Below are 57671 nucleotides of genomic sequence, written 5' to 3'. Positions count from 1 at the left end.
TCTTCAGAAAACGCCGGGGAGACGTGACGTAAAATGCGGTTACGCAAATCGTCCTGGCCGCCATAAGCGTCGATAATATGGCCCTGATTGTCCTGCGCCAGCGCGTTAATGGTGAGATCGCGGCGCAGGAGATCTTGCTCCAGCGTGACGTCCGGTGCGGCATAACAGGTGAAGCCGGTATAGCCTGAGCCGGATTTCCGTTCGGTACGCGCCAGGGCGTACTCTTCACGGCTTTGCGGGTGCAGAAACACGGGAAAATCGCGACCTACCTGCTGGTAACCCGCGTCGAGCATCTCTGCGGGCGTGGCTCCAACCACAACCCAGTCCTTATCTTTGACCGGCAGACCTAACAACGCATCACGTACCGCACCACCGACCAGATAACTCTTCACGCCCGACACTCCTGTTTTCTCTTTTCCAGGATAATACGTAAGTCTGGCAAAGAAGACGAATTAGTTCATCCAGCGGTCTTTACGCTTACGGCTTGGGATCAGGTGTGGCAGAACCAGGCCCAGCACCAGGCCGACGCCCAGCACGCCGCCGCCATACATAAACCACTGCATGATGATGGTGCGCTGTTTGTCATCGAGCTGCAGGTTGGCAGCATTCACTTTCTTCTGCGCGACGATCAGCTCGTTCTTCAGTTTCTGGTTTTCGTCTTTCAGGTTGCTAATCACGCTGTCGCTCTGTGACACTTTTTGCTGCATTTCTGCGGTGCGCTGGTTCCAGGTGCCGTCAATGTTATTGAGCTTGTCGGTCAGGGTTTTCACCTGATTTTCCAAATCCGGCACGCGGGTACGCAGGCTTGGCACATTGCTCAGCTCTTTCAGTGGGATCCAGGACGTACGACCACTGCTGTCGCGAACCTGCCCGTAATTGGTGTCCGCATTGGTCTGTAATAGCACCACTTCCTCGCCGGCATTAACCGTACCCACGAGGCGATAATTATCTCCAGGGCCGCTGCGTACCCAGGTGTTCAGTTCATCAGAAACGTAACGTTTCTCTTCAGCGTGTACCGCAGTTGCGGCGCTAAAAGCGAGTAAAGTAAGTCCAATCAGGCGTAATTTAAGCATCATTAGTCGTTATTTTCATGAATAGTGGAACGATAGTAGTGGCAACAGTGTCTCTACGCAAAGCATTCGTCAGCAATCAGAATCATCTGTGTCACGCTGTCAAACATTTACGCCCGTCAAATTGCTCATTGCGTGGCAATTTGGCGCAAAATACTATGTACTGACAAACAAATGGCGAGGAAGTTCGCCCTCATTGACGCGTCTGTGACGCCTGCATAAGTACAAGGCTATGGCTCAAGAAATCGAATTAAAGTTTATCGTCGAAAAAGACAGCGTTGACGCGCTTCGTCAACATTTGCACACGCTTTCCGGCGAGCACCATGAACCGGTACAACTGCTGAACATCTATTATGAAACACCAGACAACTGGCTGCGCCGTCATGATATGGGGCTGCGCATCCGTGGCGCGAACGGGCACTACGAGATGACGATGAAAATTGCTGGTCGCGTGGTGGGCGGTTTACATCAGCGCCCGGAATACAATATCGACATCAGTAAGCCAGAACTTGAACTGGACCGTTTCCCGGCAGAAGTCTGGCCTGAGGGCCATCTGCCGGAAGCGTTATCCGGGCAGGTGCAGCCGCTGTTCAGCACCGATTTCTGGCGCGAAAAATGGCTGGTCAATGAAGGCAAAAGTCGCATTGAGATTGCCCTGGATCTGGGTGACGTGAAGGCAGGTGAATACCAGGAACCCCTTTGCGAGCTGGAGCTTGAGCTGGTGGACGGTGATGTGAACGACGTGCTGAAGCTGGCACACAAGCTGGTGAACCAGTCCGGTTTGCGTCAGGGTAGCCTGAGCAAAGCCGCGCGTGGCTACCACCTGGCGGCCGGAGATGCGCCACGTTTACTGAAAGAGACGACCATTTTACACGTCGCCCCGAAAGCCAGTGTTGAACAGGGTATGGAAGCGGCGCTGGAGCTGGCGCTCACTCAGTGGCAATACCATGAAGAACTGTGGGCGCGAAATGTGAAAAATGCAAAGTCTCACGTGCTGGCGGCTATCGGGCTGGTGCGTCATACCCTGGCGCTTTTCGGCGGCATTGTCCCGCGTAAAGCGAGCGCTCACTTACGTGATCTGCTGACGCAAACCGAGACGTTGATGCTTTCTGACGTGTCGGCGCAAACGGCTATCTACAGCCCGCAAACCGCTGCGGCAAAACTGTCGCTGACTGAGTTTCTGGTGACGCGCGGCTGGCGCAGTTTCCTGGATGCAAAAGCGCAGACCAAAATTGCGGAAAACTTCAAACGTTTTGCGGATACCCATCTTTCACGCCATGCCGCCGAGTTGAAGACCACTTTTGCGTATCCACTGGGCGACCAGTATGGCGATCAGCTTCCCCGTCTGGCGCGTAATATCGACAGCATGTTGCTGCTTTCCGGGGCTTATGACAGCGCAAAAACGCAGGCCTGGCTGGAAAACTGGCAGGGGCTGAAACATGCCATCGAAACCCGTCAGCATATTGAGATTGAGCATTTCCGCAACGTGGCTATTTCGCAGGAGCCGTTCTGGCTGCACAGCGGAAAACGTTGACTCTGGCAAGGAACCCCTATAATGCCGCTTTCTTCGCAGTTACAGCAGCAGTGGCAGACCGTTTGCGAACGTCTGCCTGAGTCATTACCGGCGTCATCGTTAAGCGAGCAGGCCAGAAGCATGCTCACTTTTAGTGATTTTGTGCAGGAAAGTCTCACCGCCAACCCTGACTGGCTGGCGGAGCTTGAGAACTCACCGCCGCAGGCGGAAGAGTGGCGGCATTATGCCAGCTGGTTGCAAACCGCGCTTGCAGATGTGGCGGAGGAAGCTGCGCTGATGCGCGTTTTGCGCCAGTTCCGTCGTCGGGTGATGGTGCGTATTGCCTGGGCTCAGGCGCTGGAGCGGGTCAGCGAAGAAAGCACGCTTCTGCAGTTGAGCGAGCTGGCGCAGACGTTGATCGTCGCCGCGCGGGACTGGCTTTACGCGGCCTGTTGTAAAGAGTGGGGGACGCCGTGCAACGAAGAGGGGGTTCCTCAGCCGCTGTTGATCCTGGGGATGGGCAAGCTGGGCGGCTGCGAGCTGAATTTCTCCTCTGATATCGACCTGATTTTTGCCTGGCCGGAGAACGGCTCCACGCGTGGTGGTCGTCGTGAACTGGACAATGCCCAGTTCTTTACCCGTCTCGGCCAGCGTCTTATTAAGGCGCTGGATCAGCCGACACAGGACGGTTTTGTCTATCGTGTGGACATGCGTTTACGTCCGTTTGGCGATAGCGGCCCGCTGGTGCTGAGCTTTGCCGCGCTGGAAGATTATTACCAGGAGCAGGGACGCGACTGGGAGCGCTATGCGATGGTCAAAGCGCGGATCATGGGCGACGGTGACGATGCTTACGCCAATGAGCTGCGCGCCATGCTGCGTCCGTTCGTGTTCCGTCGCTACATCGATTTCAGTGTGATCCAGTCCCTGCGTAACATGAAGGGGATGATTGCCCGTGAGGTGCGCCGTCGTGGTCTGAAAGATAACATCAAGCTTGGTGCGGGCGGCATCCGTGAAATTGAATTTATCGTGCAGGTCTTCCAGCTGATCCGTGGAGGACGTGAACCGTCTTTGCAGTCCCGTTCCTTGCTCCCGACGCTCTCTGCCATTGAGCAACTGCACCTGCTACCGGCAGGCGACGCGCAAACCCTGCGCGAGGCTTATCTCTTCCTGCGTCGTCTGGAAAACCTGCTGCAAAGCATCAACGATGAACAAACCCAGACTCTGCCGGGCGATGACCTGAATCGGGCGCGTCTGGCCTGGGGGATGCGTGTGGGTGACTGGACGGCATTGACCGAACGGCTGGATGCCCACATGGCGGGCGTGCGCCGTATCTTTAACGAGCTGATTGGCGACGACGAAAGTGAATCGCAGGATGATACGCTGTCTGAACACTGGCGCGAGCTGTGGCAGGACGCACTTCAGGAAGATGACACCACGCCAGTGCTGGCGCACCTGAGCGATGACGACCGCCACCGGGTGTTGTCGCTGATCGCCGATTTCCGTCTCGAACTGAACAAGCGCGCCATTGGCCCGCGTGGCCGCCAGGTGCTGGATCACCTGATGCCGTATCTGCTGAGCGAGGTCTGCTCGCGGGCGGATGCGCCGGTACCGCTGTCGCGCATGATGCCGCTGTTGAGCGGCATCATCACGCGTACGACCTATCTTGAGCTACTGAGCGAGTTTCCCGGCGCACTGAAGCACCTGATTACGCTCTGCGCCGCCTCGCCGATGGTCGCCAACAAGCTGGCGCGTTATCCGCTGCTGCTGGACGAACTGCTTGATCCGAATACGCTTTATCAGCCGACGGCGACGGATGCCTACCGTGACGAATTGCGTCAGTATCTGCTGCGCGTGCCGGAAGAGGACGAAGAACAACAGCTGGAAGCGCTGCGTCAGTTTAAACAGGCGCAAATGCTGCGCGTGGCGGCGGCAGATATCGCTGGTACGTTGCCGGTGATGAAAGTGAGCGATCACTTAACATGGCTTGCCGAAGCGATCATCGACGCGGTGGTGCATCAGGCGTGGGTGCAGATGGTGGCGCGTTACGGCCAGCCGAAACACCTGGCCGATCGCGAAGGCCGTGGCTTTGCGGTTGTCGGTTACGGCAAGCTCGGCGGCTGGGAGCTGGGGTATAGCTCTGATCTTGACCTTATTTTCCTGCACGATTGCCCGGTGGACGTGATGACCGATGGCGAGCGTGAAATAGACGGGCGTCAGTTCTACCTGCGTCTGGCCCAGCGCATTATGCACCTGTTCAGCACCCGCACGTCGTCGGGCATTTTGTACGAAGTGGATGCGCGTTTGCGTCCGTCCGGCGCGGCAGGAATGTTGGTTACTTCAACGGACTCGTTTGCGGATTACCAGAAAAATGAGGCCTGGACGTGGGAGCATCAGGCGCTGGTGCGCGCCCGCGTGGTGTATGGCGACCCGCTGCTGAAAACGCAGTTTGATGCGATCCGCCGGGACGTGATGACCATCGTACGTGACGGCAGTACGCTGCAAACCGAAGTGCGTGAGATGCGTGAGAAGATGCGTGCGCATTTGGGGAATAAGCATCGCGATCGCTTTGATATTAAAGCCGATGAGGGTGGTATTACGGATATTGAGTTCATCACCCAGTATCTGGTGCTGCGTCATGCACACGAGAAGCCGAAGCTCATTCGCTGGTCTGATAACGTGCGCATTCTGGAGCTGCTCGCACAAAACGACATTATGGATGAGCAGGAAGCGCAGTCCTTAACGCGCGCCTACACCACGCTGCGTGATGAGTTGCATCATCTGGCCTTACAGGAACAGCCGGGCCATGTGGCGCTTGACTGCTTTGCCGATGAGCGCGCTCAGGTGACGACAAGCTGGCAGAAGTGGCTGGTGGAACCGTGCGTAACAAAACAAGTGTGATATTATCGCGCGCAAATTGTGAATCTTTCTGGAGTCAGGAATGAAAGTAACACTGCCAGAGTTTGAACGTGCTGGAGTTATGGTTGTCGGTGATGTGATGCTGGATCGCTACTGGTATGGGCCGACCAGCCGCATCTCCCCGGAAGCACCGGTACCGGTGGTTAAGGTCGACACCATTGAAGAGCGTCCTGGCGGCGCGGCAAACGTGGCGATGAACATTGCCTCTCTGGGCGCACATTCGCGTCTGGTGGGCCTGACTGGCATCGATGATGCGGCGCGTGCGCTGAGCAAGTCGCTGGCGGACGTGAACGTGAAGTGCGACTTCGTTTCTGTTCCGACACACCCGACGATCACCAAGCTGCGCGTGCTGTCGCGTAACCAGCAACTGATCCGCCTCGACTTTGAAGAAGGGTTTGAAGGCGTTGATCCTGAGCCGCTGCACGAGCGTATCAATCAGGCTCTGGGCGGTATCGGTGCGCTGGTGCTGTCCGACTATGCCAAAGGCGCGCTGGCGAGCGTGCAGACGATGATCCAGCTGGCGCGTAAAGCCAATGTACCGGTGCTGATCGACCCGAAAGGCACGGACTTTGAGCGCTATCGTGGTGCAACGCTGCTGACGCCAAACCTCTCTGAGTTTGAAGCGGTGGCGGGTAAGTGTAAAACCGAGCAAGAGCTGGTTGAACGCGGCATGAAAATCATCGCTGATTTCGAACTTTCTGCACTGCTGGTGACCCGTTCCGAGCAGGGGATGACGCTGTTGCAGCCGGGCAAAGCCCCACTGCATATGCCAACCCAGGCGCAGGAAGTCTACGACGTGACCGGTGCCGGTGATACGGTGATTGGCGTGCTGGCGGCAACGCTGGCGGCAGGCAACTCTCTTGAAGAAGCGTGTTACTTCGCCAACGCCGCTGCAGGTGTGGTGGTCGGTAAACTTGGTACTTCAACCGTTTCGCCTATCGAGCTGGAAAACGCGGTGCGCGGTCGTGCGGATACCGGGTTTGGCGTGATGAGCGAAGACGAGCTGAAAGCGGCCGTTGCTGCTGCGCGCAAGCGTGGTGAGAAAGTGGTGATGACCAACGGTGTGTTCGACATTTTGCACGCGGGCCACGTCTCTTATCTGGCGAATGCGCGCAAGCTGGGCGATCGCCTGATTGTGGCGGTGAACAGCGATGCGTCAACGAAACGCCTGAAAGGCGAAACGCGCCCGGTGAACCCGCTGGAGCAGCGTATGATTGTGCTCGGTGCGCTGGAAGCCGTGGACTGGGTCGTGTCGTTTGAAGAAGATACTCCACAGCGTTTGATTGCCGGTATCTTGCCAGACCTGCTGGTGAAAGGTGGCGATTACAAACCAGAGCAAATTGCCGGTAGCGAAGAGGTCTGGGCTAACGGCGGTGAAGTGATGGTGCTCAACTTTGAGGACGGGTGTTCTACCACCAACATCATTAAGAAGATCCAGAAAGACAGTCAGTAATCTGTGCGGGCTGATGCCCTCACCCCAACCCTCTCCCAGTGGGAGAGGGAGCAAACACTAAAAACGGCAACCTCGGTTACCGTTTTGCATTTACCTTACTCCTGGTCATCCACCGGCGGGATCGCTGGTGCCGGTTTCACGTCTTCCGGTGCATTGCGGTTTTCCAGCTCGGTCAGACGCTGTTCCAGCAGCGCCAGTTTTTCGCGGGTGCGCAGCAGAACCTGCGTTTGCACATCAAATTCTTCACGGCTGACTAAATCAAGGCGAACCAGCTGTGCCTGCAGCGTCTGGCGGATTTTCTTCTCAACGTCATCACCAAATTCACGAATGCCTTTCGGCATGGATTCATGAACCTGACGCGCAATTTGCTCAATTTTTTTTGGGTCAATCATTGTGGCTTCCCTTGATCAAAAGGTGTTAGTGCCCATTGTAGCGCGTCATGGCGTGGGTTAAACAAAATTGTTTGATGCTTATGCATTGCCCAGGGTAATCAATAGCGTTATAGTTATCTCGCTTATTCTCAGGGCGGGGCGAAATTCCCCACCGGCGGTAAATCAGCGTCTTGCTGAAAGCCCGCGAGCGCTTTGGGTGAAAACTCAAAGGTCAGCAGATCCGGTGTAATTCCGGGGCCGACGGTTAGAGTCCGGATGGGAGAGAGTAACGATCCAGTCGGGCATGGGCCCGCTCACGTTATTTTTTTGCCGCTTATACGGCGCTCCTAAGACTGCCCTGATTCTGGTAACCATAAATTTAATGAGGTTTTTTTTACCATGAATCAGACGCTACTTTCCTCTTTTGGCACGTCAACTCAACGTATTGAACATGCACTGGATGCACTGCGCGAAGGCCGCGGTGTAATGGTGCTTGACGATGAAAACCGTGAAAACGAAGGCGACATGATTTTCGCCGCCGAAAACATGACCGTTGAGCAGATGGCGCTGACCATTCGTCATGGCAGCGGCATCGTATGCCTGTGTATTAACGAAGACCGTCGCAAGCAGCTCGACCTGCCAATGATGGTTGAAAACAACACCAGCGCCTTTGGTACAGGTTTTACCGTGACCATCGAAGCTGCGCATGGCGTGACGACCGGTGTGTCTGCGGCTGACCGTCTGACCACCGTGCGTGCAGCGATTGCCGATGGTGCGCAACCATCCGATCTGCACCGCCCTGGCCATGTCTTCCCGCTGCGCGCGCAAGCGGGTGGTGTACTGACTCGCGGCGGCCACACCGAAGCGACCATCGACCTGGTCACGCTGGCAGGCTTCAAACCAGCAGGTGTGCTGTGTGAGCTGACCAACGATGACGGTACGATGGCACGTGCGCCAGAGTGCATCACTTTTGCCCGCCTGCACAATATGCCGGTGGTGACAATTGAAGATCTGGTGGAGTACCGCCAGGCGCACGAGCGCAAAGCCAGCTGACAGTAAAACGCCGGGATATCCCGGCGTTCTTTTATCCGATGCCCGCTGTCTGTAGCAATACCAGACTCAACCCCATCACCGACATCCCGCACAGAACGCCGTAGCTCGGGTTGTTATTCGGATCGATCTCTTTTGCCAGCGGCATTAACTCATCCACGGACAGTGCGACCATGATACCTGCCACCGCGGCCATAATAGCGGCCATCACGACAGGCGAAACCAGACTACCGAGGATCAGCCAGGCCAGGACACCACCAAGAATTTCGGCCAGTCCTGAGATCCCCGCCCAGAATACTGCAGTGCGTTTCGACCCTGTGGCTGCATATACCGGTCCGGCAACGGCCAGTCCTTCAGGAATATTGTGTAAGGCTACTGCCAGCGCGATACCAAAACCCAGCTCAAGGTTATTACTGGCGGTCACGTAGGTGGCAACGCCCTCCGGGAAATTATGCAGGCTGATGCCAAGCGTCAGCAGAATAGCGGTTCGCTTAATACTGCCCGGTAACGGCGTGATGTTTTTCTGCATCAAATCCTGTGGGTGTGCGTGGGGCAGCATTCGGTCGAGAGCAAAGTAGCCCAGCAGTCCAAACACAAACATGCCGTAACCCAGAACAGGCGACATCCCTTCTGTGCCCAGTGCGGCAGGCAGCATTTCCATCAAAGAGATAAGCAGCATGATCCCGGCGGCAAAGCCGAGCGAGAAAGCCAGCACACGGTTAGACGGCTTCTGGCCGAGTACACCGAGGAATGCACCAAGGAAGGTCGCGGCACCTGCAAATAGGGTCAGGATCAAGGGGACTGACATGCATTTTTCCTTATGATAATCATTCTCATTTATATTAATGATTCATTGCGGCCAAAGCGAGTGAGGTTGTTATGCTTTACACATTCCTTACATTCAAATTTCCTGATGATGATCATCACGGTTATCTGCGTTCATCCTCGCCAGATTACGCGTAATGTAGCACCATTAAATTGACACCTTCTGTAAGGATATCGCCATGACTTCTTCACGTATGCCTGCACTGTTTTTAGGCCACGGCAGCCCAATGAACGTTCTGGAAGATAACGTTTATACCCGCGCCTGGCGTCATCTGGGTGAGACGTTGCCGCGCCCGAAAGCGATTGTGGTGGTTTCTGCACACTGGTTCACGCGTGGTACTGGCGTCACCGCGATGGAAGCCCCGAAAACCATTCATGATTTCGGTGGTTTCCCGCAGGCACTGTACGACACGCATTACCCTGCTCCTGGCTCTCCGGAGCTGGCGCAACAGCTGGTGGATCTGCTGGCACCTGTTCCGGTCACACTGGATAAAGAAGCGTGGGGTTTTGACCACGGCTCGTGGGGGGTGCTGATTAAAATGTACCCGGATGCTGATATCCCGATGGTGCAGCTGAGCATCGACAGCACCAAACCGGCAGCCTGGCACATGGAGATGGGGCGTAAACTGGCCAGCCTTCGTGATGAAGGTATTATGCTGGTCGCAAGCGGTAACGTGGTGCATAACCTGCGCACGGCACGCTGGCACGGCGAAAACACACCGTACCCGTGGGCGACATCCTTTAACGACTATGTAAAAGCCAATCTGACCTGGCAAGGCCCGGTTGAACAGCACCCGCTGGTGAACTACATGGAAAGTGAAGGGGGGGCGCTCTCCAACCCAACGCCGGATCACTTCCTGCCTCTGCTGTATGTCTTAGGCGCGTGGGACGGCCAGGAACCGATTACCCTTCCGGTTGATGGCATTGAAATGGGCAGTTTGAGTATGCTGTCGGTGCAGATAGGGTAATCAAAGCAAAACGGCAACCAGAGGTTACCGTTTGTCGTGCTTGCTCCCTCTTCCTGTGGAAGAGGGGCGGGGTGAGAGCATCGGGCTGCACTCTACTCTACGAAAATATGTGGATAGAATCGTGACAGATCCTGGGTGATCAGCGCTCTGTCTTCACGAATACCAATCCCGGCGGGTTGATCGTTGATAAGCCAGCTACCAATCAGCGTGTAGCTGTCGCCAAACTTCGGCAGTTGATAAAATTCCTGGACGATCATCCCTTCTTCGCCGTAAGGCCCTTCGGCCGCTTCCAGCGTTTTGCCGTTTTCGATAATCGACACGTTCGCCCCTTCACGGGAGAAAATCGGCTTAATAACGTATTTCTCCATTTGCGGATGGTCGTCTTCCGCAAAGTATGCAGGCAGCAGATTCGGGTGGTTCGGGAACATCTCCCACAGCATCGGCAGCAGAGCTTTGTTGGAGATAATGCTCTTCCAGGCAGGTTCCAGCCAGCGCACGCCCGCATCTTCCAGCTTGGTGGAGAACATTTCGCGCAGCATGTATTCCCACGGGTAGAGTTTGAACAGGTTGCTGATCACCTGATCCTGCAGATCGGTGAACTGGCCTTTCTCACCCAGACCGATATCTTCGATATAAAGGAACTCGGTCGCCACTTCCGCTTCGGCTGCGCAGTCCTGCAAATACTGAACCGTTCCACGGTCTTCTTCCGTGTCGCGGCAGCAGGCAAGATGCAGCAGGTTAAAACCGTGCTGTTCACGCAGCTCAGCGAAACGCTCAATCAGCTTTTCCTGCAGGCTGTTGAACTGGTCGCTGCCTTCCGGCAGGTTCCCGGCATTGACCTGGTCTTCCAGCCAGATCCACTGGAAGAACGCCGCTTCGTACAACGAGGTTGGCGTATCGGCGTTGTTTTCTAAGAGCTTAGGTTCACCCACGCCGTCCCACGCCAGATCCAGACGCGAGTAAAGCGATGGCTGGCTGGTTTTCCACGACTGGCGCACAAAGCTCCAGGTGTGTTTTGGAATGCGGAACTTCGCCATCAGTGCGTCGCTGTCGATGACTTTTTCCACCACCTTCAGGCACATCTGGTGCAGTTCTGCCGTTACCTCTTCCAGTTTCTCAACCTGAGCAATCGTGAGCTTGTAGTAAGCATCTTCACACCAGTACGGTTCGCCGTACATGGTGTGGAAGTTAAAACCGTATTCGGTGGCTTTTTCACGCCAGTCCGGGCGCTCGGTGATACTGACTCGTTCCATGATCAACCACCCATTGAGCGGGTAGAGGAACCCGTCGCGCTACGCTGCATGGTGGTTTGTTTCGCGACAGATTCACCGAACCCGCCACGGGTTATGGTGCTGGTGGTCGCCGGTTTTGGTGCCATTGCCGTTTTAGGGACGGTCATGGTACGGCCTGGCGTTGCTGCGCCGTAACCTTTGCCGCTGGCATCGGTGTATTGACCGTAAGCCGGGCTGGCCGGGTTTTTCGAGCTAAACATCGGCTGCTGCTGGAAGCCTGCACCGCCACCCATCAGGCGACCCATCATGTAGCCTGCCATCAGCGGCATCCAGAAACTGCCGCTGGACTGTGCCTGCGCCTGGTTTTCCGGCGCGGTACCCGCTTTAGCCGGTGCTTGCTGGCACTGGCCTTCACCGAATTCCGCTACGCAGTCTTCGCGTGAGGCATATTTCGGTGCGGTACGTTCTGCTTCTTTCAGGGCATTGTTATAAGCCGTAGTACATTCTGCGGTTTTACCGGTAGCGGTAGAGCAGTCGTCCGCGTTTTGATACAGCGATACATTTTCGTCGCTTTTCTCACAGCCCGCCAGCATAAAGACGGCAGTGATCGCCAGTGCGACAGGTGTAAGGTGACGCGCATTCCAGCTTTTGCGGAACGAAGCGTGATTAATGGATTTTGTCCGTTTCATCTTTGTCTTCCTGGACCCAGTGGTAATAACGCTCAGGATAGAGGATGAGTGGTTGAAAATGAAGCGAAGAGGGGCTGAATCAGGGGGATCTTTACGTTGGCTTACGTTTGAGTGTGATTTTACATCAGGTGGCGCTGCGCTTACCCGGCCTGCGGTGAATCAGGCATGATAAGCGCAACGCCATCAGGCAATGCTTAGTGACGGAACGGATTATTACCGTTGCTGGCAGGCGTCGTGGAACGCGTTGCCGCTGGCTGTGCAGCAGGGGTGTTGCTGTTACCGTTGAAGTTATCAACGGCGGCAACCTGCTGCGGGTTCTCCGGTGCAACGTTTTCAGGCGAAGTCGAAATCGGCTTGCCCAGTGCGCTGTTCAGCGACTGCAGATCCTGCTCGTTCAGCGTACCCAGCGCTTGTTTGATATTCAGCTGGTTAATCAGGTACTGGTAACGTGCGCTGGAGAGTTGCTGCTTGGCGTTGTACAGCGTGGTGGTCGCATCCAGAACGTCAACGATGGTACGCGTACCGACCGAGTAGCCTGCTTCCATCGCATCCAGAGAGCTTTGGGCAGAGACAACGGCCTGTTTATAAGCGTTGATGCTACTGATAGAGGCGTTCACGTTGTTGAAGGACGAGCGTACGGTCTGCACCACGTTGCGGTGTGCGCTTTCCAGCTGCTCGCTCGCGCCAACAAAGTTGTACTGCGCCTGTTTCACCTGGGAGTTCACCATACCGCCCTGGTACAGCGGCAGGGAGAAGTTCAGACCCACTTTGTTCTGACCGATGTTGCTGTCGTCATACTGGGCCGTATTGGTTTTTGAACCGCTGTAGGTGGTATCAGAAACGCCGGTAGAGGCGCTCAGGCTCAGGGTTGGCAGGTGGCCATCCTGCGCCTGACGGATCTGCTCGCGAGCCAGATCCTGGCTCAGACGCGCCTGTAACAGCGTCAGGTTACGGTTTTCCGCTTCTTTCAGCAGGGCGTTTACCGCCTGCGGCTTATCGGTTTTGAAGCTGTCGACGTTCAGAGAAGCCAGCTCAGGGTAGTAGTTACCGGTGACCTGACGCAGTGATTCCAGGGCGTTGTCGAGGTTGTTACGCGCGGTCACTTCGTTGGCCAGTACGCTGTCGTACTGTGAACGGGCGTTCTGGACGTCAGTAATCGCCACCAGGCCGACGTTGAAACGCTGAGTGGTTTGATCTAACTGGCGGTAAATGGCCTGTTTCTGCGCTTCGGTATAGGAGAGCGAGTCAATCGCGCTCAGCACGTTGAAGTAGGCGGTCGCGGTGTTCAGGATCAGCGTTTGCTGGTTGGTCTGATAGGTCACATCCTGGATACCTGCGCTCTTTTCCTGCAGCGTCAGTGCGCGCCATTTAGACATATCAAACAGCGTCTGCGTCAGTTGCAGTGATGCACTGGTGGCATTGGAGTTAATGCCGTTGCTATCGCGGAAACCGTTGCTGTAGGTATAATCTGCACCTAAGCCTAACTGCGGCAGCAATGGGCTACGCGCTTCGTTAATCTTTTCAAACGCAGCATCACGATCGGCCGCCGATTTACGTAAATCAGGGTTGCCCAGACGTGCCTGCTGGTAGACCTGTAACAGGTTATCTGCCTGGCTCATTGCACTGAAGCCCGTCAGGCCCAGGCCGATAAGGATGGGGAGCAATTTCTTCATTTGCATTCCTTGTTGTGAAGCAGTATTAGCGCTGATCTAATTAAAAATAATTGCCGATTCTAACAGAATCTTCCACACCAAAAGGTTGGCGTTACGTGCCATCTGGCGGTAATTTGCACCAATCTACCATATAGCCTTACAAACGGCAGCCAAACAGCCTTGAAATTCATAATTTCATCACCATTGCTACCAGGACTCGACTCATGCAAAAAACAGACAAGTTGCCAGTGACATTCGCCAAAAACGATGTAGAAATTATTGCACGAGAAACGCTTTATCGCGGTTTTTTTTCGATGGATCTTTACCGTTTCAGGCATCGCCTGTTCAACGGTGGGATGAGCGGCGAAATTCGGCGCGAAATTTTTGAGCGCGGGCATGCGGCAGTCTTGCTACCCTTTGACCCAGTGCGCGATGAAGTTGTCCTTATTGAGCAAATTCGAATTGCCGCTTATGACGTAAGCGAAAGTCCGTGGCTGCTGGAGATGGTGGCCGGGATGATCGAAGAGGGGGAATCGGTCGAAGACGTTGCCCGCCGCGAGGCGCTGGAAGAGGCGGGGCTGGTTGTCGGTCGTACGAAACCGGTGCTGAGCTATCTGGCAAGCCCGGGCGGTACCAGTGAGCGCTTGTCCATTATGGTGGGCGAAGTGGACGCCACGACGGCGGATGGGATCCACGGTCTGGCTGAAGAACACGAAGATATTCGGGTTCATGTGGTGAGCCGGGAGCAGGCTTACCAGTGGGTTGAAGAGGGGAAAATCGACAACGCAGCCTCTGTCATCGCTCTGCAATGGCTGCAACTGCATTATCAGACATTACGAAACGAGTGGAAAAAATGAAGCGCTATACACCTGACTTCCCAGAAATGATGCGCCTGTGCGAAACCAATTTCGCACAATTGCGCCGCCTGTTGCCGAAAAACGACGCACCCGGCGAAACGGTGAGCTATCAGGTGAGCAACGCGCAGTATCGGTTAACGATAACAGAATCAACGCGCTACACTACGCTGGTGGAGATTGAGCAAACGGCTCCCAGCATTAGCTACTGGAGTCTGCCGTCGATGACGGTACGTCTCTATCACGACGCGATGGTCGCTGAAGTGTGTTCAAGCCAGCAGATCTTTCGCTTCAAAGCGCGATATGATTACCCGAATAAAAAGTTGCATCAACGCGACGAAAAGCATCAAATTAACCAGTTTTTAGCCGACTGGCTGAGATATTGTTTAGCACATGGAGCAATGGCGATTCCGGTTTGTTAGCGTCATAAACCTACCTAAGGACACCATTTGGAAAGCCTGTTGAACCTGACTGTTGCTGGTGGGGCACCAGTCAGGATATTACAAATCACCGATACTCACCTTTTTGCCGAAAAGCATGAGACTCTGCTGGGCGTGAACACCTGGGAGAGTTATCAGGCTGTACTTAGCGCGATTCATGCCGAAAACCGCGCATGCGATTTGATTGTCGCAACGGGCGATCTGGCGCAGGATCAATCCTCCGCGGCCTATCAGCATTTTGCTGAGGGGATCGCGAGCTTCAGCGTGCCTTGCGTCTGGCTGCCGGGCAACCATGATTTCCAGCCTGCTATGTACAATTCACTCCATGAGGCGGGAATTTCTCCGGCGAAGTGTGTGTTTGCGGGTGACCAGTGGCAGATATTACTGCTCGACAGCCAGGTATTTGGTGTCCCACATGGTGAGTTAAGCGAGTTTCAGCTCGACTGGCTGGAAAACAAACTGGCCGCTGAGCCGTCGCGTCATACGCTGCTGTTGCTTCATCATCACCCACTGCCAGCGGGCTGTAGCTGGCTTGATCAACACAGTCTGCGCAACTCTGCGGCACTGGACAGCGTTCTGGTGAAGTTCCCGCGGGTGAAAAACCTGCTGTGCGGACATATTCACCAGGAGCAGGATCTCGACTGGAACGGTCGCCGCCTGCTTGCAACCCCGTCGACCTGCGTTCAGTTTAAGCCACACTGCGCCAACTTTACCCTGGATACTATCGCACCGGGCTGGCGCTGGCTGGAACTGCACGCCGATGGTTCGCTGACCACGGAAGTGTGCCGTTTGTCAGGTGCAAAATTCCGCCCGGATACCGCTTCAGAAGGCTATTGATGTCTACGCTTCTCTATCTTCATGGGTTCAACAGCTCACCGCGTTCCGCAAAAGCGACACAGCTTCGCCAGTGGCTGAGCGAGCATCATCCGCACGTTGAGATGATCGTTCCGCAGCTGCCGCCCTACCCGGCAGATGTGGCGGAGATGCTTGAATCTATTGTTCTGGAACACGGCGGCGAATCCTTCGGCGTGGTTGGCTCATCGCTGGGCGGCTATTACGCCACCTGGCTGTCGCAATGCTTTATGCTGCCCGCTGTCGTGGTTAACCCGGCGGTACGGCCATTTGAGCTGCTGAGGGACTTTCTTGGACAGAACGAGAACCCCTACACCGGCCAACAATATGTGCTAGAGTCTCGCCATATTTACGATCTCAAAGTTATGCAGGTAGACCCGCTTGAAGCGCCCGATCTCATCTGGCTGCTGCAACAGACGGGTGATGAAGTGCTGGATTACCGCCAGGCAGTGGCGTATTACGCATCCTGCCGCCAGACTATAGAAGAGGGCGGAAACCATGCTTTCACGGGCTTTGAGGATCATTTCACCCAGATTGTCGATTTTCTTGGACTGCACAGCCTCTGACAATCAATGCGAATTGCTAGTTTAAATCATGACGCAAACCTATAACGCTGATGCCATTGAGGTACTCACCGGGCTTGAGCCGGTTCGCCGCCGCCCGGGGATGTACACCGATACGACGCGCCCAAACCACCTGGGCCAGGAAGTTATTGATAACAGTGTGGACGAAGCGCTGGCAGGCCATGCCAAACGCGTTGACGTTATCCTGCATGCCGATCAGTCGCTGGAAGTCATTGACGACGGTCGCGGTATGCCGGTGGATATCCACCCGGAAGAGGGGGTTCCGGCCGTTGAGCTGATCCTCTGTCGTCTGCATGCGGGCGGTAAGTTCTCCAATAAGAACTACCAGTTCTCCGGTGGTTTGCATGGCGTGGGGATTTCCGTCGTAAACGCCCTGTCTAAACGCGTGGAAGTGAACGTTCGCCGTGACGGCCAGGTTTACAACATCGCGTTTGAAAACGGCGACAAGGTGCAGGAGCTTCAGGTCGTCGGTACATGCGGAAAACGTAACACCGGTACCAGCGTTCACTTCTGGCCTGACGAAAGCTTCTTCGACAGCCCACGTTTTTCTGTTTCTCGCCTGACGCACCTGCTGAAAGCCAAAGCGGTACTTTGCCCGGGCGTGGAAATTACCTTTAAAGATAACGTCAACAACACCGAGCAGAGCTGGCGCTACGAAGATGGTCTTAACGACTATTTGTGCGAAGCGGTAAACGGCCTGCCGACGTTGCCGGAAAAACCGTTTGTCGGTAATTTTTCGGGTGATACCGAAGCGGTGGACTGGGCGCTACTGTGGCTGCCGGAAGGCGGTGAGTTGCTGACGGAAAGCTACGTCAACCTGATCCCGACCATGCTTGGCGGTACGCACGTCAACGGTCTGCGTCAGGGGCTGCTGGATGCGATGCGCGAATTCTGCGAATACCGCAACATTCTGCCGCGTGGTGTGAAGCTGTCGGCGGAAGACATCTGGGATCGTTGTGCCTACGTGCTGTCCGTGAAGATGCAGGATCCGCAGTTTGCCGGGCAGACCAAAGAACGCCTGTCATCACGTCAGTGTGCGGCGTTCGTTTCCGGCGTGGTGAAAGATGCCTTCACCCTGTGGCTGAACCAGAACGTTCAGGCTGCGGAAATGCTGGCCGAAATGGCGATTTCCAGCGCCCAGCGTCGTCTGCGTGCGGCGAAAAAGGTCGTACGTAAAAAGCTGACCAGCGGCCCTGCGCTGCCGGGCAAGCTGGCGGACTGTACCGCACAGGATCTTAATCGCACCGAGCTGTTCCTCGTGGAAGGGGACTCGGCAGGGGGATCGGCCAAGCAGGCGCGCGATCGTGAATATCAGGCGATCATGCCGCTCAAGGGTAAGATCCTGAATACCTGGGAAGTCTCTTCGGATGAAGTGCTGGCCTCGCAGGAAGTACACGACATCTCCGTGGCGATCGGCATTGATCCGGACAGCGACGATCTGAGCCAGCTGCGCTATGGCAAGATCTGTATCCTCGCGGATGCGGACTCCGATGGTCTGCACATCGCCACGCTGCTGTGCGCGCTGTTTGTGAAGCATTTCCGTACGCTGGTGAAAAACGGTCACGTCCACGTGGCGCTGCCACCGCTGTACCGTATCGACCTCGGCAAAGAGGTTTACTACGCGCTGACGGAAGAAGAGAAAGCCGGTGTGCTGGAGCAGCTCAAGCGTAAGAAGGGCAAACCGAACGTTCAGCGCTTTAAAGGGCTGGGTGAGATGAACCCGATGCAGCTGCGCGAAACCACGCTGGATCCGAATACCCGCCGTCTGGTGCAGTTGACTATCAGCGACGAAGACGAACAGCAAACCAATGCCATGATGGATATGCTGCTTGCCAAGAAACGTTCAGAAGACCGACGTAACTGGCTGCAGGAGAAAGGCGATATGGCGGATATTGAGGCCTGATATCCTCATCCTAACCCTCTTTCACAGGGAGAGGGGAGGGATCGTAGGCCCGGTAAGCGTGAGCGCCACCGGGCTTTTTTACATCAAAACTCCATCTTCACCGTAAACTGCACTTCGCGTGGGTCACCAATCTGGTTGCCCAGGTTATTGGTCGCGATAGATGAGGTGTAGTATGTCTTGTCAAACAGGTTCTTCACGTTGACCTGCAACGTCACCGGATACTGCAGTTTCATCTTATACGCCGCGAACGCATCCGCCACGACGTAACCTGGCAGGTAGTAATCCGCACCGTTGGTGGCTGAGCGACGGCTTACGCCGTGTCCACCGCCGCCGATCGTCAGGGTATTTCCGCCGATCACATTATGAATATCGTAAGTCAGGAACAGTGACCCGGTATGGCGTGGCACGTTTGGCAGTGGCTTGCCCGCATAGTCCGGATCTTCCAGCACTTTTGCGTCGGTATAACCATAGCTGGCGATAATATTGGTGTTCTCGGTCAGCGAACCCGCCAGATCCACTTCTACGCCTTGTGAACGTACGCGGCCTGCGGTTTTGGCGACGGTTTCATCCCCCACGCTTTCGGTGTAGAGCACGTTACGCTTGTGAATATCAAACAGCGCAATATTGGCGGTAATGCCACTGAACAGGTCAAACTTGGCACCCACTTCGTAGGCATTGGACGTTTCTGGTGGCAGGTCGCCAATGTAACTCGCAATGGACGACTGCGGCATAAACGTCTGGGAATAGTTGGCAAACAGCGAGACGAACGGTGTGAGCTTATAGACTACCCCCAGCTTCGGCGTCCATTGATCGTCGCGACTGTCGGTGTTGACGTTGAACGGACGGCCTTTCCCCGCATACTGGGTGTAATACTGATAGCGCATCCCGGCGACAGCGATCCATTTATCCGTCAGGTACAGCGCATCCTGGGCGTAGGCGGAGTAGCTCTCCTGCTTAATTGTCTGGTCACTGTCGGATGCCGAGACGGTGGTGCATTTGCTCAGGTTGCCGTAAGTCGGGTGATAGATATTGAAATCTTTAACGTTCTTACAGCGGATCATATCCGTGCGCAGTAGATCGTAATTCTCATACGACACGCCAGTGAGGATCTCGTTATAGAACCCTGCGATATCTACGTTCCCCTGCAGATCCGCACGGGTGGTGTGCATCCGCTGGGTTGAACCCTGCGTGGCGTCCACGCGGCGCGTCAGGTTGCCGGTTTTAGCATCGTAGGCCATTACGCGTGCCTGGTTGTCGCTGTACTTATCCTGGCTGAAGCTATAGTCGAACTTCGCGGTCCACTGGCTGTTGAGACGATATTCCGCATTGAGTTGCGCCAGATCGGACTGACCATCGGTGATGTTGAACGGCTCATCAAAGCGCGTTTTACGGTCAACCTTCACTGGCTGTTTGGTGTTGAGATCGAAGATCGTTCCGCGATCGAACGGTGTCTTATAGTCGCGATGCGAGTAGAGCACGGTCACGGTGGCGTCATCGCCGAACCAGGTCAGCGATGGGGCGATAAAGGTACTGCGATTGGTACCGTAATTACGCCAGTAATCTTCGTCCTGATACTCACCCGTCAGGCGATATGCCAGACGCGTGCCCTCAACCGGGCCTGTGACGTCAAATTGTCCTGTTCCGCCGCCAAAGCTGGTGGAGGTGGCAGAGATGGAGCCACCGAAGGTTTTTTCCGGGCGTTTGGTGACCACGTTAATCAGACCACCCGGGTCGAGAATGCCATACAGCGTGGAGGCCGGGCCTTTCAGCACTTCCACACGTTCGGTTGCGGCGTTAAAGCTGCGCGGCAACACGGTGCGCAGGCCGTTAGTCATGATCGAACCGTCACGGTTAGCGCCAAAACCACGACGCACGAACGCATCCTGCGTACCACCCAGCGTGTTGGTTTGCACCACATTACTGACGTTATACAGTGCCTCGTCGAGCGTGGTGGCATGTTGATCTTCCAGCACTTTATCACTGACGGTATTCACCACCTGCGGGATGTCCAGCATCGGCATAGTGGTCAGTGTAGCGGTGGAGGTATTCAGCGGCTGATAGCCGTTGGTGGCATCGGCTGTGGCATTGGGATCGGCAGTGACGGTGAGCGTTTCACCCTCCTGAGCCGTTGCGGTTTCTGTTGCGTGTACCAGAGGTACCATGAACAAAAGTGAAAAGAGCGCGCGCCCTTTTACCCCAGAGAGTGAAGGTGTGAACTTAGCCATTACATCTGTTTTCCCGAAATATCCTGCGATGAAAAGCTCGCGGAAGAATGTGTGAGTCATTGCCCTTACGGTCTGTTCGTTATCCATCGCTGGCGTCGAACATGTAATTGAGAATCATTCAATCATGCATGGATGTAGTAGTAAATGGAAAAAAGCAAAAATCGGCTACAGCTGAAAAACGTGCAGAGTGGGCAGGTTGGTAAATGGGTAACAATATGAAAATAAATAAATTAAAAACAATTTTGTTTTTGTAGTGCCGCGTAATTATCCCTGGTGTTGCAAGGGTGTTTCTTCTCTTGACTACTACATGGCGCAGCGGCAAACTCTCAAAAGAGAATGAGTTTTATTTTTATTTGTTGGTTTTCTTATTAAGTTGGCGTTCACGTGGCTCACAACACGAAAAAACCGGGACTGGTTCTGGAGAACCTCTCTGCGGGCTATCAGAAAAAAATCATCGTCGATGATATCTCCCTTGCGATCCCTCAGCAGAAAATAACCGTGCTGGTAGGGGCAAACGGCTGTGGAAAATCCACGCTGCTGAGCACTATCGCTCGTCTGCTGCAACCGCTTGGCGGTACCGCGCTGCTGGATGGTAAAGCGATTCATGGACAACCGACCAAAGACGTTGCCCGCCAGCTTGGCATCCTGCCTCAGTCTCCGCTGTTGCCGGAGGGCTTAACCGTTTTTGAGCTGGTATCACGCGGGCGCTTTCCCTGGCAGAATTTTATGCGCCAGTGGAGCGATGAAGATGAGCTGGCCGTTGAAGAGGCGCTGCGCCTGACCGGTACAGCGGCGTTTGCTCATTTGCCTGTTGAAAGCCTGTCGGGCGGCCAGCGTCAACGCTGCTGGATAGCGATGGCGCTGGCGCAGCAAACGCCGTACATCCTGCTGGATGAGCCAACGACGTTTCTCGATCTCCGCTATCAGGTAGAAATTCTCGAACTGCTGCATACCCTGACCCGCCAGCATGGGCGCACCGTCGTGGTGGTACTGCACGATCTCAACTTCGCCGTGAACTACGGTGATTCACTGGTCTTTTTACGCCAGGGAAAAGTGCAGGGCGTGCTTCACGAGGGGGATGTTTGCACACCGGAGCTAATCAAAACCGTATTCGACGTCGACGTACATATGTCGCTTAATCCGTTGACCGGCAAACCGTTCTTTATGCCGTTTCGCCAGGTTGCCAACAAACCATGATGCGCATCTCTCTGGCTTTTGTACTTTTCGCTCTGTTGCTGCTGATGGGGGCGATTGCGCATCTGGGTATTGGCGCGCGCTTTATTACTCCACAGACAGTGGTACAGGCATTTCTCGATTTCGACCCGCGTAATTTCGACCATAACGTCATCATCAGGCTGCGTCTGATACGGCTTTGGGCCGCCCTGACGACGGGGGCAGCGCTTGGCGTGGCGGGTGTATTACTGCAATCCGTGATCCGCAACCCGCTGGGTGAGCCGCATATTCTGGGGCTGAATGCGGGCGCGGCGCTGGCAGTGGTGCTGACCAGCGCGCTCGGGCTGGCGTTACCGTCTGGTCGCCCGTTGATTGCCGCTGCCGGGGCCGCCACGCTGTTTCTGTTGGTACTGGTGTTCTCCTCCGCCGGGCGTACCGGGCTCACGCCGATGAAAGTCACGCTGTGCGGCGTGGCGATGTCGGCATTTGCCTCGTCGATTACCGCCACGGTTCTGATTCTGGATGAACAGACGCTGCGTGCCATGCGTACCTGGCTGGCGGGCGATGTTGCCGGAATAAAGGCAGAGACGATCCTCAGTGCAACCTGGGCTGCCACCGCCGGTTTTGGGTTGGCTCTTTGGTTGTCACCATCACTCAACATGCTGGCGTTAGGCGACAGGATGGCGCAGGGGCTTGGCGTATCGTTGTTGAAGACCCGCCTTTTCGCTCTGCTGGCAATTGCACTGCTCTGCGGGGCTGCCGTCTCCATTGCCGGGCCGATTGGCTTTATCGGCCTTGTAGTACCGCAGTTGATCCGCCGTCTGGTGTCGGTGGATTTACGCGTAATGGTGCCCCTGTCGGCCCTGTGTGGAGCGCTGGTTTTGCTGCTGGCAGATATCGCTGCCCGCACTTTGTTCACGCCGTATGAGCTGGCAACCGGCGTCATGACCGCTCTGGTCGGTGCTCCCGTCTTTATCTTTATGGCTTCGAGGATGTTCAAATGAACCGGGCAGGATTACGCGCGTTCCGCATCGGCCCTTTCTCAACGCTGATTCGCCCGAAGGCGCTACGGTGTCTGGCGCTGTTCACGCTGGTAAGCGTGTTGTTGCTGAGTTTTGGCCTGACGCACGGTTCGCTTGCCATTCCCGCTTCTGCCATCGGGCGCGCGCTGTTTTCACCGCAAAGCCTGGAAGCGGATGCGCGCTACATCGTGATGGATATCCGACTGCCGCGTCTGCTGATGGCGGTGTTATGTGGGGCAATGCTGGGTATGGCGGGGGCGGCCATGCAGTCTATCACCCGCAATGGCCTGGCTGACCCAGGTCTTATCGGCGTGAAAGAGGGCTGTAGTGCGGCGGTACTGCTGCTGATTTTTCAGTTTCCGGCGTTGAGCCTGTTCTGGCGTCCGCTGGTTGGTATGACCGGTGGGCTGCTGACTGCGCTGCTGGTGGTGGCACTGGCGCGCGACATCTCGCGCCCGCGATTTATCCTGATCGGTATCGGCGTTTCATGGGCATTTGCTGCGGCAATGGGGGTCTTTATGACTACCGCCGACGTGCGCGACGTGCAGACGGCGATGCTATGGCTGGCAGGGAGTCTGCATGCAGCAAACTGGACGCTGGTCAGTATTACGGTGGTTTGGGCATTACCCGCGTGTGCTCTGCTGCTGTTTACCGCCCGCGCTGCTGATGTGGCGTTGCTTGGCAATCAGACCGCAACCGGGCTTGGCGTGCGTACTTCACGGTTAGCGCTGCTGCGCGTGTTTGCCCCGGTGATACTGACGGCGGCCTGCGTCTCCTGTGTGGGTAGCATTGGTTTTGTCGGGCTTATTGCGCCGCATATGGCGCGCCTGCTACTACGTGGCGGACAAACCGCGCTACTGGCGGGAAGTGCAGTGCTGGGTGCGCTGCTGGTGCTGCTGGCCGATAACATCGGGCGTCTGGCATTTTTACCGCTGCAACTGCCCGCGGGGATTGTGATTTCATTGACTGGCGGACCATTTTTCCTGCTGCTGCTCTGGCAGCGTCGGGACAGATTTTAGGGGAATATGATGCGTGTACTTTTTTCGATACTGTTGCTGGCGGGGTTTGCGGTAAATGCGGCGGAGCCGACGCAGACGTTTACCGACGATCTGGGGCGCAAGATCGTTGTGCCGGTTCATCCGAAACGGATCGTCTCGCTACATGACCTGGATATCACCATTCCCCTGATTGAGCTTGGGGTACCCCCCGTCGCCAGCCACGGACGTACCCGACCGGACGGCAGCCATTTTCTGCGCTCCAGCGGAATGCTGACGGGCGTTGATTTCGATAATTCCGACATTAAATTTATTGGTACTGCGGATATCGATATTGAAGCCATTGCGGCCGCGAAGCCGGATCTGATCATTACCGAGCCGACCCGTAATACCCCCGTCGGGCAACTGGAGAAAATCGCCCCGACGGTGAGTATTGATCACCTTGACGGTGGCGCGCCGGAGATCTACCGCAAGCTGGCACAGCTCACCGGTACACAGGCGCGGCTGGCGATCCTGGAGCGGCGCTATCAGGAACAAATCAAGGCGCTCAGGGCGACTATCGACACCCGAAAAATATCCGTGTCGGTGATTCAGGCGAATCAGGGCAAAATCACCGCCATGCACAGCTACCACTCGCTGGGACGCGTGCTGCGCGACGCGGGGTTCACCTTCCCACCGCTGATTGAAAACATCCCCGACGGCGGACGTATCGACGTCAGCGCCGAGCGTCTGCCGGAGCTGGATGCCGATGTTGTCTTTGCCACCTGGCGCGGGGATACCGGTGGCAAACCGCAGGACGAGCTGGCGGCGATGGATTCGGTGATGCCGGGCTGGTGTCAGTTCCTCAAAGCCTGCCGAACCGGGCATTACGTGCTGATCTCCCGTGAAGAGGCCATTTCGAACTCGTTCGCCTCCTTAGGACTGATGGCCGCGCAGGTGCAGTCGCACATTGCCGGGCGTCCGCTGCCGGAGGTGTCACAGTGATCCGTAAAGACAAAGCGCGGGTGGATGTCTACGGCGACCGCTTCCGCTCGCGAGGGTACCAGCTGACGCCGCGTCTGCTGCAGGTGGCGCGTTATATCAATGAGAACCGGGAAGCGGTGATGGAGCAGACGGCAATGGAGATTGCCGCCCTGCTGAAAACCTCCGATGCCACGGTTGTGCGTGCGATTCAGGCGCTGGGCTTTGCCGGGCTACGCGATCTGAAACAGACGCTGGAGCAGTGGTTCGGCCCGGTCGTTACCTCCAGCGAAAAGATGTCCACCACGGTGAATACGCTCGCCAGCGACGTCAATGCGAGCATTGATTTCGTGCTGGAGGGGCATCAGCACACCTGCGAGGTATTGTCCGAACCGCACAACCGCTATGCGATGGCCCAGGCGGTGTCGCTGCTGGCACAGGCGAAGCAGGTCGCCATTTTTGGTATTGGCGCATCCGGTATTCTGGCCGAGTATACTGCCCGGCTGTTCAGCCGCATTGGTTTGCCCGCGACGCCGCTCAACCGCACCGGGATTGGTCTTGCCGAACAGCTGATTGCCCTCCAGCGTGGTGATGTGCTGGTAATGATGGCGCAAAAATCTGCCCATCGGGAAGGGCAGACGACCCTGCGCGAAGCAAAGCGGCTGGGCATTCCCGCCATTTTACTGACCAACGCTCTCGATTCTCGTTTCAGCAAAGAGGCCAGCGTGGTGATCCACGTCCCGCGAGGGGGGGAGAAGGGTAAGATCCCGTTACACGGCACGGTGTTGCTGTGTCTGGAGATGATGATTTTGTCCGTCGCCTCTACGGAGCCGCAGCGCACCATTAAGTCGATGAAGCGCATCAACGAATTTCATCGTGGGTTAAATCCGGGGAAAAAGCGCGCTTGATGAGATGCCGGGCGGTGCTGGCGCTTACCCGGCAGTGACCACAAAACTAAACCCCTTGCTCCAGGATGCGGATATGGGTGTCCAGCACGTCACCTTTCACTGCTTCGCTCCACGCTTTCATGTGCGCGGTCTGCAGATGCGCCTCAAGATGCGCCACGGTTTCCCAGTGTTCAATCATCATGATCGAGTCCGGCGCGGTGGCCTGGAAGCTTGCATTGGTGGTGGCGTCGACCATCGGCGCATAGCCGTGGCAGCCTTCTTCTTTCAGTACGGTCGGGATGATCTTCACGAACTGATCCAGCACCGCCTGGCGGTGATGTTGACCTGGACGAGTACGAATTTCTGCGATAACAGTAAGCATGGTTAACTACTCCTTTAATTCCAGGCTACCAGTTAAGCAAAAATTTCCGCAAGATGCTTGCGATATTCTGCTATATAGCGCGGGACATCCGGCATTTTAATTACGTCGTTGACGATAAAGGTTGGCAGCGAGTCCATCCCCAGGAACTGGTTGGCCTTGTGGAATGGCAGATACGCGCCGTCTACGCCCACGCCTTCAAAGAACTGCTCTTTCTCCGTGAACGCTTCCATTGGGGCATTCCAGGTCAGAGACAGCATGTATTTTTTGCCCTGGATCAGGCCACCAGAACCGTATTTTTTGGTGACGTCAGATCGTGTGCGGCCGTCGCTGGCATACAGCGAGCCGTGGCCCTCGGTGAACACATCGTCCATGTATTTTTTCACCGTCCACGGTGCGCCCATCCACCAGCCTGGCATCTGCCAGATAACCACGTCAGCCCACAGGAAGTTCTGCACTTCCGCGTTAATGTCGTAATCGCTGTCGGCGCGCACAACCTTAACATCATGCCCGGCGTCGCGCAGGAAGCCGTCCGCGACCTCGGTCAGGGTGTCATTCAGTTGGCCTTTCGAGTGCGCGAATTCTTTCGCGCCATTGATAATCAGAATGTTGCTCATTTTTCGTCCTCAGTGTACAGCGTTTGACGATAAGTCTACGCGCGATGGTAACGCGGCAGAATGAGCAAAATGTGTAAAGTCTTTTGCTTTAAACGCAATAATGGATTACCAGCTAATTTTCACGTTGAATCCACCGCCATCGGCATTTTCCAGCGATACGCGCATACCGTGCAGGGCAGCAATACGCCTGACAATAGAGAGCCCCAGCCCGCTGCCGGTCGCCTCCTGTCCTGGTGGGCGATAAAAGCGCTCGCCGAGACGTGCCAGTACCGTGGGAGAAATCCCCGGGCCGTTGTCACACACGGTAAAGCTGTGGGTGTCCAGCGTCACATTGACCACGCTACCGCGCGGGCTGTAACGCACGGCGTTATCCAGCAGGTTACGGACCAGCAGGCTCAATAGCAGCTGTTGACCCGTATGTTTAACCTGCGGGGCGTTGATATTCAGGCGGATATCAATGCCTGCCTGCTGCGCCGGGTACCAGATATCCATCACCGCCGACTGCAGTAAATCGGCCATCACAATCGGTTCGACGTCGTCCAGATTATCCAGCGAGTCCAGGCGTGAGAGCGTCAGGAGCTGATCCACCAGCCGGGATGCCCGGTCGATACCGGCGTGCAGTTGGGTCAGCGCTTTTTCCTGCGCCTGCGGATCATCCCGCGACAGTTGCGCCACGTCGGTTTGCACCTTCAACGCAGCCAGCGGGCTGCGCAGTTCGTGGGCGGCATCCGAGGTGAATTGCCGTTCACGGGTCATCATCTCCTGGGTGCGCGTAAACAGATGGTTCAGCGAGTCAAGCAGGGGGCGTACTTCTGCGGGAACACCTTGCGTTGAGAGCGTGTCGGTGGCATCCGGTGAGCGCGAGCGCAGGGTCTTCGCCAGCTTTTTCAGCGGCTGCAGCTCCCGGTTGAGCAGGACGATAAGCAACAGCAACATCACGGGCAGTGCCACCAGCCACGGCGTGAGCTGTGAGCTGACGATATCCAGCGCCATCTCCTGGCGGTATTCCCACTCCTGGCCGACGACCACGCGATACTTCCCGTCAGGTGAGGTAAGCCATAAAAAACGCCATTCATCCTTGTCGTCTTTAAGCTGCCCGTTGTCAAAACCGTCACGGCGATAGTGATACAGAATGTCGCGCCCGTTTTCACCGTCGTTCAACACCATTTTTCCGTCGGGGGTGTAGATGGCGAAGGCCAGCGCGTCATCGTCCAGACGACCATGTTTCACTTTTTTGGGGATGTCGGACATCCGTTTGGGAGCCTGGATCTCGTTCAGATCCATCGCCAGCAGCCGTTTGGCAAACAACATCTGCTGGGTATCAAACAGCTTATCGAGCTTGCGGGTGGTCTGGTGCCAGGCAACGATGCTTGCGGCGAACCACGCGGCCAGGGACAACACCAAAAAAAGCAGCGTCAGGCGCAGCTTCAGGCTCAGGCGTTGGGTCAGTTTCATGCGTCACCCAGGGTATAACCGATGCCGTGAACGGTGCGGATAAATTCACTGCCAAGCTTACGGCGCAGATGATGCACATGGACTTCCACGGTATTACTGGAGACGTCATCATCCCAGGTGTAGAGTTTTTCCTCGATCAGCTTGCGCGGCAGCACGCGGCCTGCATTGCGCATCAGCAACTCCAGCAGGGCAAACTCTTTGGGTTTGAGAGCCAGCGTTTCACCTTCAAGTTTCGCAACGAGGCTTGCCGGATCGAGCGTCACCTTGCCGTGACGAAGTTCATTGCGCGTCTGGCCGTGGCTACGGCGCACCAGTGCTTCAAGGCGAGCCGCCACTTCAATCAGGGCGAATGGCTTACACAGGTAATCATCCGCCCCCAGACGCAAACCTTCGACGCGCTGGTTAAGCGCATCCCGTGCGGTCAGCACCAGTATTGGCTCGCTGCGTCCGCTTTCACGCCAGGCGCGCAGGATCTCCAGACCGTCAATTTCCGGTAGCGTCAGGTCAAGCACCACGGCATCATAGGGGGCGGTATACAGCGCGGTTTGCCCGGTTTTCCCGTCGGTAAACCAGTCCACGCTAAACCCCATTTTGCTTAGGCCCGCTTTGATGCCATCGCCAATTAACTTGTCGTCTTCTACCAGTAAAATGCGCATAACGCCCTCCTTGATAACGTCAGTAAACCCTCTGCAATAGCTTGCTGTACAGCAATAATAAATAAATTTTTCCCTTAAGAAGTTGTTAAGTATTACCCGGTTTAATGCACTGCGAAACGATATTAAAGGGAGAGATTAAGATGAAAAAATTCGCTGCGATTACCGCCATCATGATGATGACCACAGCCCCCGTTTTTGCTGCTCAGGGTGGATTTAACGGCCCGTCAGCCACACCTGCCCAGACGCAAACCCAAACCCAACAGGGCGGGTTTGTCGATAATAACGCCAATCTCACTACAGCCGTAAAAGTGAAAGAGATGCAGGACGACAGCTGGGTGAAACTGCGCGGGAACATCACCGAGCGCCTGTCCGATGACCGCTATATGTTCCGCGATGAGACCGGTACGGTAAACGTGGAGATTGACCACAAGCGCTGGAACGGCGTGACCGTTACCCCGCAGGATAAAGTTGAAATCCAGGGTAAGGTTGATAAAGGGTGGAACGAGTTTGAAATCGACGTGAAGCAGGTTATCAGGCTTAACCAGTAACGCCTGACTGACTTGAAATAATGCCGCCCGGTCAACGTGCGGCATTTTTTTGTCTGTTAATCCCAGTTCCCGTAGGGGTAGGTTCTGCCTTTGCTGATCTCTTCAATGGACTGTATATAGTCTTCAACAGGGGTATCGAAGGCTTTGCAGAGGTGTACACAAAACGGTTTTAATTCATCAGGGATGTGATGCTTGATAATCTTCTCTACATCCATAAACACCACCCCCGTCTCTATCGCCGCATCGACCATGACCCGCAATACCACCTTCGACCAGTCATATCTCACAGTGCGATGGCGTAACGCCAGTGCAGCAAAAGTACGTTTCTGCGGTTGGCTGTAGCGGTCGGCAGGGGCAAAATCGTCCTCCCAGACTTCGGGCGCGATGGTGTGAGAATGTGCTATAGGCATGATGGCCGGTGAATGCTCCATCTCCTGTAATTGCGCCATGGCTTGATGGTAGACGCGGGACTGTGCGTCGGGCTGGCTCAGAGGCAGCGTTTCAACCCGCGGACGGGTCAGAAAGAGATCTTCGCGAAGCTGCGGCAGATAACCGCCGCCGATATCAGAATGTGCGCCGGGAAGTTCCAGTTCCGGCCAGGCGGGAACGACGCTGTTTAGGGCGAAGTTATAGCGGCATTCATGTCCGGCGGTGATGTGAAACACCTTCTGCGCCACGCCGGGACGCAGAACGATATTGACGCTGCCCGTATCGGCGCTGTGTGGGTTGAGACCGTTCCCCACCGTGCCAACTGCGGCCACGGTGTCCATAATGCCGAGAAAGCGGGTATTAACAGTCGACGTGCCGCGATAGGTAAATTTGCGCATACCTGTCGATATGGCATTGAGAATGCTGCGATCTTTTTCCTGTACACGATTAGCAAAGTGGCGGGCTGCGGCCGCACCCCGGCTGAAACCAAAGATATCAAACAGCAGATTCTCGACGACAAACTTCCCTTTCAGCAACGTTAAGGTGGCATCTATCACTTTAGCCAGTCGCTTAACCGCGTCGTCGGTTTTAGCAATAATCCCCGTCTCTGCGGTTCCCAGCCCCAGTCCTATCGGGTCATCGGGTTCACCTGCCCGGGTGCCAATCCCTTCAACATAGACAAAACCCTGAATGTAGCAGCCTTCTGGTGGAAATTTTTGCTCATACAACTCATTCAGCCAGTAGATATTCGTGTAGTACCCCAGATAGCTGCCTGCCCCAATGCCGTTAACCCCCATCTTCTCTGACGCATTTCTGGCAAGAATGCTTTCCGCGTCCAGGTTATCGATATCATAGTGCTGCGCCTGAAGCGTCTCGAGCATGCTTTGCGTGTTCACTGCGTTATTGCCCGTGCCGTCGAAGAATATTCCCAGCACCAGCGTCACCTTACGCTCCGGTGGCTCTGGCGGAAGCCGCGTTTTCTGCACTACCGGAAAAAGACGGCCGTAATTCTCCGGCGTCAGCAGGTAATCAAACTCGGTACCGGCTATCAGATGGCGACACAGGATATAATCGTAATTCACCGAAATATATTCGTAATGTAAATTATCCCTTCTGTATTGCTGATGAATGGACTGCATCGTCGCGCCACGAAGTTCGATAAGATAATATTTTTCCAGTCGCCCATATCTATTTGTTCGGTAAATATCAAACGTCATCTTCAGGCGTTCATTATTATTAATGGCATTGCAAAGTAACGGAGAGCTTTTATCCAGGAGTTTGCAAAAATTCAGCCCGTGGTGGTGAATGCCACCCGGCGAGCCGCTTTCCACCTGCGTCAGGCTGAAGACCTGAATTTCGTCTTCACGCCCCAGTTGATAGCGGTTGCCGATGGAGGCTTGCGAACCACAGCCAGCAGAAATTTTCCCCTGAATCTCACCCTCAAGCGTTAAATAAATAAGATGGCTCATCTATTTTCCCTGAATGAGGTTTTTCATCATGGAAAAGCGTAACGATAAGGCCAAATAATTAACCTGCTATTTATCACATTAAGCAGTAAACGCTGCTGATTATTTAAACGTAAAAAGAAACGCTAATAAATTAAATATCGGTAATGCGTATCTGCAATGCACCAGAAAGGGCCGCTTAAGCGGCCCTTTTTCTTTGTGACTCAACACGGCAGATAGGGTAGTATCTGCGGCAATATTGCCTGAAACCCATCGGTTTCTGAGTTGAGGAATCACACGTAATGAGCGATATGGCAGAGCGCCTCGCGCTACATGAATTCACGGAAAACGCCTACCTGAACTACTCCATGTACGTCATCATGGACAGGGCGTTGCCGTTTATCGGTGATGGCCTGAAGCCCGTCCAGCGTCGCATCGTCTATGCGATGTCTGAGCTGGGGCTGAGCGCCAGCGCCAAGTTCAAGAAATCCGCCCGTACCGTCGGTGACGTGCTGGGTAAATACCATCCGCACGGTGACAGCGCTTGCTACGAAGCGATGGTACTGATGGCTCAGCCGTTCTCTTACCGTTACCCGCTGGTCGACGGGCAGGGGAACTGGGGTGCGCCGGATGATCCGAAATCCTTCGCGGCGATGCGTTATACCGAATCCCGTCTGTCTAAATATGCTGAAGTGCTGCTGGGTGAGCTGGGTCAGGGAACCGTCGACTGGGTGCCAAACTTCGACGGTACGATGCAGGAGCCGAAAATGCTGCCTGCGCGTCTGCCGAACATCCTGCTGAACGGGACCACCGGTATTGCGGTTGGTATGGCGACGGACATCCCGCCGCACAACCTGCGTGAAGTGGCGAAAGCCGCCATCACCCTGATTGAACAGCCGAAAACCTCGCTGGATGAGCTGCTGGATATCGTTCAGGGGCCGGACTACCCAACCGAAGCCGAAATCATCACTTCGCGCGCGGAAATCCGCAAAATCTACCAGAACGGTCGTGGCTCCGTGCGTATGCGCGCGGTGTGGACCAAAGAGGACGGTGCGGTGGTGATCACCGCGCTGCCGCATCAGGTTTCTGGTGCGAAAGTGCTGGAGCAAATCGCGGCTCAGATGCGCAATAAAAAGCTGCCGATGGTGGACGACCTGCGCGATGAATCTGACCACGAGAACCCGACCCGTCTGGTGATCGTGCCGCGCTCCAACCGCGTCGACATGGAGCAGGTGATGAACCACCTGTTCGCGACGACCGATCTGGAAAAAAGCTACCGCATCAACCTGAACATGATTGGTCTGGACGGTCGCCCGGCGGTGAAAAACTTGCTGGAGATCCTCTCCGAGTGGCTGACTTTCCGCCGCGATACGGTGCGCCGTCGTCTGAACCATCGTCTGGAAAAAGTGCTTAAGCGCCTGCATATCCTTGAAGGTTTGCTGGTGGCGTTCCTCAATATTGATGAAGTGATCGAGATCATCCGTACCGAGGACGAACCGAAACCCGCGCTGATGTCGCGTTTTGGCATTAGTGAAACCCAGGCCGAAGCGATCCTTGAGCTGAAACTGCGCCATCTCGCCAAACTGGAAGAGATGAAGATCCGCGGTGAGCAGAACGACCTGGAAAAAGAGCGCGATCAGCTGCAGGCGATCCTGGCGTCCGAACGCAAGATGAACAACCTGCTGAAGAAAGAGCTGCAGGCCGATGCCGATGCCTTTGGCGATGACCGTCGTTCTCCGCTGCATGAGCGCGAAGAAGCGAAGGCGATGAACGAGCACGACATGCAGCCGTCAGAGCCGGTGACGATTGTGCTGTCCCAGAGCGGCTGGGTGCGCAGTGCCAAAGGGCATGATATCGACGCGCCTGGGCTGAGCTACAAAGCGGGCGACAGCTTCAAAGCGGCAGTGAAAGGGAAAAGCAACCAGCCGGTGGCATTTATCGATTCCACGGGCCGCAGCTACGCCATTGACCCCATCACGCTGCCTTCCGCGCGTGGACAGGGTGAACCGCTGACCGGCAAGCTGACGCTGCCGCCGGGGGCGACGGTTGACCATATGCTGATGGAAGCCGATGAGCAGAAACTGCTGCTGGCCTCCGACGCGGGTTATGGCTTTATCTGTACCTTTAACGATCTCGTGTCGCGCAACCGTGCCGGTAAGGCGCTGATTAGCCTGCCGGATAACGCGCACGTCATGACGCCGCTGGTGATTGAGAACGAGAGCGACATGCTGCTGGCGATCACCACCGCCGGGCGAATGCTGATGTTCCCGGTCAGCGACCTGCCGGAACTGTCGAAAGGGAAGGGCAACAAGATCATCAATATCCCGTCGGCGGAAGCGGCAAAAGGCGAAGATGGCCTGGCGCACCTCTTTATTCTGCCGCCGCAGAGTACGCTGACCATCCACGTGGGCAAGCGTAAAATCAAACTTCGTCCGGAAGAGTTGCAGAAAGTGGTGGGTGAGCGCGGTCGCCGTGGCTCACTGATGCGCGGCCTGCAGCGCATCGACCGCGTGGAGATTGACTCTCCTGCGCGAAGCCACGCGGGCGACAGCGAAGAGTAATCTGGCTCTGACCCCCTCTTTCCCGGAGGGGGTATTTCAGTAAAATTTCCCGCAAAAACGTTGTTAATTCATGCGTTGCGATTAACAATACGCGCTCGTAATAAAGTCCTTACCTGGCCACAGGTGAAGTATAATTGTCAGCTGTTGGGGCTTCAGAGGTCGCTATGCTATACATTGTTCGTCTTATTCTTACCGTTATCTATTGCATTCTGGTCTGTGTTTTCGGCTGCATTTATTGCCTGTTCAGCCCGCGTAATCCGAAGCATGTCGCCACTTTTGGCCACATGTTTGGCCGTCTTGCACCGTTATTTGGCCTGAAGGTTGAAAAACGTATTCCTGAAGGCGCAGAGCAGTTTGGTAACGCCATCTATATCGCTAACCATCAGAACAACTACGATATGGTGACAGCCGCAAACATCGTTCTGCCACCGACGGTGACCGTGGGGAAAAAGAGCCTGCTGTGGATCCCGTTTTTTGGCCAGCTGTACTGGCTTACCGGTAACCTGCTTATCGACCGCAACAACCGTGCAAAAGCACACAGCACCATTGCGGAAGTGGTGAATCACTTTAAAAAGCGCAAAATCTCTATCTGGATGTTCCCGGAAGGGACGCGTAGCCGTGGCCGTGGCTTGCTGCCATTCAAAACGGGTGCGTTTCATGCAGCAATTGCGGCAGGCGTTCCAATTATTCCAGTGTGTGTTTCTAATACTTCTAATAAGATTAATCTTAACCGCCTGAATAACGGGCTGGTGATTGTCGAAATGCTGCCGCCGGTGGATACCAGTAAATACGGTAAAGATCAGGTACGCGAGCTGGCAGCACACTGCCGTGAACTGATGGCTCAACATATTGCATTGCTCGACAAAGAAGTCGCAGAGAGAGAAGCCGCCGGTAAGGTATAAACCGGCGTTAAAAGGGAAAACGAATTCCCGCGTTGTTAGTCGTTTCAGATGGAGCTTATATGTCACTCAGTCGGCGTCAGTTTATTCAGGCTTCGGGGATCGCCCTTTGTGCAGGCGCAATACCGCTGACAGCCAACGCCGCCGGGCAGCAACAGCCGCTGCCCATTCCGCCGTTAATTGAATCCCGTCGCGGGCAGCCGCTTTTCCTGACGCTACAGCGCGGCCACTGGTCGTTTACTCAGGGAACGCGAGCGTCTGTCTGGGGGATTAACGGGCGCTATCTTGGGCCAACCATTCGCGTGTGGAATGGCGATGACGTTAAGCTGATCTACAGTAACCGTACGTCCGAAAATGTCGCCATGACCATCAGCGGGTTGCAGGTACCAGGGCCGTTGATTGGTGGTGCTGCTCGCATGATGTCACCAAATGCCGACTGGGCCCCCGTGCTGCCTATTCGTCAGGGCGCGTCCACCCTGTGGTACCACGCCAACACGCCTAACCGCACCGCTCAGCAGGTTTACAACGGCCTGGCCGGGATGTGGCTGGTGGAAGACGACGTCAGCAAATCCCTGCCGCTCCCGAACCACTATGGTGTGGATGACTTCCCGGTCATTATCCAGGACAAACGTCTGGATAACTTCGGTACGCCGGAATACAGTGAGCCGGGCAGCGGTGGCTTTGTCGGCGACACGCTGTTGGTTAACGGCGCGCAAAGCCCGTATGTCGACGTCTCGCGCGGCTGGGTGCGCCTGCGTCTGCTTAACGCCTCTAACTCGCGTCGCTATCAGCTGCAGATGAGCGATGGCCGGGCATTGCACGTGGTTGCAGGTGATCAGGGCTTTTTACCTGCGCCGGTTTCCGTCAAACAGCTTGCGCTCGCGCCAGGTGAACGCCGTGAAATTCTCATTGATATGACCAACGGGGATGAAGTGTCGATCACCTGCGGTGAAGCGGCGAGCATCGTTGACCGTATTCGTGGTTTCTTTGAGCCGTCGAGCATTCTGGTCTCCACGCTGGTGCTGACCCTGCGACCAACGGGCCTGTTGCCGCTGGTGACCGATAGCTTGCCAATGCGCTTGCTGCCGCAGGAGATCATGAGCGGTTCGCCGGTACGTAGCCGTGAGATCCACCTGGGTGATGATCCGGGCATTAACGGTGCGTTGTGGGACGTCAAGCGCATTGATATCACCGCACAGCAGGGAACCTGGGAGCGCTGGACGGTACGCTCGGACATGCCGCAGTCGTTCCACATTGAAGGGGTAAGCTTCCTTATTCGCAACGTTAACGGTGCGATGCCCTTCCCGGAAGACCGTGGCTGGAAAGATACCGTCTGGGTGGATGGACAGGTCGAGCTGCTCGTCTACTATGGCCAGCCTTCGTGGCCGCACTTCCCGTTCCTGTTCCACAGCCAGACGCTGGAGATGATGGACAGGGGGTCCGTAGGACAAATGCTGGTGAACCCCGCGCCGTAACCTGTGACATTCCCGGCTTGCCGGGAATGGCTTATGCCCGCCAGAAGAAACGTGAGCAAAGGATCAGTACCGGGTAAATTTCCAGTCGACCCAGAATCATTGCCGCGCACATCAGCAACTTGGCCTCTTCTTTTAGCGTGCCGAACGTCGATGCCGTTTCCCCGAATCCCAGCCCCATATTGTTGATGCAGGCCGCCACGGTTGCAAATGAGGTAAACAGATCGTACCCCATCAGGTTCAGCATCCAGACGAAAAGACCCGTGATCATCACGTAGAGAAAGAAGAAGCTCCACACCGAGCGCAGAACGCGTTCATTCACCACGCTTTTGCCCACTTTGATGCTCAACAATGCTCTGGGATGTGCCAGCTGGTTCAGCTCCTGAACACTCTGTTTGAACATAATGAGGAAGCGCAGGGCTTTGATCCCGCCGCAGGTTGAACCAACGCAGCCGCCAAAAAAGCTGGCACTCAACAACAGGAAGATGGTGTGAGCGGGCCATTTTGCATAATCGGCCGTGGACAGGCCGTTATCCGTCATCATTGAGCTGGCCAGAAAGAAGGCGTGAACCAGGCTATCGGTGGCGTTGTACATCCCCGCATGCCAGACCTGCCAGGCCGTGATCGCGATGATAACCGTAGCGGCTGCCAGAAAGAATTTAACCTCAGGGCTGCGGCGAATCGGTTTGAATGTGCGCCTGGTAATCACGACATACCACAGGGTAAAGTTGAATGCGGAGAGCAGTGAAAACAGGCCAGCGACAACTTCAATCGCATTGCTGTCATAAAAACCGATGCTCTCGCTGCGGGTCGAAAAACCGCCCAGAGAGACGGTTGAAAGCCCGTGACAGAGCGCATCGAAGAAGGGCATGCCTGCCAGCCAGTAGGCCAGCGTACAGGCAATGCCAAGAATGAGATAGGTGACCCACAGCGTACGGGCGGTATCGGCAAGCCTCGGTGTGAGTCGCTCCTCTTTAAACGGGCCTGGCATTTCTGACTGATACAGTTTCATGCCACCGATCCCCAGTAAGGGCAGTACCGCCACGGCCAGAACGATAACCCCTAAGCCACCAATAAAATTAAGCTGCGCGCGGTAGTAAAGATACGATTTCGGCAGGGCACTGACGTCACCAATCACCGTTGCGCCCGTGGTGGTGATACCTGAAACCCCTTCAAAAAGAGCGTCGGCAAACGAGAGATGCAGCCCATCATCCAGCCACATTGGCATGGCGCTGATAAATGAAAACAGGAGCCAGAACAGAACAATAATCACAAAGCCATCGCGGGTGCGCAGCTGTATTCCGGCGTGTCGTGTGGCCCGCCATGCGATGCCGCCGAGAGTGAAGAACGTTAAAAAGGTGCTTAAAAACGTGAAAAAGTTACGCTCTTTGTTTATCAGGGCGATGACCATTGGAGGCAGCATGGAAAGGCTGTAGAGAAGCACCAAAAAACCGCAAAGATGGAGCACCACCCGCAGTTGGGAAACATTTAACGAGTCATTGAACTTCACAAATAAACTCCGTGCCAGAACACATTCCGGTGGCTGGTTACCGGAAGAATATAGTGGATATTATGATCCAAAATTGCCAATGCGCGGTATTTTAACAACTTCCATGATTTTATGTTTTATGTGTGCATCCTTTTCTTCATTTATGGCGGAGTAACAGCGTATAATCCCGCTCCTTTTGTTTATTTTTTCTTCGGAAGCATTATGAGCGCAATTTCCCTGATCCAGCCGGATCGTGACCTCTTCTCCTGGCCCCAGTACTGGGCTGCTTGTTTTGGGCCGGCTCCGTTCCTGCCGATGTCCCGTGAAGAGATGGACCTACTGGGCTGGGATAGCTGCGATATCATTCTGGTCACGGGCGATGCCTACGTTGACCACCCAAGCTTTGGCATGGCGATTTGTGGCCGTATGCTCGAAGCACAGGGCTTCCGTGTCGGGATCATTTCTCAGCCTGACTGGAACAGCAAAGACGACTTTATGCGTCTGGGTAAGCCAAACCTGTTCTTCGGTGTCACCGCTGGCAACATGGACTCGATGATCAACCGTTACACCGCTGACCGTAAGCTGCGTCATGACGACGCCTACACCGCCGATAACGTGGCGGGTAAACGTCCTGACCGTGCCACGCTGGTCTACACTCAGCGCTGTAAAGAAGCCTGGAAAGATGTGCCCGTCATTCTCGGGGGCATTGAGGCGAGCTTGCGCCGTACCGCACACTATGATTACTGGTCTGACACCGTGCGCCGTTCGGTGCTGGTAGATTCCAAAGCCGACATGCTGATCTTTGGCAACGGCGAACGTCCGCTGGTGGAAGTTGCGCACCGTCTGGCGCAGGGTGAGCCTGTAGGCAACATCCGCGACGTGCGTAACACCGCGATTATGGTCAAAGAGGCACTGCCGGGCTGGAGCGGGGTGGATTCCCGCATCATTGATATGCCGGGCAAAATTGACCCGATCCCGCATCCGTACGGCGAAGATCTGCCGTGTGCAGATAACAAACCGGTTGAGCCGAAGAAAACAGAAGCGAAAACTATTGTCGTTCAGCCTCCGCGTCCTAAACCGTGGGAAAAAACCTATGTGCTGCTGCCGTCCTTCGAGAAGGTCAAAAGCGACAAGGTACTTTACGCTCATGCCTCCCGTATTCTGCATCACGAAACCAACCCGGGATGCGCACGCGCGCTGATGCAAAAACACGGTGAACGTTATATCTGGGTTAACCCGCCGGCGATCCCACTCTCAACCGAAGAGATGGACAGCGTCTTTGCGCTGCCGTATAAGCGTGTACCCCATCCGGCATACGGTAAAAGCCGTATTCCGGCCTATGAGATGATCCGCTTCTCTATCAATATTATGCGCGGCTGCTTCGGCGGTTGCTCGTTCTGCTCTATTACCGAGCACGAAGGCCGTATTATTCAGAGCCGCTCTGAAGATTCTATCGTCAACGAGATCGAAGCGATTCGCGACACGGTCCCTGGCTTTACCGGCGTGATCTCCGATCTTGGCGGTCCAACCGCCAACATGTACATGCTGCGCTGTAAGTCGCCGCGTGCGGAGCAAACCTGTCGTCGTCTCTCCTGTGTCTATCCGAGCATTTGTGAGCATATGGACACCAACCACGAGCCAACGATCAACCTCTATCGCCGCGCACGTGACCTGAAGGGCATCAAGAAGATCCTGATTGCCTCTGGCGTGCGTTACGATATTGCCGTGGAAGATCCGCGCTACATCAAAGAGCTGGCAACGCACCACGTCGGTGGTTATCTGAAGATTGCCCCGGAGCACACCGAGGAAGGCCCACTGTCCAAAATGATGAAGCCGGGCATGGGGAGTTACGATCGCTTTAAAGAGCTGTTCGATACCTACTCGAAGCAGGCGGGTAAAGAGCAGTATCTGATCCCGTACTTCATCTCTGCGCACCCGGGTACGCGTGATGAAGATATGGTGAACCTGGCGCTGTGGCTGAAACAGCGTCGCTTCCGTCTGGATCAGGTGCAGAACTTCTATCCGTCACCGCTGGCAAACTCGACGACCATGTATTACACCGGCAAGAACCCGCTGAGTAAGATTGGTTACAAGAGTGAAGACGTGGTGGTGCCGAAAGGGGATAAGCAGCGTCGTCTGCATAAAGCGCTGCTGCGTTACCACGATCCGGCTAACTGGCCGATGATCCGCCAGGCACTGGAAGAGATGGGTAAAAAACACCTGATTGGTTCGCGTCGCGACTGTCTGGTGCCAGCTCCGACGCTGGACGAAATGCGCGAAGCGCGCCGTCAGAACCGCAATACGCGTCCGGCGCTGACCAAGCACACGCCGATTGTGCATCAGCGTTCGAACGGCAATTCCAGTGCGAAGAAGCCAGTGAAGCGTAAAGCGTAAAAGAAAAACCCCGGCAAGCCGGGGTTTTCTATTTACCCACCAAACTGATCCGGATCGGGTCCTAGCCGCTTACCCTGATCCAGCTTCGCAATTTCGCCCAGCTCGTCTTTGTCCAGGCGGAAATCCCAGACGTCGAAGTTCTCGGCGATGCGCGCGGGCGTGACCGATTTCGGGATCACCACCAGGCCGTTGTCCAGATGCCAGCGAATGACAATCTGCGCCGGACTTTTGCCGTACTTATCCGCCAGCTCGCGAATAATTTTCTGATCGAAAACGCCTTCGCCACCCTGTGCAAGAGGGCTCCAGGATTCGGTCTGGATCTTGTGGGTCGCATTCCAGGCATGCAACTGACGCTGCTGCATCAGCGGGTGTAGCTCTATCTGGTTGATAACCGGCGCAACACCTGTTTCGTCAATCAGACGTTGCAGGTGGTGGATCTGGAAATTGCAGACGCCGATGCTTTTCACCAGCCCAAGCCGCTGTAGCTCAATCATCCCTTCCCAGGCTTCCACATAATGATCGATGGCCGGAACCGGCCAATGTATGAGGTAGAGATCGATGAAATCGAGCTGAAGCTTATCCAGGCTCTCCTGCAAGGCTTCGCGGGGGCGTTTCTGATCGTCATTCCACAGTTTGGTGGTAATGAAAAGGTCATCGCGGGGCATGCCAGCACTGGCCAGTGCTTTACCCACGCCGTCCTCATTTTTGTACGCGGCGGCGGTATCAATTGACCGATAGCCGACTTCCAGTGCTTTATGAATGGCGGAGACGACCTCGTCGTTACCGGCTTTCCATACGCCGAGCCCCAGTTGGGGCATTACGTTGCCATCCTGAAGCCTGATTACGGTTTGGTTTGCCATTATTCCTCCTTCATTTGCCATCCATCGGGGGGCGAACCCCCGATGGTGTATGTGCATTAAGTCTGGACGAAATGTCAAAAAACGAAAGGCGGGATGACAAAAACGCTTAGCGTGCCGCTTCGTAGATGCGACGGCTCACGTCCAGCGTAATGTCGCCGTGCTCGCCCAGATGAGTCATGCCGTGTTCTTCGAGTTTTGCCAGCAGAGCAGGGATGGAACTGCCATCCAGGCCATAACCGGAGAGGCGCGTTGGGACGCCCAGCGCTTCAAAGAAGTTACGGGTTGCTTCGATAGCAGCATCAATGCGCGCATCGTCAGAACCTTCGGTGATATTCCACACACGCTCAGCGTACTGCAGCAGTTTGGCGCGTTTGGTGTCACGTTTTTCATTCCACAATGCAGGCAGAACCACCGCCAGCGTCTGGGCGTGATCCAGACCGTGCATGGCCGTCAGTTCATGGCCCAGCATATGGGTTGCCCAGTCCTGTGGCACACCTGAACCGATCAGGCCGTTAAGGGCCTGAGTTGCCGCCCACATTACGTTGGCACGCACGTCATAGTTTTCTGGCTCTTTCAGCGCTTTCGGGCCTTCTTCGACCAGCGTCAGCAGAATACCTTCTGCGAAACGATCCTGAATTTTGGCATTTACCGGCCAGGTCACGTACTGCTCAACGGTGTGAACAAAGGCGTCGACCACACCGTTAGCCACCTGGCGTGCAGGCAGGGTATAGGTGTAAACCGGATCCAGAATAGCGAACACTGGCTGAACGTGTTCGTTCATGAAGGCCTGTTTGTCACCCGTGGTTTTACGGGAGATAACCGCACCTTTGTTGGATTCTGAGCCAGTGGCTGGCAGGGTCAGAACAGAGCCCATCGGGATTGCGCTTTTGATGTCGCTGCCGCGGGTTTCGAGGATATGCCACGGGTCGATACCGTCGGCATAATGTGCCGCAGCGGCGATGAATTTCGTCCCGTCCAGAACAGAACCGCCACCAACTGCCAGCAGGAAGGTGATTTTCTCTTCGCGGGCGATTTTTACTGCGTTCATCAGCGTTTCATAAGACGGGTTCGGCTCAATACCACCGAACTCACGGACGTCCAGACCTTGCAGGGCGCTGTACACCTGATCCAGCACACCGGTTTTTTTCACGCTGCCGCCACCGTAGGTGATCAGCACGCGGGCGTCAGCCGGGATCTGCGCACGCAGGTCGGCGATAGCGCCTTTACCAAACAGGATGCGGGTTGGGGTGTGGAGAATAAAGTTGTTCATTGTTCGTTCCCTATAGTGGGTGAAAAACCGTGGTGGCGAGATGGCTACCTGATGCTGCACATTGTGGCTGGCCGGGGCTATCCTCTCAATGCACATTCCTGCCGATGTCTTGCCCATTTCTACAGAGCACTGGAGAAAATGGGGAAAACTGCGCACACTGTCAGGGTCGGAAACCGTACCCGGAGTAACTCAACATGAACCGTGAAGCGATCTGTCTTCAGCTAACTTCTCAGATTAAGAGGCTGATAGATAAAGAAAAGATGCCAGATAATCTGCTGCCAGATATTCGCCTGCTCTACGGGACGAAGCCCGGGACACGCACGCCGGTGATGTACCAGCCGGGCATCGTTTTTCTCTTTTCGGGCCATAAAATTGGCTATATCAATGAGCGTGTATTCCGTTATGACACCAACGAATACCTGCTGCTGACAGTACCTTTACCCTTTGAATGTGAAACTTTCGCGACAGAGGCGGTTCCACTGGCGGGTATTCGCGTTAATGTTGATATTCTCCAGCTGCAGGAACTGCTGATGGAGATTGGCGAAGATGAGCTTTTCCAGCCATCGATGGCGGCGAGCGGGATTAACTCGGCAACGTTATCGGAAGAGATCCTCTGCGCCATTGAGCGTCTGCTGGACGTGATGGACAGGCCGCTGGATGCCCGCATTCTTGGCAAGCAGATCGTTCGCGAAATTCTCTACCATGTACTGCTGGGGCCGGGGGGCGGTGCGTTACTGGCGCTGGTGAGCCGCCAGACGCATTTCAGCCTGATCAGCCGCGTCCTCAAGCGCATTGAAAGCCAGTACACGGAAAACCTGAGTGTTGACCAGCTGGCGGCAGAGGCCAACATGAGCGTTTCGGCGTTTCACCATAATTTTAAATCAGTGACCAGCACCTCGCCGCTGCAATATCTCAAAACCTACCGGCTGCATAAGGCACGCATGCTGATGATCCACGATGGCATGAAGGCCAGTGCCGCGGCAATGCGGGTGGGCTATGAAAGTGCGTCGCAGTTTAGTCGGGAGTTTAAGCGCTACTTCGGCGTTACGCCGGGGGAAGATGCCACGCGCATCAGAACCATACAGGGGGCTTAAGGGGAGAGTGTAGGCCGGGTAAGTGCAGCACCCCCCGGCTTTTTTTACATCAGGCGCTGCAGTATTTCTTCTTAATCACCACAATCAGCGTTCCGACCAGCCCTGCAACCAGCAGGAACATCGGCAGAATCATCAGGAAGGTCATGACCTGGTCTTCATGATGTTTCACAAACGGGATCATATTCAGCGCGAAGCCGAGTGAGGTCACGACGCCAACCCACAGCAGGGCGCTCAGCCAGTTGAAGAACTGGAAGCGGCGATTAGACAGGCCGGAGATGCCCGCCATTGTTGGCAGCAGGGTGCGAACAAATGCCAGAAAACGCCCGACCAGCAGTGCCAGCAGGCCATGCCGGTCAAACATGCAGGTCGCACGTTGATGATATTTATGCGGCAACTGCGCCAGCCAGCTTTTCACGACGCGCGTGTTTCCGAGCCAGCGGCCCTGCAAATAGCTCAGCCAGCAGCCCAGACTGGCTGCAGAGGTAAGGATCACCATCGTCGACGTGAAGTCCATGACACCTTTGCCGATTAACGCTCCGGCGAGCAAAAGCAGGCTATCGCCGGGTAAAAACGAGGCTGGCAGCAATCCATTTTCCAGGAACAGGGTCGCAAACATCACGAAATAGACGATACCTATGACGTGAGGGTCTGCCAGCGCGGCAAAATCGTGTTGCCAGAGCGCTGCGATAATATCTTGAATAACAGCCATGGACTTTCCTGTGGGACAGCAGATATGACGTGATTGTACTCCCAATTATACTCGCTGGGTTTGATCGTGGGCGCAACTCATGCAGACTTTTCTGCTTGCAGTGTCCACAAAAGCGTCCAGGAGTACATTTTCAGCCAGCACTTTACACGATACGCTCAAATCCTGCCGACAAATCCGCAATTAAATCGTCCACATTTTCTAAACCAATATGCAGACGGATCAGTGTTCCGCTGAAATCCACTTCGCCACCCGGACGCAGGGCTGCGATCTGTTCTGGCTGGTTAGGCAAGATCAGGGATTCAAACCCGCCCCACGAGTAGGCCATGCTGAAGAGGGTAAAATTATCCAGATACTGGGCCAGCTCGTCATTATTCAGCCTTTTTTTAAGAACAAATGAGAACAGCCCGCTGCTACCTGTAAAGTCACGTTGCCAGAATTCATGGCCTTTGCTGCCCGGGAGCGCCGGATGGTTGACCCGTTCAACCTGAGGATGCTGTGCCAGCCACTCGGCCACCTTCAGGCTGCTTTCATGGTGCTGACGCAAACGCACACCCAAAGTACGAATACCGCGGCTGGTCATGTAGGCGGTATCGGCATCGACCATCTGACCCATCAGATAGGCATTTTCGCGCAGTTGATCCCAGCAGCGGGCGTTGGACACTGCCGTGCCAATCATGCCGTCGGAGTGACCAATCAGGTATTTCGTTGCCGCCTGAATAGAGATATCAATGTCGAATTCCAGCGCTTTAAACAGCACGCCCGCCGCCCAGGTGTTGTCGATCATGATGATCGCTTCCGGTGCCTTGCTGCGCACGGCTTTCACGATGGCAGGAACGTCATGCACTTCCATCGTGATAGAACCCGGGGATTCCAGGAATACGATGCGCGTGTTTGGCTGAATAAGTTCTGCGATACCCTCACCAATCAGCGGATCAAACCAGCTGGTCGTCACGCCGAGCTTGCTGAGGATTTTGGTACAGAAATCCTGACTTGGCTCATAGGCGGTGTTGGTCATCAGGATATGGTCACCCTGTTCGACAAACGCCAGAATGGTATTGGCCACCGCTGCTGCACCGCACGGGAACAAGGCGCAGCCCGCGCCACCTTCCAGCTCGCACATGGCTTCCTGCAATGAAAAATGGGTTAGCGTGCCACGACGGCCATAAAACAGCCCACCGCTGGCGCGGTTACGCGTGGCAATTTTCTTGTCCTCAACGGTATCAAACACCAGCGAGGAGGCGCGTTGAATCACGCTGTTGACCGATCCCAGTGTGTATTTTTTACTGCGCCCGGCCTGTACCAGCGTGGTATCAAGATGCTTCTTTGTCATGTTCGCTAACCCTGTTTTTATACGTCTGGACGTCCAGACTACCACGATTGTAACATTGTGCACCCGGATGCTTATCGAATAAGCAGAAAATTTTATGAATAATACGCATAAGCAATTTTTACTGCGTAAGCGCAATGAAAGTGAGCGTAAATGGCGGCAGCATGTAAATACTAATGAGAAACACTATCAATTCGATGGTGTTTTGATATCATTACGCTCAGATTTTGTGATTTGCGTCCTGGAGATACAGAGTGGGTAATAATTTGATGCAGGCGGATCTCTCCGTCTGGGGCATGTATCAGCATGCTGACATCGTGGTTAAGATTGTGATGATCGGCCTGATTCTGGCGTCCGTTGTCACCTGGGCTATTTTCTTCAGCAAGAGTGCCGAGCTTCTCGCGCAGAAGCGTCGCCTCAAGCGCGAGCAACAGCAGCTGGCCGAAGCCCGCTCTCTGGATCAGGCTTCTGATATAACCTCATCCTTCCACCCGAAAAGCCTGACCACTCTGTTAGTTAACGAAGCGCAGAACGAGCTGGAACTTTCCGCAGGCAGTGAAGATAACGAAGGTATTAAAGATCGTACTGGTTTCCGTCTGGAACGTCGCGTTGCAGCCGTGGGTCGTCACATGGGCCGTGGTAATGGTTATCTGGCAACTATCGGTGCGATTTCTCCGTTTATCGGCTTGTTTGGTACGGTCTGGGGCATCATGAACAGCTTTATCGGCATTGCGCAGACTCAAACGACAAACCTGGCCGTGGTGGCACCGGGTATCGCCGAAGCGCTACTGGCGACGGCTATCGGTCTGGTTGCGGCAATTCCGGCAGTGGTTATCTATAACATCTTCGCGCGTATGATTGGTAGCTACAAGGCGACTCTCGGTGACGTCGCCGCGCAGGTTTTGCTGCTGCAAAGCCGTGATCTTGACCTGAATGCCAGCGCTGCTAAACCGGTACACGCTGCGTCCAAACTGCGCGCAGGTTAATCCACTATGGCAATGCGTCTTAATGAAGATCTGGACGATAACGGTGAAATGCATGAAATCAACGTGACGCCGTTTATCGACGTCATGCTGGTTCTGTTGATTATCTTCATGGTTGCTGCGCCGCTGGCGACGGTGGATGTGAAGGTGAATCTTCCCGCCTCCTCCAGCCAGCCGCAGCCGCGCCCGGAAAAGCCTGTCTATCTGTCGGTGAAAGCGGATAAATCCATGTTCCTGGGTAACGACCCGGTGACGGATGAATCGGTCATTCCGGCACTGGAGCAGCTTACCGGTGGTAAGAAAGACACCACCGTTTTCTTCCGCGCGGATAAAACCGTCGATTACGAAACCATGATGAAGGTAATGGACACGCTGCATCAGGCGGGGTATCTGAAGATTGGTCTGGTCGGTGAAGAGAGAGCGGCCGCGAAATAAAATGAAGAGCTGGCGAAAGTCAGCTTTTTTTTGCACGTACTGAATTAGTTTTTTGTTTCTTCCCCGGCATGCGCATCTTCATTGAGCGCGACACAGGTGACATTTGACGTACGATACTCGCCGTCGGACAGTTTGCGCGTCAGGCGCAGGGTGGCGGTTTCTCTGGCGAGCAGATACTGATAATTGGCCTCCAGCCGCCCCAGGAGCTTCTCCTTCAGCTCCGGACGTTGTTCGATAATGGCATTAATCACTACACCGTAAATCTCTTCCTTAACCTGTAAAGAATAAATTTCACGGCGGTTCTGCCACTTCAGGCGTACCAGCGTCGCAGGAATGGATATCAGGTCTTGCGTAATACGCGTCATCTCGGCGTTTTTTGTGTTTCTCAACGCATCGAGATTTTGCTCTAAGATAAACTCATCACTTTTTTTGTCATCTAAAGTCAAATATACGTTGTTATCGTTAACTTCTTTCACGTTAATCTTCCCCGAGGTCATAAAAAATGGGGCTGTTTTTTTCGCGAGTAATTAGATTAAGCCAAATTTCATTGCCCGCTTCATTTATTTCTTTGGTTTTTTCAGCCATTATTTGACTTAGTTTCTGGGCATCTATTTCACCTTCGGCCTGCAGGTCATCCAGCAGGTGTACAAAGGCTTCAATTTTTACAGCGCGAAATAAACGGTCTTTTATATGGCGATCATGCTCTTCCAGCAACATATTACGGGATTTCCCGGTACGGGAGACACCAATTAATATGTCGGGCTCAAAATCAGAGAGCTTTCTTTTTCCCTTAGTGAAATTAACCTCTTTTTCTGCTTCCGTCGGTTGCTGTTCCACAGGCGCAATGCGGTACTTAGCCGGAACGAGATTGTCGGGAAGCATTTTTTAATTTCCTTTAATTTCAACGGGGTGGGGTTGGTAAAGGCGTGAGATTCGTTGACAATAACATGAGGCAATTTTAAAATCAAAAAAAATGGAGCCTACCCATGAACAGTATTTTTTTTACGGTCATTACATTACTATTATTGACCGCTGGCGTTCTTTTATTGATGCAAGAGTTCAATAAAACAAAAGTGTCGAAAGACGCCAGTGAGCCCCCGCAACCTGAACTGATGACAAAAGAGGAAGGTGAAGACCATTTCTCCGTTTTGATGAACTCGGTGACGCCGGTTTGGTACTGGCGGGTGAACCATGAATATATCGATTTTCTGCACGCGACAATAAAGCGAATGAAGATGTCGGAAATTAATGACACGCCGGGTCTGTTTGAGGCGCAACGCCGCTGCAGCGACCTGAATTCTGCTGTCTATAAATATTATGACAATATCAAGAAGCGCTGTCTGAATGGTGAGAAAGTTTCGTATTCTGATTTAGACGTATTAAACCTGCGTCAATGTTTTCGTGAGTTCAGTCTGGAAGCCTACCCGGAGCTGGTGGTGCTGGTCTGGCCGGAGTACGCGCGTCCAGAGGTAAACCCTGACGATGTGTAGGTGTTTTGTTGGTTAGTTGTTGCAAACAGTGAGCGTCGTTGAGATATACTGCGCGCTGGTTTCGTTTGCAGACAGGACACTATGGAACGCTTTTTTGAAAATGCAATGTACGCCTCACGCTGGCTATTGGCTCCCGTCTATTTTGGCCTTTCCCTGGCACTGGTCGCACTGTGCATTAAGTTCTTCCAGGAAATTTTTCACGTCTTGCCTGACATCTTTTCCATTGCCGAAGCGGATTTGATCCTGGTGCTGTTGTCGCTGGTGGACATGACGCTGGTGGGGGGATTACTGGTAATGGTGATGTTCTCTGGCTATGAGAACTTCGTCTCCCAGCTCGATATCTCTGAGCACAAAGAGAAGCTCAGCTGGCTGGGTAAAATGGATGCTTCGTCACTGAAAAATAAAGTGGCGGCTTCGATTGTGGCAATCTCTTCTATCCACTTGTTGCGCGTGTTTATGGATGCGAAGAATGTCCCGGATAATAAGCTGATGTGGTATGTGATTATCCATCTGACATTTGTGCTGTCGGCGTTTGCGATGGGGTATCTGGATAAGATCAGTAAGAAGTAAATACACACACCTTATTCCTCTCCCCACAGGGGAGAGGGTGAAAGGCCGCACCTTATTTATCCGACGACGCCTGCCACAAATTCAATTCGCCATCCGCAACATGCCGATCAATCCGTTCCAGCTCATCTTCGGTAAAGCGCAGGTTATCCAGCGCCTGAACATTCTCTTCCAGTTGTTCCGGCCGACTCGCACCAATCAGCACTGACGTCACGCGCTCATCTTTCAGCAGCCAGCTCAGCGCCATCTGCGCCATTGTCTGCCCACGGGCATGCGCCATCTCATTCAGCAGACGCAGGCTAGTGAGGTTAGCTTCAGTCAACATTTTTTCCGTCAGGCCGCGTACCTTCTTACCTTCGCGCTGCATACGCGAACCTTCAGGAATACCGTTCAGATATTTTCCGGTAAGCAATCCCTGAGCCAGTGGGGTAAACGCAATGCAGCCCGTACCGTTTGCTTCCAGCGCATCCAGCAGTCCGGTTTTGTCTACCCAGCGGTTTAGCAGGTTGTAGGACGGCTGGTGGATAAGCAGCGGAATCTTCCACTCCCGCAGCAGTTCGGCCATTGTTCGCGTGCGTTCCGTGGAGTAGGAGGAAATACCCACATACAGCGCTTTTCCGCTCTGCACGGTGTGCGCCAGCGCAGCGGCAGTCTCTTCCATCGGCGTGTTTTCATCCACGCGGTGGGAATAGAAAATATCAACATACTCCACGCCCATGCGCTTCAGGCTCTGGTCGAGACTGGCGAGCAGGTATTTGCGTGAACCACCTGAACCGTACGGCCCTGGCCACATATCGTAGCCCGCTTTGGTGGAGATAATCAGCTCGTCGCGATATGCGGCAAAATCTTCCCGCAGCAGACGGCCAAAATTCTCTTCTGCGCTACCCGCCGGTGGGCCGTAGTTATTGGCGAGGTCGAAATGGGTAATGCCGAGATCGAAGGCCTTACGCAGCAGCGCACGCTGGGCGTCGAGAGGCTGGACGTGACCAAAGCTATGCCACAAACCAAGCGACAGCGCAGGCAGGCGCAGGCCACTTTTTCCACAGTGGCGGTATTGCATATTCTCATAGCGGCCGGTGTAAGGGTGCCAGGACATGATGTCTCCTTTCTTGTCGATGAATTTTCGAAACAGCGTTTTCATTCTGTTCTTATCAAATCACATTTCATGGCGATAAGCGATGGCGTGCCTGGCTGCCACGATTTTCCGCAAAGCCAAAAATTATCACAAAAGGTTATATTTTCTTCGCTTCCTGCCGATAACGAGGGTAAGACTCGCCTCTGGGCGAATTAACCCTCACGGCAAGGAATGTTCTTATGCAGATGCTTCGTAATTTCACGATCCGCTTCGTCATGCTGACGATACTGGGGATCTTTTGTTTAATGTGGGCGGGCGTCGGCCTGTATAGCTCCTGGTCTCTGTCCCGGGTTTCCGATGGCAATGAGGTTGATCGTCAGTTGGTTCAGCAGATGACGGTGCTCAGCCAGGGTAACGATCAGTACTTCCGTTTCGTCACACGCCTGAGCCGTGCGATGGAAACCAAAGCCGCTGGCGGTACGCCAGACCTGGCTTCTGCTCAGCAGGCGCTGAACAACATGAGTAAAAAGCTTGAAGAGATGAAGGCTATCTCACCAGGCCCGATGGATGAACAGGTTTCCGCGCAGGTGATCAGTACCTGGCAGGCGTTGCTCGATCAGGGCATTACACCGCAGATGCAGCAGGCACAGCAGGCGTCGCTGGATGGCTATCGTCAGCAGGCCAATAACGTCACGCCGCCGCTGAGCCGTGCATTCGGAGCAGCAGCAGAGAGCTTTAACAAAGCCGCAGGTGACAGACTCGACAGCACCCGCGTGGTGGTGGACAGCCTGACCAACGTGACCCGCACGGTTATCATCACCGCCACCATCATCGGTCTGTTGATCCTGCTCTTCACCGACCGCTACCTGGTTGCGATGCTGGTGAAACCGCTGAATCGCATCCGCCATCAGTTCAGCCAGATTGCACAGGGCGATCTCAGCCATCCGATTGAATCGTTTGGCCGCAACTGCGTGGGACAATTGGTTCCTCTGCTCAGCGCCATGCAGGACAGCCTGCGTGAAGCGGTCAGCACCATCCGTTCCGGCAGTGAAAATATCTGGCGCGGTGCGACAGAGATCTCCAGCGGTAACAACGATCTCTCTTCCCGTACCGAAGAGCAGGCCGCCGCGCTGGAAGAGACCGCCGCCAGCATGGAGCAACTGACGGCCACGGTGAAGCTGAATGCGGAAAGTGCGCGTCAGGCCAGCCAGCTGGCGGATGTCGCCTCCACGACGGCCAGCCGTGGCGGCTCGCTGGTGGATGATGTAGTGACCACCATGAGCGGTATTTCCGATAGCTCCAGGAAAATTGCTGAAATTACCAACGTGATTAACAGCATCGCCTTCCAGACCAATATTCTGGCCCTCAACGCCGCGGTAGAAGCAGCGCGAGCGGGTGAACAGGGGCGTGGTTTCGCCGTAGTGGCAGGCGAGGTGCGTAACCTGGCAAGCCGCAGTGCAAACGCGGCAAAAGAGATCGAAGGGCTGATTGCTGATTCCGTTTCCCGCGTCGAGCAGGGGGCGAAGCTGGTGAACGACACGGGTACCACGATGGAGGCCATTCTGCGTGCTGTGACCGAAGTCACCACTATCATGAAGCAGATTGCATCTGCGTCGGAAGAGCAAAGCAAAGGCATTTCGCAGGTCGGCGTGGCCATCAGCCAGATGGACGGTGTCACCCAGCAAAACGCCTCGCTGGTGGAGCAAGTTTCCGCTGCGGCTTCTGCGCTGGAACGCCAGACGGAAGAACTGCAACGCTCCGTGCAAAAATTCCGCCTCTCGGCTCAGGAACCCCAGAACGTGGTCACTGCCGCACCGCTTAAAACGCCTGCGCGCGCAGCCGATACCCGTACAAGCACCCCGGACGACTGGGTTTCCTTCTGATTTTCTGTTCCCCGTAAGGCCGCCTTGTGCGGCCTTTTTTCACCTGTCCGTTCCCGTGCGGGAAACCGAAATCAGCGTTGTCCCAATCTCCACACCGTTTTTACCGGTGTGTTTAATCTGGTACATCGACTGATCCGCACGCCGCAGTGCGTTCACAAAATCATCCTGCGGCTGCACTTCGTCGATCCCAATTGATGCCCCGACCTGTGCCTGACCGTTATCCAGCTCGAAGAGTTGCAGTGCTGCGCGCAGGCAGTTATGCGCCGTGCTGTTGATCAGCAAACTGGCGAGGGGAAAGGGGAGCAGTAAGACAAATTCATCTCCGCCCAGGCGTCCTACAATCGTCCCTTCCGGGCAGCCTGCGCGCAGGCGCTGGCTGAGCTGAATGAGCAGCTCATCGCCGCTGCGGTGGCCGAACGCATCATTAACCGCTTTAAAATCATCCAGGTCGATAAACGCGACGCAGAGCGGGCCGTGTTCTTTGAGCGTTGCGAAATGTTTGACTAAGGCATGGCGGTTGGCAAGGCCGGTGAGCGGATCGTGGTTGGCAAGCTGCGCGAGCTGTTCCTCGTACTGCTTCTCTTTAGTCATGTCGATGTGTGTGCCAGTGACTTTAAGCGGGTTGCCGTGCGCGTCCCATTCGCTGACGCGCCCGCGATCCAGCACCCAGGTGATAGTGCCGTTTTTATTCTGCATGCGGTGCAGCGCTTCGTAGAAAGGGGTTTTCCCCTGCAGGTGGTCATAGAACGCTTCCAGTACCTGCTGTTTATCGTCCTGGTGGAGATGTTCGCGCCAGACCTCAAACTGTGCGCTCAGCTCTTTTGGCTGATAGCCGAGCATTGATCCCCAGCGACGGTTATAAATAATCAGTTTTCCCGTCGGCACATCGAGCTGCCACAAACACAGACCTGTGCCGTCAAGCGCGGCGTTGAGTTTACTGCGGGCGTCACGCGCCAGCCTGACAAGCCGGGCGTTATGCTTTTTCAGATTCTGGATCTGTTGTTTTAGCGCCTGTTCTGACATGTAAGGATTCTTCGGAAAAAAGAATGATTTTTGCCAGTTTACCCGAGCTTGTAAATATTGTGTTGAAAAAATAGGCTAATTTGCGTTAAGGGAAATATCGGCAGGGAGATCCAATATTGGCCGACGTTTGCACTGAATAACCTGTACTGAGAATTATACTGTATTGCCCGATTTACACAGGAAATTTTGTATTGTGCCTTATCCGGTCTGAATGATTATTTCCTTATTATAATGTAACAATAAATTTGGCATTTTCTGCACATTACAAATAATGAATATTAATCTGGGCTTAAGATTTCTTTGGCATGCTGATATTTCTTAGTTATCCCAGGAATAATACATTTTATGAAAAGTCTCTTTATTTTACTTGCTGCCCTGGCAGGGTTGGCTATGGCAAATTCTGCGCTGGCTCAGAGCGTTACCGTGGATGTTCCGAGCGGTTATAAAGTGGTGATTGTGCCGTCATCCACCACGGTTCCACAGGCGGTGAGCGTTGCGCCTGCACCGTCGCAGACCACCTATGTCGCACCTGCACCGGTTTATCACCCACGTGCGCGTCATGTTGCCAGCGTGGCGGAAGGTATGGTGATTGAACATCAGTATGACGATCACCATTAATTTTCTGTTCTGAAAGGGCGGAATATAGAGGGAAGGTGAAATACGGTTTACAGGCCGGGCGAACGCGGTGCCGCCCGGCACTATGTATTAGTGCGTTGCTTCGCCAATCAGCGCACCGGAACCTGCTCCGACAGCTGCGCCTTTCAGCACGCTTTTACCGGTAATTGCTGCCGCACCCGCACCCACGGCAGCACCCACGGCACCGCCTTTACGCGCCGCTTTACCTTTGTCGCCGCTCTTGAACATTGCGCCAGTACCGGCACCCACGACGGCACCGCCAACGGTGGATTTCACGTCTTTGCCCACTGCCGCGCCAATGGCTGCACCTGCAATTGCGCCACCTGCGGTTTTATCAATCGCCATGCCTGAGGCAGAAAAAATTAATGTGCTGATGATCAGCGTAGTTTTAATCAATTTCATGACAGTTCCTTTGTAACTGCTGTAAGGGTTATATCCGGCTTCACTCAGGTCGAGATAAGCCTTCAGGATACTGCCAGCATTACTGTTCTGACCATTAGGCCAAACATGCCCTCAACGTCCATCGCTATGCCGCAAAAGCGTTCTGCGACGCTCGGTTGTTAACCGGGCGGAGAACCGCCCGGTGGGGGATTACGCCTGACGTTTGTCTTCGGTATGGGTATCGAAGTCGCTCGCCGCATGGCGTTCATGTAGCTGCTCGCTTAGCTCACCGTTGGTGCGGTTAACGATGCGCCCGCGCTTCACCGCAGGGCGGTGCGCTACGTCTTTGGCCCAGCGCTGTACGTTGGTGTACTTCTCTGCATCCAGAAACTCGGCGGCGTTATAGACACTGCCAAGCGCCACGCAGCCAAACCACGGCCAGATAGCCATATCGGCGATGGTATATTCCTCACCTGCCACGTAACGACTGCGTGCCAGTTGCTTATCCAGCACGTCGAACAGGCGTTTGGCTTCCATCGTAAAGCGGTCAATTGCGTACTCAATCTTCACCGGCGCATAGTTATAGAAGTGGCCGAATCCGCCGCCGAGGAAAGGCGCAGCGCCCTGCAACCAGAACAGCCAGTTCAGGGTTTCAGTACGGCCAGCCGGATCTTTTGGCAGGAAATGACCAAATTTTTCTGCCAGGTAAAGCAGAATACTGCCGGATTCAAACACGCGCGTTGGCGGGGTTGTGGAGTGGTCACGCAGTGCCGGTATTTTCGAGTTCGGGTTCACGTCCACAAAACCGCTGGAGAACTGATCGCCCTCGCCGATGCGGATCAACCATGCATCGTACTCCGCTCCCGTCACGCCCAGCGCCAGGAGCTCTTCAAGCATGATGGTCACTTTCTGGCCGTTCGGTGTACCCAGTGAATAGAGCTGCAGCGGGTGCGTGCCGACTGGCAGGACTTTCTCGTGTGTCGCGCCGGAGACTGGACGGTTGATATTGGCGAACGCGCCGCCGTTGTTCTTTTTCCACTCCCACACTTTCGGTGGCTGGTAAGTGTTGTCTGACATGTTGGCCTGCCTTTTTAGTGATGTGTTGAGGCAGTGTAGCAGGAGATAGATGAACCGTTTAACGATGCGAGCGTAATGGAAGGGGGCGGTGTATGATAACGCCACCTCTGTCTGGTTAATTGCAACGTGCAGACGACAACAACCTTTCAAAAAATTGCCGCCTGCCTTTTTAGGTTGGATACATGCGTAAAGGAAAGTTAAGCAGTGACGCACCGTTCGGGACGTTGTTAGGCTATGCGCCGGGTGGCGTGGCGATTTACTCTTCAGATTACGGCAGCCTTGATCCGCGTAGCTACCCGGAAGATGCGGATTTCCGAAGCTATATCGGCAACGAATACATGGGCCATAAATGGCAGTGTGTTGAGTTTGCGCGCCGTTTCCTGTTCCTCAACTATGGTTTTGTCTTTACCGACGTCGGTATGGCGTGGGAAATCTTCTCGCTGCGCTTTTTGCGTGAAGTGGTGAACGATAACATCCTGCCGTTACAGGCATTTGCCAATGGCTCAAAACGCGCACCGCGCGCCGGGGCACTGCTTATCTGGCAAAAGGGTGGCGAGTTCCACGAAACCGGCCACGTTGCTGTGATCACCCAGTTATTGGGCGATAAAGTACGCATTGCGGAACAGAACGTTATTCACTCACCGCTCCCGCTGGGGCAGCAGTGGACGCGTGAGCTGAAACTGAGCGTTGAGAACGGCTGTTACACAATCCATGACACCTTTAACGACACCGAAATTCTTGGCTGGATGCTTCAGACCGATGACGTTGAGCACAGCATTCCGCAGCCGGAAATCGACGGTGAATTGCTGAAAATTAGCGGTGCGCGGCTCAAAAACAGACGCCAGTTCGACGGGAAATGGCTCAACGAAGCTGATGCACTGCAGCAGGCTTACGTGCGCGCGAACGGTCATGTTATCAATAAAGACCCGTGCCAGTATTTCACCATTACGGAAAGCGCCGAGCAGGAGCTGATCAAAGCGACCAACGAACTGCACCTTATGTACCTGCACGCGACCGATAAGGTGCTGAAAGACGATAACTTACTGGCACTTTTCGACATCCCCAAAATCCTCTGGCCTCGCCTGCGCCTATCCTGGCAATGGCGTCGCCACCATATGATCACCGGTCGTATGGATTTCTGTATGGATGAGCGCGGTATTAAGGTCTATGAGTACAACGCTGATTCCGCGTCCTGCCATACGGAGGGTGGGTTGATCCTTGAGGAGTGGGTGAAAAACGGCTATCGCGGTACCGGGCACAACCCGGCGGAAGGTTTGCTGGAAGAACTTACCGGTGCATGGAAACACAGCCATGCTCGTCCGTTCGTACACATCATGCAGGACAACGATGTTGAAGAGGATTATCACGCGCTCTTCATTCAGCGTTCACTGATGCAGGCCGGATTTGAAACCAAAATTCTGCATGGGCTTAGCGCGCTAAGCTGGGATACAGCCGGGCAGTTGATCGATGATGAAGGTCGCCACGTCAACTGCGTGTGGAAAACCTGGGCGTGGGAGACGGCGATCGAGCAGATCCGCGAGGTAAGTGAAACGGAGTACGCTGCCGTACCGATCCGCACCGGACACCCCGAAGGTGACGTTCGTCTGATTGATGTGTTGCTGCGCCCGGAAGTGCTGGTATTCGAACCGCTGTGGACGGTGATCCCGGGCAACAAGGCGATTTTGCCGGTGTTGTGGCAACTCTTCCCGAACCACCGTTATCTGCTCGATACTGATTTTGACGTTAACGACCTGCTGAAGCAGACCGGTTATGCCGTCAAACCGATTGCCGGACGCTGCGGCAGCAATATTGATTTGATCAGCTCACAGGATGAACTGCTGGATAAATCCAGCGGCAAGTTTGTCGATCGCAAAAACATCTACCAGCAGCTGTGGTGCCTGCCGAACGTTGACGGTAAGTACATTCAGGTCTGTACCTTTACCGTTGGCGGTAACTACGGCGGAACCTGCCTGCGCGGGGATGATACGCTGGTGGTGAAGAAAGAGAGTGATATTGAACCGCTGATAGTGGTGAAGGATGAATAACCGTCACGGTTTTTAAACCGAGATCCGCAAGCGGCCCTTGCGGATTTTTTTATGGGAAAGTGACCTTCCTCCGCCATAATTTATGCGTGATGTGACTTATAGTCCGTGGACTCATAGTCATCAGGATATTGATCATGTCTCTCTGTTAAATGGGAGACGTAAATGTCAGAAGAGCTAATTTTAAAAGCCTTTGGTAAGAAAATGTACAGGTTAAGGATTGAGCTACAGTTAAGCCAGGAACAGGTGGCTGAGCGAGCTCAACTTGATCGGACATATGTTAGTTCTGTTGAGCGCGGACAGAGAAACATCAGCCTTCTGAACATATGCAAACTGGCTGCTGCGCTGGAAGTTTCACCAGAAAGTCTCCTGGCTAATCTGGGAGAATGCGATGAGTAATACGTTGGATAATGCCTTTGTTTTCTATTCTCGTCATATCTATGACGAAGAAAAAATCAATCTGTTGAGGTCACATAACCTAAAAGTTGCAGGGCATGTTCCCTCTGTTTTATGGGAGTTGTTTGGTTCAATTCTTACAGGGCGACGTGGTAATGGTGTTACGGGAGCTGACCTTCAGGGCTGGGAAGTAAAGTCGTCCGCGTTGAGGAGCGCTTACGAATATCAGTATCACCTGAATACGGGTGAAGCCAAGCTTTTGGAGGATTGCGAAGTCAATCATCTCTTTTGCTCCTATTCAACCGATTATCGCGATCTTGTCGTCAAAGCTATTCCTGGTAGCGCACTTAAAGAACCCTTTTTTGACGCCTGGCTGCCAGATTATCGGGCGAACTATGACCGAACTGTAGGTAGTGCTTCCAGACGTCAACGTTTCAGAAAATCG

54 protein-coding genes and 1 riboswitch (2 of these 55 running past the window's edge) are annotated in these 57671 nt (G+C 54.6%); of the genes, 30 read left to right on the top strand and 24 right to left on the bottom strand.

All coding sequences use genetic code 11. The features are described 5' to 3' along the window. A protein-coding gene (locus tag HV318_RS10180) for a multifunctional CCA addition/repair protein (protein ID WP_182272667.1) crosses the window boundary here: on the bottom strand, positions 1 to 392 show its 5' end (the start). It extends 850 nt beyond the left edge of the window; 392 of the gene's 1242 nt are visible here — the first part of the coding sequence; its start codon is at positions 390 to 392; its stop codon lies off the left edge, out of view. Positions 393 to 452: 60 nt separating this feature from the next. Continuing rightward, a complete protein-coding gene (locus HV318_RS10175) occupies positions 453 to 1073 on the bottom strand; it encodes a TIGR04211 family SH3 domain-containing protein (protein WP_182274574.1) in 621 nt (206 codons plus the stop codon). 229 nt (positions 1074 to 1302) lie between these two features. Here HV318_RS10175 and HV318_RS10170 point away from each other — a divergent pair, with 229 nt between their 5' ends. Genes HV318_RS10170 through hldE form a run of 3 tightly spaced genes read left to right on the top strand, consistent with a single transcriptional unit; the run spans position 1303 to position 6952 of the window. Beyond that, positions 1303 to 2604: a CYTH domain-containing protein gene (locus HV318_RS10170; protein ID WP_182272666.1), complete on the top strand. Its 1302-nt coding sequence runs from the start codon at positions 1303 to 1305 to the stop codon at positions 2602 to 2604. Between the two features lie 21 nt (positions 2605 to 2625). Continuing rightward, entirely contained in the window at positions 2626 to 5481 is a 2856-nt protein-coding gene (gene glnE / locus HV318_RS10165) for a bifunctional [glutamate--ammonia ligase]-adenylyl-L-tyrosine phosphorylase/[glutamate--ammonia-ligase] adenylyltransferase (protein ID WP_182272665.1), read from the top strand. Between the two features lie 40 nt (positions 5482 to 5521). Then, entirely contained in the window at positions 5522 to 6952 is a 1431-nt protein-coding gene (hldE, locus tag HV318_RS10160; protein WP_182272664.1) for a bifunctional D-glycero-beta-D-manno-heptose-7-phosphate kinase/D-glycero-beta-D-manno-heptose 1-phosphate adenylyltransferase HldE, read from the top strand. Between the two features lie 95 nt (positions 6953 to 7047). Here the strand turns inward: hldE and ubiK are convergent, their stop codons facing one another. Beyond that, positions 7048 to 7344, bottom strand: coding sequence for a ubiquinone biosynthesis accessory factor UbiK (gene ubiK / locus HV318_RS10155; RefSeq protein WP_182272663.1), 297 nt, complete (start codon positions 7342 to 7344; stop codon positions 7048 to 7050). A 120-nt stretch (positions 7345 to 7464) separates the two neighbouring features. Next, positions 7465 to 7615: riboswitch (FMN riboswitch) on the top strand. A 107-nt stretch (positions 7616 to 7722) separates the two neighbouring features. Between ubiK and ribB the strand changes: the two genes are divergently transcribed. Further along, on the top strand, positions 7723 to 8376 hold the full coding sequence (gene ribB, locus HV318_RS10150) for a 3,4-dihydroxy-2-butanone-4-phosphate synthase (RefSeq protein ID WP_182272662.1): 654 nt from the start codon (positions 7723 to 7725) through the stop codon (positions 8374 to 8376). A 31-nt stretch (positions 8377 to 8407) separates the two neighbouring features. Here the strand turns inward: ribB and zupT are convergent, their stop codons facing one another. Continuing rightward, the gene (zupT, locus tag HV318_RS10145) at positions 8408 to 9181 is read right to left on the bottom strand and encodes a zinc transporter ZupT (protein WP_182272661.1); all 774 of its coding nucleotides are present in this window, start codon (positions 9179 to 9181) and stop codon (positions 8408 to 8410) included. Positions 9182 to 9377: 196 nt separating this feature from the next. Between zupT and ygiD the strand changes: the two genes are divergently transcribed. Further along, on the top strand, positions 9378 to 10166 hold the full coding sequence (gene ygiD / locus HV318_RS10140) for a 4,5-DOPA-extradiol-dioxygenase (RefSeq protein WP_182272660.1): 789 nt from the start codon (positions 9378 to 9380) through the stop codon (positions 10164 to 10166). 92 nt (positions 10167 to 10258) lie between these two features. On the opposite strand, the gene HV318_RS10135 is transcribed toward ygiD, so the two are convergent. From HV318_RS10135 to tolC, 3 genes are all read right to left on the bottom strand, one after another. Next, complete coding sequence (locus HV318_RS10135) at positions 10259 to 11419, bottom strand: glutathionylspermidine synthase family protein (protein ID WP_182272659.1); 1161 nt, start codon at positions 11417 to 11419, stop codon at positions 10259 to 10261. A gap of 2 nt (positions 11420 to 11421) precedes the next feature. Next, complete coding sequence (locus tag HV318_RS10130; protein WP_182272658.1) at positions 11422 to 12087, bottom strand: DUF1190 family protein; 666 nt, start codon at positions 12085 to 12087, stop codon at positions 11422 to 11424. A gap of 194 nt (positions 12088 to 12281) precedes the next feature. Next, positions 12282 to 13760, bottom strand: coding sequence for an outer membrane channel protein TolC (tolC, locus tag HV318_RS10125; protein ID WP_182272657.1), 1479 nt, complete (start codon positions 13758 to 13760; stop codon positions 12282 to 12284). A 203-nt stretch (positions 13761 to 13963) separates the two neighbouring features. Between tolC and nudF the strand changes: the two genes are divergently transcribed. From nudF to parE, 5 genes are read left to right on the top strand one after another with little or no spacing between them, the layout of a single operon-like run. Beyond that, positions 13964 to 14596: an ADP-ribose diphosphatase gene (nudF, locus tag HV318_RS10120; RefSeq protein WP_182272656.1), complete on the top strand. Its 633-nt coding sequence runs from the start codon at positions 13964 to 13966 to the stop codon at positions 14594 to 14596. After that, entirely contained in the window at positions 14593 to 15015 is a 423-nt protein-coding gene (locus HV318_RS10115) for a DUF1249 family protein (RefSeq protein ID WP_014833293.1), read from the top strand. Before nudF ends, HV318_RS10115 begins: the two co-directional genes overlap by 4 nt. Before the next feature lie 27 nt (positions 15016 to 15042). Then, positions 15043 to 15870, top strand: coding sequence for a 3',5'-cyclic-AMP phosphodiesterase (gene cpdA / locus HV318_RS10110; protein ID WP_182272655.1), 828 nt, complete (start codon positions 15043 to 15045; stop codon positions 15868 to 15870). Further along, positions 15870 to 16451 (top strand): esterase YqiA, encoded by a 582-nt coding sequence (gene yqiA / locus HV318_RS10105; RefSeq protein ID WP_182272654.1) that lies wholly within the window; start codon positions 15870 to 15872, stop codon positions 16449 to 16451. The genes cpdA and yqiA overlap by 1 nt, the downstream gene beginning before the upstream one ends. A gap of 28 nt (positions 16452 to 16479) precedes the next feature. Further along, positions 16480 to 18372: a DNA topoisomerase IV subunit B gene (gene parE, locus HV318_RS10100; protein ID WP_182272653.1), complete on the top strand. Its 1893-nt coding sequence runs from the start codon at positions 16480 to 16482 to the stop codon at positions 18370 to 18372. A gap of 83 nt (positions 18373 to 18455) precedes the next feature. Here parE and HV318_RS10095 read toward each other — a convergent pair whose 3' ends face one another. Then, on the bottom strand, positions 18456 to 20597 hold the full coding sequence (locus HV318_RS10095; RefSeq protein ID WP_182272652.1) for a TonB-dependent siderophore receptor: 2142 nt from the start codon (positions 20595 to 20597) through the stop codon (positions 18456 to 18458). A gap of 384 nt (positions 20598 to 20981) precedes the next feature. Between HV318_RS10095 and HV318_RS10090 the strand changes: the two genes are divergently transcribed. Genes HV318_RS10090 through HV318_RS10070 form a run of 5 tightly spaced genes read left to right on the top strand, consistent with a single transcriptional unit; the run spans position 20982 to position 25655 of the window. After that, entirely contained in the window at positions 20982 to 21794 is an 813-nt protein-coding gene (locus tag HV318_RS10090; RefSeq protein ID WP_182272651.1) for an ABC transporter ATP-binding protein, read from the top strand. Then, positions 21791 to 22774, top strand: coding sequence for a FecCD family ABC transporter permease (locus tag HV318_RS10085; protein ID WP_182272650.1), 984 nt, complete (start codon positions 21791 to 21793; stop codon positions 22772 to 22774). The genes HV318_RS10090 and HV318_RS10085 overlap by 4 nt, the downstream gene beginning before the upstream one ends. After that, complete coding sequence (locus HV318_RS10080; RefSeq protein WP_182272649.1) at positions 22771 to 23811, top strand: FecCD family ABC transporter permease; 1041 nt, start codon at positions 22771 to 22773, stop codon at positions 23809 to 23811. The genes HV318_RS10085 and HV318_RS10080 overlap by 4 nt, the downstream gene beginning before the upstream one ends. A gap of 9 nt (positions 23812 to 23820) precedes the next feature. After that, entirely contained in the window at positions 23821 to 24771 is a 951-nt protein-coding gene (locus HV318_RS10075; protein WP_182274573.1) for an iron-siderophore ABC transporter substrate-binding protein, read from the top strand. After that, on the top strand, positions 24768 to 25655 hold the full coding sequence (locus HV318_RS10070) for a MurR/RpiR family transcriptional regulator (protein WP_182272648.1): 888 nt from the start codon (positions 24768 to 24770) through the stop codon (positions 25653 to 25655). The genes HV318_RS10075 and HV318_RS10070 overlap by 4 nt, the downstream gene beginning before the upstream one ends. 46 nt (positions 25656 to 25701) lie before the next feature. Here the strand turns inward: HV318_RS10070 and HV318_RS10065 are convergent, their stop codons facing one another. The 4 genes from HV318_RS10065 to qseB all read right to left on the bottom strand — a co-directional run bounded on the left by HV318_RS10065 (position 25702) and on the right by qseB (position 28741). Next, positions 25702 to 26016, bottom strand: a complete 315-nt coding sequence (locus HV318_RS10065) for a putative quinol monooxygenase (RefSeq protein WP_182272647.1) — start codon at positions 26014 to 26016, stop codon at positions 25702 to 25704. Positions 26017 to 26048: 32 nt separating this feature from the next. After that, on the bottom strand, positions 26049 to 26630 hold the full coding sequence (locus tag HV318_RS10060) for an NAD(P)H-dependent oxidoreductase (RefSeq protein WP_182272646.1): 582 nt from the start codon (positions 26628 to 26630) through the stop codon (positions 26049 to 26051). A gap of 105 nt (positions 26631 to 26735) precedes the next feature. Beyond that, positions 26736 to 28085, bottom strand: coding sequence for a quorum sensing histidine kinase QseC (gene qseC, locus HV318_RS10055; protein WP_182272645.1), 1350 nt, complete (start codon positions 28083 to 28085; stop codon positions 26736 to 26738). After that, positions 28082 to 28741 carry a quorum sensing response regulator transcription factor QseB gene (gene qseB / locus HV318_RS10050; RefSeq protein WP_182272644.1) on the bottom strand — a complete coding sequence of 220 codons (660 nt, stop codon included), beginning with the start codon at positions 28739 to 28741 and terminating at the stop codon, positions 28082 to 28084. Before qseB ends, qseC begins: the two co-directional genes overlap by 4 nt. Before the next feature lie 140 nt (positions 28742 to 28881). Here qseB and HV318_RS10045 point away from each other — a divergent pair, with 140 nt between their 5' ends. Further along, on the top strand, positions 28882 to 29289 hold the full coding sequence (locus tag HV318_RS10045) for a YgiW/YdeI family stress tolerance OB fold protein (protein ID WP_182272643.1): 408 nt from the start codon (positions 28882 to 28884) through the stop codon (positions 29287 to 29289). 56 nt (positions 29290 to 29345) lie between these two features. Here HV318_RS10045 and tssD read toward each other — a convergent pair whose 3' ends face one another. Next, complete coding sequence (tssD, locus tag HV318_RS10040) at positions 29346 to 31187, bottom strand: Hcp family type VI secretion system effector (RefSeq protein WP_182272642.1); 1842 nt, start codon at positions 31185 to 31187, stop codon at positions 29346 to 29348. 278 nt (positions 31188 to 31465) lie between these two features. Between tssD and parC the strand changes: the two genes are divergently transcribed. From parC to ftsP, 3 genes are all read left to right on the top strand, one after another. Beyond that, positions 31466 to 33724 carry a DNA topoisomerase IV subunit A gene (gene parC, locus HV318_RS10035; RefSeq protein ID WP_182272641.1) on the top strand — a complete coding sequence of 753 codons (2259 nt, stop codon included), beginning with the start codon at positions 31466 to 31468 and terminating at the stop codon, positions 33722 to 33724. Positions 33725 to 33888: 164 nt separating this feature from the next. Further along, the gene (gene plsC, locus HV318_RS10030) at positions 33889 to 34626 is read left to right on the top strand and encodes a 1-acylglycerol-3-phosphate O-acyltransferase (RefSeq protein ID WP_182272640.1); all 738 of its coding nucleotides are present in this window, start codon (positions 33889 to 33891) and stop codon (positions 34624 to 34626) included. Between the two features lie 59 nt (positions 34627 to 34685). After that, a complete protein-coding gene (gene ftsP / locus HV318_RS10025) occupies positions 34686 to 36098 on the top strand; it encodes a cell division protein FtsP (protein WP_182272639.1) in 1413 nt (470 codons plus the stop codon). A 31-nt stretch (positions 36099 to 36129) separates the two neighbouring features. Here the strand turns inward: ftsP and HV318_RS10020 are convergent, their stop codons facing one another. Continuing rightward, positions 36130 to 37605: a TrkH family potassium uptake protein gene (locus HV318_RS10020; protein ID WP_182272638.1), complete on the bottom strand. Its 1476-nt coding sequence runs from the start codon at positions 37603 to 37605 to the stop codon at positions 36130 to 36132. A 201-nt stretch (positions 37606 to 37806) separates the two neighbouring features. Between HV318_RS10020 and HV318_RS10015 the strand changes: the two genes are divergently transcribed. Further along, complete coding sequence (locus HV318_RS10015; RefSeq protein ID WP_524537204.1) at positions 37807 to 39978, top strand: YgiQ family radical SAM protein; 2172 nt, start codon at positions 37807 to 37809, stop codon at positions 39976 to 39978. Between the two features lie 32 nt (positions 39979 to 40010). Here the strand turns inward: HV318_RS10015 and dkgA are convergent, their stop codons facing one another. Together dkgA and yqhD are read right to left on the bottom strand one after the other, a co-directional pair. Then, positions 40011 to 40838 (bottom strand): 2,5-didehydrogluconate reductase DkgA, encoded by an 828-nt coding sequence (dkgA, locus tag HV318_RS10010; RefSeq protein ID WP_182272636.1) that lies wholly within the window; start codon positions 40836 to 40838, stop codon positions 40011 to 40013. A gap of 106 nt (positions 40839 to 40944) precedes the next feature. Beyond that, on the bottom strand, positions 40945 to 42108 hold the full coding sequence (gene yqhD / locus HV318_RS10005) for an alcohol dehydrogenase (RefSeq protein ID WP_182272635.1): 1164 nt from the start codon (positions 42106 to 42108) through the stop codon (positions 40945 to 40947). 194 nt (positions 42109 to 42302) lie between these two features. Here yqhD and HV318_RS10000 point away from each other — a divergent pair, with 194 nt between their 5' ends. After that, on the top strand, positions 42303 to 43202 hold the full coding sequence (locus HV318_RS10000) for an AraC family transcriptional regulator (protein WP_182272634.1): 900 nt from the start codon (positions 42303 to 42305) through the stop codon (positions 43200 to 43202). Between the two features lie 49 nt (positions 43203 to 43251). Here the strand turns inward: HV318_RS10000 and yghB are convergent, their stop codons facing one another. Next, positions 43252 to 43911: a DedA family general envelope maintenance protein YghB gene (yghB, locus tag HV318_RS09995; protein ID WP_182272633.1), complete on the bottom strand. Its 660-nt coding sequence runs from the start codon at positions 43909 to 43911 to the stop codon at positions 43252 to 43254. A 142-nt stretch (positions 43912 to 44053) separates the two neighbouring features. Beyond that, a complete protein-coding gene (gene metC, locus HV318_RS09990) occupies positions 44054 to 45241 on the bottom strand; it encodes a cystathionine beta-lyase (protein WP_182272632.1) in 1188 nt (395 codons plus the stop codon). Positions 45242 to 45492: 251 nt separating this feature from the next. On the opposite strand from metC, the gene exbB reads away from it, so the two are divergent. Next, positions 45493 to 46224: a tol-pal system-associated acyl-CoA thioesterase gene (gene exbB / locus HV318_RS09985; protein ID WP_182272631.1), complete on the top strand. Its 732-nt coding sequence runs from the start codon at positions 45493 to 45495 to the stop codon at positions 46222 to 46224. A 6-nt stretch (positions 46225 to 46230) separates the two neighbouring features. Then, entirely contained in the window at positions 46231 to 46656 is a 426-nt protein-coding gene (gene exbD / locus HV318_RS09980; protein WP_182272630.1) for a TonB system transport protein ExbD, read from the top strand. Between the two features lie 44 nt (positions 46657 to 46700). Here the strand turns inward: exbD and HV318_RS09975 are convergent, their stop codons facing one another. Both HV318_RS09975 and HV318_RS09970 read right to left on the bottom strand, forming a co-directional pair. Continuing rightward, positions 46701 to 47132 carry a cytoplasmic protein gene (locus tag HV318_RS09975; protein WP_182272629.1) on the bottom strand — a complete coding sequence of 144 codons (432 nt, stop codon included), beginning with the start codon at positions 47130 to 47132 and terminating at the stop codon, positions 46701 to 46703. Between the two features lies 1 nt (position 47133). After that, entirely contained in the window at positions 47134 to 47538 is a 405-nt protein-coding gene (locus HV318_RS09970) for a hypothetical protein (protein WP_182272628.1), read from the bottom strand. Between the two features lie 104 nt (positions 47539 to 47642). Between HV318_RS09970 and HV318_RS09965 the strand changes: the two genes are divergently transcribed. Next, complete coding sequence (locus HV318_RS09965) at positions 47643 to 48146, top strand: ESA_00282 family adhesion-associated protein (RefSeq protein ID WP_182272627.1); 504 nt, start codon at positions 47643 to 47645, stop codon at positions 48144 to 48146. 81 nt (positions 48147 to 48227) lie between these two features. Further along, entirely contained in the window at positions 48228 to 48716 is a 489-nt protein-coding gene (locus tag HV318_RS09960) for a TIGR00645 family protein (protein ID WP_182272626.1), read from the top strand. Between the two features lie 52 nt (positions 48717 to 48768). Here HV318_RS09960 and mgrA read toward each other — a convergent pair whose 3' ends face one another. Continuing rightward, positions 48769 to 49809 carry an aldo/keto reductase gene (gene mgrA, locus HV318_RS09955; protein WP_182272625.1) on the bottom strand — a complete coding sequence of 347 codons (1041 nt, stop codon included), beginning with the start codon at positions 49807 to 49809 and terminating at the stop codon, positions 48769 to 48771. 218 nt (positions 49810 to 50027) lie between these two features. Between mgrA and HV318_RS09950 the strand changes: the two genes are divergently transcribed. Further along, a complete protein-coding gene (locus tag HV318_RS09950) occupies positions 50028 to 51671 on the top strand; it encodes a methyl-accepting chemotaxis protein (protein WP_182272624.1) in 1644 nt (547 codons plus the stop codon). A gap of 39 nt (positions 51672 to 51710) precedes the next feature. Here HV318_RS09950 and HV318_RS09945 read toward each other — a convergent pair whose 3' ends face one another. Next, on the bottom strand, positions 51711 to 52694 hold the full coding sequence (locus HV318_RS09945) for a GGDEF domain-containing protein (protein WP_182272623.1): 984 nt from the start codon (positions 52692 to 52694) through the stop codon (positions 51711 to 51713). Between the two features lie 345 nt (positions 52695 to 53039). Between HV318_RS09945 and HV318_RS09940 the strand changes: the two genes are divergently transcribed. Next, positions 53040 to 53312, top strand: coding sequence for a hypothetical protein (locus HV318_RS09940; RefSeq protein WP_182272622.1), 273 nt, complete (start codon positions 53040 to 53042; stop codon positions 53310 to 53312). 87 nt (positions 53313 to 53399) lie between these two features. Here the strand turns inward: HV318_RS09940 and HV318_RS09935 are convergent, their stop codons facing one another. Beyond that, positions 53400 to 53732, bottom strand: coding sequence for a glycine zipper family protein (locus tag HV318_RS09935; protein WP_182272621.1), 333 nt, complete (start codon positions 53730 to 53732; stop codon positions 53400 to 53402). 189 nt (positions 53733 to 53921) lie between these two features. Continuing rightward, complete coding sequence (gene yghU / locus HV318_RS09930; protein WP_182272620.1) at positions 53922 to 54788, bottom strand: glutathione-dependent disulfide-bond oxidoreductase; 867 nt, start codon at positions 54786 to 54788, stop codon at positions 53922 to 53924. Positions 54789 to 54970: 182 nt separating this feature from the next. Here yghU and gss point away from each other — a divergent pair, with 182 nt between their 5' ends. From gss to HV318_RS09915, 3 genes are all read left to right on the top strand, one after another. After that, positions 54971 to 56833 (top strand): bifunctional glutathionylspermidine amidase/synthase, encoded by a 1863-nt coding sequence (gene gss / locus HV318_RS09925; RefSeq protein ID WP_182272619.1) that lies wholly within the window; start codon positions 54971 to 54973, stop codon positions 56831 to 56833. A 162-nt stretch (positions 56834 to 56995) separates the two neighbouring features. Then, entirely contained in the window at positions 56996 to 57229 is a 234-nt protein-coding gene (locus HV318_RS09920; RefSeq protein ID WP_182272618.1) for a helix-turn-helix domain-containing protein, read from the top strand. Then, positions 57222 to 57671 carry the 5' portion of a hypothetical protein gene (locus tag HV318_RS09915; protein WP_182272617.1) on the top strand. It continues 117 nt past the right edge of the window, so only the first 450 of its 567 coding nucleotides appear in the window; the start codon lies at positions 57222 to 57224; its stop codon lies off the right edge, out of view. The genes HV318_RS09920 and HV318_RS09915 overlap by 8 nt, the downstream gene beginning before the upstream one ends.

It is taken from the genome of Enterobacter sp. RHBSTW-00901, assembly GCF_014103115.1.
In the GTDB taxonomy this organism is placed as follows: domain Bacteria; phylum Pseudomonadota; class Gammaproteobacteria; order Enterobacterales; family Enterobacteriaceae; genus Enterobacter; species Enterobacter cloacae_P.
Note: the sequence above shows the minus strand (reverse complement) of the source record. Positions and strands in the feature narration are given on the sequence as shown.

Bases quoted from the DNA above. Each gene is read 5' to 3' on its own strand.
- HV318_RS10175 (WP_182274574.1), bottom strand. From the start codon at position 1,073: ATGCTTAAATTACGCCTGATTGGACTTACTTTACTCGCTTTTAGCGCC.
- exbD (WP_182272630.1), top strand. From the start codon at position 46,231: ATGGCAATGCGTCTTAATGAAGATCTGGACGATAACGGTGAAATGCAT.
- qseB (WP_182272644.1), bottom strand. From the start codon at position 28,741: ATGCGCATTTTACTGGTAGAAGACGACAAGTTAATTGGCGATGGCATC.
- yghU (WP_182272620.1), bottom strand. From the start codon at position 54,788: ATGTCAGACAACACTTACCAGCCACCGAAAGTGTGGGAGTGGAAAAAG.
- HV318_RS09935 (WP_182272621.1), bottom strand. From the start codon at position 53,732: ATGAAATTGATTAAAACTACGCTGATCATCAGCACATTAATTTTTTCT.
- qseC (WP_182272645.1), bottom strand. From the start codon at position 28,085: ATGAAACTGACCCAACGCCTGAGCCTGAAGCTGCGCCTGACGCTGCTT.
- HV318_RS10115 (WP_014833293.1), top strand. From the start codon at position 14,593: ATGAAGCGCTATACACCTGACTTCCCAGAAATGATGCGCCTGTGCGAA.
- yqhD (WP_182272635.1), bottom strand. From the start codon at position 42,108: ATGAACAACTTTATTCTCCACACCCCAACCCGCATCCTGTTTGGTAAA.
- HV318_RS09945 (WP_182272623.1), bottom strand. From the start codon at position 52,694: ATGTCAGAACAGGCGCTAAAACAACAGATCCAGAATCTGAAAAAGCAT.
- HV318_RS10170 (WP_182272666.1), top strand. From the start codon at position 1,303: ATGGCTCAAGAAATCGAATTAAAGTTTATCGTCGAAAAAGACAGCGTT.
- ribB (WP_182272662.1), top strand. From the start codon at position 7,723: ATGAATCAGACGCTACTTTCCTCTTTTGGCACGTCAACTCAACGTATT.
- HV318_RS10015 (WP_524537204.1), top strand. From the start codon at position 37,807: ATGAGCGCAATTTCCCTGATCCAGCCGGATCGTGACCTCTTCTCCTGG.
- zupT (WP_182272661.1), bottom strand. From the start codon at position 9,181: ATGTCAGTCCCCTTGATCCTGACCCTATTTGCAGGTGCCGCGACCTTC.
- ubiK (WP_182272663.1), bottom strand. From the start codon at position 7,344: ATGATTGACCCAAAAAAAATTGAGCAAATTGCGCGTCAGGTTCATGAA.
- yqiA (WP_182272654.1), top strand. From the start codon at position 15,870: ATGTCTACGCTTCTCTATCTTCATGGGTTCAACAGCTCACCGCGTTCC.
- mgrA (WP_182272625.1), bottom strand. From the start codon at position 49,809: ATGTCCTGGCACCCTTACACCGGCCGCTATGAGAATATGCAATACCGC.
- HV318_RS10000 (WP_182272634.1), top strand. From the start codon at position 42,303: ATGAACCGTGAAGCGATCTGTCTTCAGCTAACTTCTCAGATTAAGAGG.
- dkgA (WP_182272636.1), bottom strand. From the start codon at position 40,838: ATGGCAAACCAAACCGTAATCAGGCTTCAGGATGGCAACGTAATGCCC.
- HV318_RS09920 (WP_182272618.1), top strand. From the start codon at position 56,996: ATGTCAGAAGAGCTAATTTTAAAAGCCTTTGGTAAGAAAATGTACAGG.
- glnE (WP_182272665.1), top strand. From the start codon at position 2,626: ATGCCGCTTTCTTCGCAGTTACAGCAGCAGTGGCAGACCGTTTGCGAA.
- gss (WP_182272619.1), top strand. From the start codon at position 54,971: ATGCGTAAAGGAAAGTTAAGCAGTGACGCACCGTTCGGGACGTTGTTA.
- HV318_RS10095 (WP_182272652.1), bottom strand. From the start codon at position 20,597: ATGGCTAAGTTCACACCTTCACTCTCTGGGGTAAAAGGGCGCGCGCTC.
- plsC (WP_182272640.1), top strand. From the start codon at position 33,889: ATGCTATACATTGTTCGTCTTATTCTTACCGTTATCTATTGCATTCTG.
- HV318_RS10135 (WP_182272659.1), bottom strand. From the start codon at position 11,419: ATGGAACGAGTCAGTATCACCGAGCGCCCGGACTGGCGTGAAAAAGCC.
- HV318_RS09970 (WP_182272628.1), bottom strand. From the start codon at position 47,538: ATGCTTCCCGACAATCTCGTTCCGGCTAAGTACCGCATTGCGCCTGTG.
- HV318_RS09950 (WP_182272624.1), top strand. From the start codon at position 50,028: ATGCAGATGCTTCGTAATTTCACGATCCGCTTCGTCATGCTGACGATA.
- hldE (WP_182272664.1), top strand. From the start codon at position 5,522: ATGAAAGTAACACTGCCAGAGTTTGAACGTGCTGGAGTTATGGTTGTC.
- yghB (WP_182272633.1), bottom strand. From the start codon at position 43,911: ATGGCTGTTATTCAAGATATTATCGCAGCGCTCTGGCAACACGATTTT.
- HV318_RS10045 (WP_182272643.1), top strand. From the start codon at position 28,882: ATGAAAAAATTCGCTGCGATTACCGCCATCATGATGATGACCACAGCC.
- HV318_RS09960 (WP_182272626.1), top strand. From the start codon at position 48,228: ATGGAACGCTTTTTTGAAAATGCAATGTACGCCTCACGCTGGCTATTG.
- metC (WP_182272632.1), bottom strand. From the start codon at position 45,241: ATGACAAAGAAGCATCTTGATACCACGCTGGTACAGGCCGGGCGCAGT.
- parE (WP_182272653.1), top strand. From the start codon at position 16,480: ATGACGCAAACCTATAACGCTGATGCCATTGAGGTACTCACCGGGCTT.
- HV318_RS10065 (WP_182272647.1), bottom strand. From the start codon at position 26,016: ATGCTTACTGTTATCGCAGAAATTCGTACTCGTCCAGGTCAACATCAC.
- ftsP (WP_182272639.1), top strand. From the start codon at position 34,686: ATGTCACTCAGTCGGCGTCAGTTTATTCAGGCTTCGGGGATCGCCCTT.
- tssD (WP_182272642.1), bottom strand. From the start codon at position 31,187: ATGAGCCATCTTATTTATTTAACGCTTGAGGGTGAGATTCAGGGGAAA.
- parC (WP_182272641.1), top strand. From the start codon at position 31,466: ATGAGCGATATGGCAGAGCGCCTCGCGCTACATGAATTCACGGAAAAC.
- HV318_RS10075 (WP_182274573.1), top strand. From the start codon at position 23,821: ATGCGTGTACTTTTTTCGATACTGTTGCTGGCGGGGTTTGCGGTAAAT.
- HV318_RS10085 (WP_182272650.1), top strand. From the start codon at position 21,791: ATGATGCGCATCTCTCTGGCTTTTGTACTTTTCGCTCTGTTGCTGCTG.
- tolC (WP_182272657.1), bottom strand. From the start codon at position 13,760: ATGAAGAAATTGCTCCCCATCCTTATCGGCCTGGGCCTGACGGGCTTC.
- ygiD (WP_182272660.1), top strand. From the start codon at position 9,378: ATGACTTCTTCACGTATGCCTGCACTGTTTTTAGGCCACGGCAGCCCA.
- HV318_RS09940 (WP_182272622.1), top strand. From the start codon at position 53,040: ATGAAAAGTCTCTTTATTTTACTTGCTGCCCTGGCAGGGTTGGCTATG.
- HV318_RS10080 (WP_182272649.1), top strand. From the start codon at position 22,771: ATGAACCGGGCAGGATTACGCGCGTTCCGCATCGGCCCTTTCTCAACG.
- HV318_RS10130 (WP_182272658.1), bottom strand. From the start codon at position 12,087: ATGAAACGGACAAAATCCATTAATCACGCTTCGTTCCGCAAAAGCTGG.
- HV318_RS09965 (WP_182272627.1), top strand. From the start codon at position 47,643: ATGAACAGTATTTTTTTTACGGTCATTACATTACTATTATTGACCGCT.
- nudF (WP_182272656.1), top strand. From the start codon at position 13,964: ATGCAAAAAACAGACAAGTTGCCAGTGACATTCGCCAAAAACGATGTA.
- HV318_RS10060 (WP_182272646.1), bottom strand. From the start codon at position 26,630: ATGAGCAACATTCTGATTATCAATGGCGCGAAAGAATTCGCGCACTCG.